Raw genomic sequence first — 56,389 nt, 5'->3', positions numbered from 1 at the left:
ATAAGTTAATAGTTGGGATTCAATCCAGTCAAGCAAAACTTTCCATTATATCATAAAATTATTTTGCAAGAGGTCTAATAAGAAAAGTTCCCGATTAAGTCTCAAACTAGGCCGCCCGTGTGTTAAACGTTAGCTGGGGAGTGAGGAGGGCGATCGCGCACAGCGCCAGGGTTCAACAAAGCCAGAAGTGCAGATATGATGTGATATTATGTCAGGTCAATTACCAACCATCAAATAGGTTTGTAGTGAGGAATGCAAGTCCTGATAAAAAGCAGAGGAGTTGGATTCATCACTACAAAGGCGAGAGCGATTATTTTACGGGAATAGATAGGAGAAACCGAGTCGAGTTCAAAAACAACCAAGCCAGAACAGGGGGCAGCTATTGTTTGAAAAACCCGGTTGCTCTCCAAAACCAAAACGGTTAAATCTTAGCAATATCCCCCGCTAAATCCATCAACGAACCCGCACCTTCCACCTTAGCAACATCTAACAAAGTCTTCAAAACCGAATCGGGATTCAAACTAATCGAATCAATTCCCAACTCAACCAAGAAACGAGCAAACTCAGGATAATCGCTGGGCGCTTGACCGCAAATCCCAATCTTGCGATCGTACTTTTTCGCCGCTTTAATGGCAATTGCTACCATTCGCTTGACAGCTTCATTCCGTTCGTCAAAAATGTGCGCGACTAAAGCAGAATCCCGGTCTAATCCTAATGTTAGCTGAGTTAAATCGTTAGAGCCGATCGAGAATCCGTCAAAAACTTGGGCAAATTCGTCAGCAAATATCACATTGCTCGGCAATTCGCACATCACATACACTTGCAAGCCGTTTTCGCCCTTGACTAAACCGTGTTTTGCCATCTCGGCCAACACTTTGCGCCCTTCTTCCGGGGTGCGACAAAACGGAATCATCGGAATCACATTTGTCAAGCCCATGTCGTCGCGAACTCGCTTTAATGCTTTGCATTCCAAAGCGTAAGCTTCGCGGTAATTCGGGTCGTAATAGCGAGAGGCACCGCGCCACCCGATCATTGGGTTTTCTTCCTTGGGTTCAAACTGCCGCCCCCCCAAAAGATTAGCATATTCGTTGCTCTTGAAATCGCTCATCCGCACGATGACTGGATTTGGATAAAATGCGGCGGCAATTGTGGCAATTCCGTGGGCGAGTTTGTCGGTGAAGAAATCGGGTTTGTGGTGGTAAAGTGCTGTGAGTTCGGCAATTTCTTCCTTGACTGATTCATCCACCAATTCGTCAAAGTGAATCAATGCCAGCGGGTGTGCTTTAATGTGATTGGCAATGATGAATTCTAGCCGTGCTAAGCCTACGCCGTCGCAAGGAATGGCTGATAAACCAAAGGCTTCTTCTGGGTTCCCGACATTCATTAAAATTTGAGTGCGGGTGCGGGGCAAATTCTCGATCGCAGTTTCTTGAATTTCAAAAGGAAGCAAACCCGCATAAACTTTGCCTTCGTCTCCTTCCGAACAAGAAACAGTGATTTCTTGCCCGTTTTTCAAGATTTGGGTGGCGTCGCCGGTGCCGACAATGGCGGGAATTCCCATTTCTCGGGCGATGATGGCGGCGTGACAAGTGCGGCCACCGGAATTGGTGACGATCGCACTTGCTTTTTTCATAATCGGTTCCCAATCGGGGTCTGTTTTGTTGGTAACTAAAACTTCTCCTGATTGAAATTCAGCGATTCTGTGAACATCTAAAATCACGCGGGCTTTGCCTTGTCCGATTGATTCGCCAACGGCGCGTCCTTTTGCTAAAACTGCACTGCTGCCTTGCAATTTGTAGTTTCGCAAAACTTTAGCAGACTTTTGAGATTGTACTGTTTCGGGTCGCGCTTGGACAATAAACAATTCGCCCGTATTGCCGTCTTTGGCCCACTCAATGTCCATCGGGGTGTAAGTTCCGCGCACTTTAGAGTAGTGTTCTTCGATGATGACGGCCCATTTGGCTAGTTGCAGAATTTCATCATCTTGTATGGCAAATTTATTTTTTTCGGCTGCTATGACGGAGACGTTTTTGGTGTATTTAGAACCGCCGATATCGTACACCATTTTGAGTGTTTTGCTGCCGAGGCGTTTGTCTAAAATCGGGAGAAAACCTTGTTTTAATGTTGGTTTAAAGACGAAGTATTCGTCGGGGTTGACGGTTCCTTGGACGACGTTTTCGCCTAATCCGTAGGCGGCGGTGACTAATACGGCGTTTTTGAATCCGGTTTCGGTGTCGATGCTGAACATGACGCCGGAGGATGCTAAGTCCGATCGCACCATTTTTTGGACGCCGACTGATAGGGCGACTTCAAAGTGGTCGAAACCCCGCTGTTGGCGGTAGGAAATCGCTCTGTCGGTGAATATGGAGGCGAAGCATTTGTGACAGCATTCGAGGACGCCAGCGCAAGCTTGGACGTTGAGGTAGGTTTCTTGCTGTCCCGCAAAACTGGCGTCTGGTAAGTCTTCGGCGGTGGCGGAGGAACGCACTGCTACGTCTGTACTGTCGCCGTAGCGATCGCACAATTTTTCGTAAGCATCCGCGATCGCCGCTTGGAGTTCTCGCGGAAATGGTGTGTCGAGAATCAGTGCCCGCGCTTGCTTGCCTTTTTGTCGCAGGTTCTGCAGATCTTCTACGTCTAAATCGGCAAAAATTTCGCGCAATTTAGCTTCTAAACCCGCCGACTCGATGAAGTAGCGGTAAGCGTGTGCTGTAGTTGCAAATCCGTTGGGAACTCTGACTCCTTGGGCGGTTAACTGTTGAATCATTTCGCCCAAAGAAGCATTTTTCCCGCCTACTAATGGGATGTCGGCGATGCCGACTTCATCAAATAATAATACTAAGGCTTTTTCTTTGGGAATTAAAACGGGTCTTGGTGCAATTTCTAATTTTTCGATCATTGCTTTTTTCCTCTAAACTTCATCTCAGTTATGTCAAAGGACAGTAAACAAAAGACGGTTTATTTTGAATTGTAATTTTGTTGCCAAAATTCTCTGATTTTTTCCTAGGCTGTATCAACCGAGTTTTCGATTGCCTCTATTTCAAGATTATCACTTTTTTGCTAAATAGCAAGGCCTGTGGAGATTTTTTATTTGATTGCAAAAAGTAAATAAATCGCAGTAATGAGTTTATTTAAGGTATTATAAAAGAAGTGGTAAAAATATGAATAGTGAAGATAGTTCGCACCGCTTTTTTTGGGTTGAGCGCTCATTGTTGTGGGGATATTGCTGGGATTGTGTTGCTAGGGCAATTGAAGGACAACAAAGGGTGGGGTTCGATCGCGCGATCGGCTGAACCTGCCCAAAAACGGATACTTACTTTCCGACAGTAGTCGTGAGTCGCCCAAAATTTTAGATTCTAGTTCAACCTCCCCGATTCATCTGTGGACTAAATCTAAAATCTAAAATCTAAAATCTAAAATCTAAAATCGACTGATCGGGGCGATCTCCCAAAAAACACAACACCAAGCAGCTTAGTTTCGTCATGAAACCGAGCTTCTAAAAACCCTAAAATTTTTGCCTCTGATTGCGTGGATCTACTTAGAGCAAAAACACAGTCGCATAGAGTGGATTGTAATTGTTGAACCACAGAGTTTTTAACTTGGAGTGGTGGGATTTGGGGCGAGGCAATTATTTATATGCTATAATAGTTAGCTCGACTGCCTTCTGACAAAAAACAAGGTATATGATATCAGTTTTGAGCCCAGCCGCAAAGCAAAACGGCTTTAAAGTTCTTCTGGTCGAAGACAATCAAGCAGAAGCCGAGCTGATCGAAGAATTATTATTAGAAACAAATGTCAGTAGAGCCGAACCCCAAAGGCTATCAGTAAGTTGTACAGACCGTCTCAGCAAAGCGCAGGAACTTTTGGTAGGCGAACATTTTGATGTGATTTTACTAGATCTTTCGCTGCCCGACAGCCAAGACTTAAGTACAATTGTCAAAATACAAGAATACAGCCTAAATACTCCGATTGTCGTACTGACTGCCCGCAACGATGAAGAACTCGCCGTGCAGTCAATCCAAGCAGGAGCTCAGGATTATCTAGTCAAGCGAAAAATCGACAGCGAAGTGTTAATTCGATCGCTCCGCTACGCAGTCGAGCGACAGCACAACCAAGAAGCTTTGCGAAAAAGCGAAGAAAAATATCGCTCGGTAGTCGAGAATTCTCTCGTCGGAATTGCCATTCTTGCTCCTCCGACTTGCCCCTCAGCACCAGAAAAATGCCAGTGGTTGGAAGTGAACGATGCTTTGTGTGATTTGCTGGGATACGCTCGCCAAGATTTTTTGCACGAGAATTGGGAACGGTGGGGTTTTCCTGAAGACTTGCAGGCTAGTTTAGAGCAGTTAAATAAAATTTTAGCAGGGGAGAGTGAAGGCTATGTTTTAGACCAAAGGTGGCGCAAAAAAGATGGAGAAATAGTTTACACTCGAGTTTCCATGCGCTGTATTCGCGGCCGGGACGGCTCGATAGAGCGGATGATAAAAGTAATCTTGGATGTCAGCGACCGCTACCGTTACGAACAAAAATTAAAAACATCAGAAGAGTTTTTTAAGCACACGATTAATGCTACTCCCGACCCAATTTTTGTCAAAGACGATCAGCATCGCTGGATCGTATTAAACGACGCTTTCTGCGATTTAATGGGAAAAACGCGACAAGAACTGATCGGTAAGTCGGGATACGAATTTTTGTCACCAGCAAAAGCCCAAAGGTTTTGGCAAAAAGACGAAGAGGTATTCAGAACTGGCATCGCTGAAGAAACGGAAGAAAAATTTACAGACACCACCGGCAAGAAACGCATAATTTCGATCAAAAAAAGTGTCTTTCAAGCAACTAACAGCAGTAAAATGTTAGTCGGCACAATTCGAGATGTCACTGAGTACAAACGCCAACAATTAGCTTTAAAAGAGAGCGAAGCTAGGTTTCAAAAAATGGCATCTAACGTGCCAGGAATGATTTATCAGTTCCGGCTCGAACCGGGCGGCAGAAAATATTTTACTTACGTTTCTTCTGGTAGCAAAAACCTTTACCAATTAGAAGCGAAAGATATAGAAAAAAAGAAAAATTTTGCTTATGAAACAATTCATCCAGATGACCTCACAGGCTTTGAAAAATCGATCAAAATTTCAGCAACGACTCTGCAACCTTGGCAGCACCAGTGGCGGCAAATTATCCAGGGCAAAGTGAAGTGGCTGCAAGGTGCGTCGAAGCCAGAAAAGCAAGCCAACGGCGATATAGTGTGGGATGGCTTGGTGATGGATATCACCGAATTAAAACAAACCCAGCAAGACCGCGATCGATTTTTTAATATCTCGCTGGATTTACTTTGCATTGCAGGTTTTGACGGCTATTTCAGACGCTTAAACCCGGCTTGGTCTACTGTATTAGGTTACAGCAGCGATGAAATGTTAGCCCAACCTTGGGTCGAATTCGTGCATCCAGAAGACAGAAATACCTGTTTGAACCAATTAGAAGACCTCAAAAACGGCAGTTCAATTGTCAACGTAAAACTCCGCTATATTTGCCGAGATGGTAATTATAAATGGCTGTCGTGGACGGCCTCGCCGTTTGCAGAAGAAGGTTTGATTTATGCAGTTGCCCGCGACGTTACATTGAACAAGCAAGCTGAAGCTGAATTGCGTAAGAGCGAAGCCACCAATCGCGCTCTTTTAAATGCGATACCAGACATGATATTTCGCTGTCGGGCAGACGGCACGTTTGTAGACTTCAAACCAGCAAAAGATTTCCCGCATCTCCTACATCAAAAAAAAGTAATTGGCAAAAAAGCACAAGACATATTGCCGGCTGCTTTTGTTGAAAAAATCTTGTCTGGCAACCAACAAGCGATCGACACTGGCGAGATTCAAGTTGTAGAATATCAAATGCCAGTTAATGGTGAACTGTACGATTTTGAAGCGAGAATTGTCTTCTGCACGGAGGACGAAATTATCGCGATCGTCCGCGACATCACTCAACGCAAACGATCCGAGTCAGTCCTCCACAGGCAAGCAGCGGCAATGGCCCAAGCTTCCGAAGGTATCGCCATATTCAGTGCCGACCATGAGGTGATTTATTGCAACGCAGCACGACTAAAAATCTACGGTTACGACTCTCTAGAAGAAATCTTAGATAAAAGTTGGAAAATATTCTACCAAGGTGCCGAACTGCAAAGGTTCGAGCAAGAAGTCCTGCCGACTTTAGTGAAGAAAGGTTCTTACAGCACCGAAGCAGTAGGATGCCGTCGCGACCGCTCGGAAGTCCCTATAGATGTCTCGCTGACAATGCTGCCCGAGGGGGAAATCATTTGCATTGTTCGCGATATTTCCCAAAGAAAAAAAACAGAAGCAGCACTGCGAGAAAGCCAGCGATTCATTCAACAAATTGCTGGGGCAAGTCCTAATATTTTGTATGTTTGTGACTTAATTGAAAAAAAAACCATCTATGGGAACGCTTCTATCTACCACATTCTTGGCTATACAGTAGAGGAGATTCAGGCAATGGGGCCCTGGATGATGTCAACTTTAATCCACCCCGAAAATTCAATCAAAATGCCTGATTATTTACAGCAAGTCGAAACAGGCAGCGAAGGGGATATATTTGAAATTGAATACAGAATTAGGCACAAGGATGGTTCTTGGCGCTGGATGGTTAGCCGAGATACTGTATTTGCGAAAACAGCAGACGGTAAGTTAAAACAAATTCTCGGCACGGCAACTGATATTACAGAAAGCAAGCAAGCCGAAGATGAAATAAAGCTGTTGCTGGCAGCAACTCAAGCAATTAGTCAGTCAGCCGATTTTCACAGCGCCCTCCCAGATATCCTGCGGTTGCTGTGCAATGCGATCGGCTGGAATTTTGCGGAAGCTTGGATACCGTCTGCTAACGGTACTTGTTTGGAACACAGCGAAACTTGGTACGCTAGCGATCGCGATTTAGATATGTTCGGCAACGAAAGTAAAAAAATTAGATTTGCCGCCGGAGTGGCAGTACCTGGACGAATTTGGTCAACCAGAAATGTAGAATGGATTGAAGATATTTCTGTAGCCAAGAATCATCTTTTTGCCCGATCGCAAATGGCGGCATCAGTGGGATTGAAAGGTTGTTTCGGAGTGCCAATTCACGCTAGCTCAAAGGTGCTGGCAGTTTTAGTATTCTGCAAGCGCGACCGCTCGATTATGGAACCGCGTATAGTAGAGTTGGTCAAGGCTGTAGCGACTCAGTTAGGCGATCATATTCAGCGCAAACAAGCCGAAGAAGAATTGCGTAAAAGTGAAGAACGCTGGCAGTTAGTTCTCAAAGGCAATCAAGACGGAATCTGGGATCTGAATCTTCAAACAAATGAAGCTTTTCGATCGGCCCGCTGGCACGAAATTATCGGTTACGGAGATGGCGAATTCGACAGCACCTACAGCGCATGGATTGATCGCATCCATCCAGACGATCGCTCACGAGTGCAAGCAGCGATCCAAGGTTATCTCGATCGCCAAACCCCCTATTACGCCGCCGAATACCGCTTGCAGTGCAAAGACGGTAGCTATAAGTGGGTGCTCGCCCGCGCTCAAGCAGTGTGGGACGAAGCCGGAAACCCTCTGCGGATGGTGGGTTCGATGACGGATATTAGCGATCGCAAAGCAGCAGAATTAGCTTTACGGCAGGTCACTCAAGCCGTCGAAAGTACCAGCGACGCGATCGTGATCGCCGACTTGAAAGGGCGGTCTATTTACCACAATCAAGCCTTCATGCAGCGCTACGGCTACACGGTGGAAGAACTTAACGATATTGGCGATATGGCCGCGCTTTACGTGCGGCATAAAAATTACAAACAAATCTATAAAAGCCTCCGCCAAGGTCGCTCGTGGTGCGGCGAAGTGACCATGCGAACTAAGAGCTACGAAGCAGTAACTGCTCTCGTGCGAGCCGACAGTATTCAAGATAGTAATGGTAATACCATCGGCTTAATTGGAGTAATTACTGACATCACAAAACGCAAAGAATCAGAAGTAATTTTGCGCCACAAGTTAAAGCGCGAACAGTTGGTAGTAGCCATGCTGGAACGCATTAGATCTTCTCTCAATCTCGAAGAAATTCTTACCAAAAGTGTCGAAGAAGTGCGGCATTTTTTGCAAGTAGACCGCACGGTTATTTACCAATTTAATCCTGATTGGAGTGGGTTGATCGCTGTCGAGTCTGTTGCCAAAAATGCCAGACCAATTGTAGGAATGGAAATTTATGACCCCTGTTTTGGGGCAGCCTACCTTCCTCTTTACCAAGAGGGCAGAATTAGAGCCATAGAAGATGTTCACAATGCCGGCCTCGCCGACTGCCACTTGGCTTTGTTGACGGGGCTCGATGTGAGAGCGAATCTGGTAGTGCCGATTTTGCAAGGCGAAAACTTGTGGGGGCTGTTAATTGCCCACCACTGCACGGGCCCACGTCCCTGGCAGCAATTCGAGGGAGAGTGCCTAAAACAATTGGGGGTGCAGTTGGCGATCGCCATTCAGCAATCAATGCTATTTGAACAAGCACAAACCGAAATTGCCGATCGCAAACTTGCAGAAACCGCCCTGCAATTAGCTAAAGAAGCCGCCGAATCCGCCAACCGCGCTAAAAGCGACTTTCTCGCCAACATGAGCCACGAATTGCGGACGCCTTTGAACGGGATTTTGGGATACATTCAACTGCTCAAACTGGATAAAAATTTTACCGCCGAGCAGCAGGAAAGTCTCAACAACGTTCACCAGTGCGGCAACCACCTGCTGATGCTGATTAATGACGTTTTAGACCTCTCAAAAATCGAAGCAAGTAAAATGGATCTGTCGCTGACAAACGTGCATTTTTTTAGCTTTGTTAAAAGTATTATTGATTTGTTCCAGATGCGATCGGCTCAAAAAGGAATTGCCTTTAATTACGAGCAGGTGTCAGCGCTACCCGACGGCATTTTGGCTGACGAAAAAAGGTTGCGTCAAGTTTTGATTAATTTGCTCAGCAATGCCGTTAAGTTTACGAACAGTGGCAGCGTTACATTCAAAGTCGGTTATGCAGAAAATTTCCCCGATAATTATCCTCAAACCAACTGCGAAACTTCTAATTTGACAGCGGAAATTGCCACTCAAACGATCAATTTTACCGCGAATTTAGACGCGCAGCAAATGTCGATCCCGCCACTGGGAACAAAAGAAGCGCGCGAGGTGATAACAGCAGACAATACCGGCGATGGTGCCCCTACCCCTAAAATTCGCTTTCAAATCGAAGATACGGGCATTGGCATCGGGCAGAATAAATTAGAAGAAATATTTTTGCCTTTTCATCAAGTGGGCGATCATAGTAATTTCGTCGAAGGTACGGGACTGGGACTTTCCATCAGCCAAAAATTAGCCAAAATGATGGGCAGCCAAATTCGCGTCCAAAGTACCTCCGGCAAAGGCAGTATATTTTGGTTGGATCTAGACTTGCCCGCAGTCGCCCAGTCTTCTGAACTCCCCTCCCGGCAAGAAAAAAGGCGGCTTATCGGTTTTACCGGCCCCCAGCGGAAAGTGCTAATCGTGGACGATCACGAAGTAAATCGCGCCATGTTGCACAGACTACTTTTTCATTTAGGCTTTGAAATTGCACAAGCTACAGACGGCGAAGACTGCTTGCACAAAGCACAGGAATTTCTACCGGATATAATTTTAATGGATTTGCTGATGCCCGTAATGAACGGTTGGGAAGCTACCAGACGGCTGCGACAGTTGCCGGAATTAAAGGATACGGTTATCCTTGCTTTGTCCGCTAACGTTTACGAGACTACCAAGCAAGAGAGCATACTTGCAGGTTGCGATAATTTTCTCACCAAGCCGATTCAAACTAATGAGCTTTTAGAATTATTGCGCCTACATTTGAGACTAGAATGGGTTTACGAAGAAGGAGCACAAACCAAAAAGCGGACAGATCAAACTGCAAAAGCATCTTCTGAGATTGCTGCTGCTGACTCAAGGATGGTGTCTCCTGCCTCAGAGTCAGTCTTGGCGTTGTTAAGATTGGCTGCAATGGGCGATATTGAAGCTATTCTGGAAGAGACTGCTAAACTCGAAGCTTCTGACCCGAAATTAGTGCCTTTCGTTCATCACCTGCGCCAACTTGCTAAAGGATTTCAGCTCAAGCAAATTCGAGATTTTTTGAAGCAACATTTGTCCTAAAATTGACTGTAGCTAACACACAACTCAAAATCAGTTAAATCTCACCTCTTGCACTTTTGTCAGCAACAGGCAAGATGCCTGTTCCACAGAGACTGTAATTTTGGTGGGGTGGGCATCCTACCCGCCCATAAAAGAAAAGAGTGATTGCCAATAAAGGCATCTACGAAGCAACCGGGTTTCGAGAGCCGCAGAAAATCACTTGAATCCGATTTAAACTCACAACCCACAACTAAAAAGTAAAAAATTTGAATGTTTGCCTTGAATATGAACGATAAGAATGCTGAAAGAAGTATCATACTAATTGTCGATGACAACCAAACAAATCTTGACGTACTTTTCGAGTTGTTAAGGAATTACGGGTTTAAAGTATTAGTGGCTCTAGACGGCGAAAGTGCGATCGAGCAAATTGACTACATCCATCCAGACTTGATTCTTTTGGATATCATGATGCCAGGAATTGACGGTTTTGAAACTTGCCGACGTTTGAAAGCAGACCCGTCAACGCAAGATATTCCCATCATATTCATGAGCGCCCTTTCCGATACGCCGGATAAAGTAAAAGGCTTTCAGACAGGAGCCGTTGACTACATCACTAAGCCTTTCCAGCACGAAGAAGTTTTGAGCCGGATTCAAACCCACTTGACAATCCGCAGCTTGCAAAAAAAACTCGAAGAAAAAAACCTCGAACTTGCCCACCTCAACCAAAACCTGGAAAGACTTGTTGAACAAAAAACCAAGCAATTAATAAACCAGGAAAAAACTGCCATCATCGGACGTTTGACTCAGGGAATGGTTCACAACCTCAAAAGTCCCCTGCAAGTGATCCAGACTAGCGTCGATTTGATTGAAACAAAAGCCACACAAATTCAAGAAGACTCTCTGTTTAATTATACTAAGTATATTTTTCAAGCTGTCACAAAAATCAATCAGATCATGGATACTCTGATGATGAAAAGCAGAAACGAGCAAAAGCAAGATTTGCACCCTGTGAATATCAACGATTTAGTGCAGCGAGAAATTCAGCTATTGGAAGGCAACCTGTATTTTAAAAATAAGATTAGAAAAAAATACTTTTATGACGAAGAAATTGCCAGCATTCCCTTAATTTATTCCTATCTTTCTCAAGTATTTTATAATTTAATCAATAATGCAATGGATGCTATGTGGGAAAAGAAAAGCAGAGAAATAACTATCGTGACTCGGCAAGATGACTCGAACCTATACCTGGATATTGCAGATACGGGATGCGGTATATCATCTGAAGACTTGCCAAAACTTTTTGACCCTTTTTACACATCCAAGCCACCTAAAGGCGAGGAAAAAACCGAAGGGGAACCGACAGGAACTGGTCTAGGACTTTATACTTGTATTGAACTTTTAAAGCCTTTTAACGGTGAGATTGCTATTAGCAGCACTGTCGGTCAAGGCAGCGTGTTTACAGTTGTGCTCCCCAAACCGCAGAAAAATTGAGCGACTCAACTGAGTTGAATTGTGTCCGGTTAGACAACCATAATTAAGTTTATAATTAAATTTGTACCAAGGAATGCAAGGCTTGGTTCCTCGATCAAGAGAGGAGTTGCATTGCTCAATACAAACAGGCGCTAATTCCGGGCAATTAAGCTAACACAATCTCAGAGCGTATCTTGTAAACCAACGGTAATTCTGGTAGCTTAGTAGTAATACTATTTTGAAAAAATAAGGCCACTTTAAGCAAGCTTTAAACGGCTATTTAAAATCTAAAGTTTCAAAGGCTATCAGCAATGCAAATCTTGATTACTCCGCGCTCTTTTGACTTGCCTCTTGCTATTCCCCTGCCAAAGGTTGTAAATTAAAACAGAGTTGAGTTGCAATATTGGTAAGAGTATAATAGTTTTGGGCCACTAGGTTTCGGGCGAGGCGGAAAACTTGCAGCGAACAACTCAATTCTACAAATAAATTTGCGGGGTCTGCAAGCACACAGCGCACTCTCAAGCGTGCGGTTCAAGTTCCCCAATAATGAGCTAGGTAACTGCATCCGCTGCTGATTTTTTTTATTCCTAAAAAATAGCAAAAGGATAGCAGTAAAAAAATGCCAGTTTACGCAAGAACCAAACTGCGATAGTCATCAGTCATTCCAAATCTAAAATCTAAAATCTAAAATCTAAAATGGTATGGCATCTGTTTTTGAGTCAACTTTAACGCCTGCTTGCTTGAAAGTTCTTTTAGTAGAGGACTGTGCAGAAGATGCAGAACTCATTCAAGAACTGCTGTCAGAGCCCCGACTAGGACAATCAATTGAGTTGACGAATGTAGTTTGCATGCGGGAAGCGAGAGAAATTTTATGCGGCGAAACTTTTGATGTAATTTTATTAGACCTTTCACTTCCTGACAGCCTAAAATTTAATACTTTTTTCCGAATGCAAGATTGCGGAATAAATATTCCGATCGTCATTCTGACAGCCGCCGATGACGAAGAACTGGCTGTCGAGTTAATTGCCGCCGGCGCCCAAGATTATCTGGTGAAAAGACAGGTAGACCGCCGGCTGCTGGTACGGACGCTCAGGTGCGCGATCGCCCGCCAGAAACGGCAAGCAGAATGGCAAAAAAGTCAAGAAAAATACTTGCGGGTTGTTGACAATATCAGAGAAGTAGTTTTTGAAACAAATACTGCTGGGAATTGGACTTTTCTTAATCCGGCTTGGACGGAAATTACCGGATTTACCGTTGATGAAAGCTTAGGAACTTCCTGTTTGAGTTACATTCATTCTGACGATCAATACCAATATTTAAATTCGTTTAGAAGTCTGAGCGAAAATCAAGAAACATCCAGTTGCTATCAAATTCGATATCTTACCAAAAAGGGCGAAACTCGCTGGGTGGAAGTGCAAGAATTTTTGAGGTTGGGGTGGGACGGCGCGGCGCAGGGGACGACAGGAACTATCCACGATATTACGGATAAAGTTTTAGCACTCTCCGAGCTGGAAGCTAGTAAAAAGTTTTTGAATTATACGATCGATGCCCTGGCTGCTCCAATTTTCGTCAAGGATGAACAGCACCGCTGGATACTGTTAAATGATGCTTTTTGCAAGCTGATCGGGAAGCAGCGCGAGGAACTGCTGGGCAAATCGGATTATGACTTTTTCCCAAAACAAGAAGCTGAGATTTTTTGGCAAACTGACCAACAAGTGTTTAGGACGGGGAAAGAAAACGAGAGCGAGGAAATATTTACGGGCGCCCACGGTGCAAAGCACATTCTGTCTACTAAAAAAACCGTCTTTGAAAATACCGACGGCAGTAAAATTTTGGTGGGGATAATTCGAGATATCACTCAGGATAGGCGCCAACAATTAATGCAGCAAGAAAGCGAAGCTAGACTGCGGCAACTTGCTGCCAATTTGCCGGGAATAATTTATCAATTTCGCCTATCAACCGACGGGCAAAAAAGTTTTCCTTACATTTCTTCGGGCAGCCGCGATTTATATGAACTGGAACCTGAAAATGTTCAGCAAACTCCCCAACTACTTTTTAGTTGTATTCATCCAGACGACCGCCAAAGATTTGAAGAATCTATTGCTGTTTCTGCGGCAAATATGCAGCTTTGGTACCAGGAATGGCGGGCGATTGTACCGTCGGGAAAACTTAAGTGGCTGCAAGGGGTTTCGAGACCGGAACGAGTTGATTTTCCCACAGAAATAGGGCACCAAGGCGATATAATTTGGGAAGGCATGGTGCTGGATATTACTGATTTAAAACAGACCGAAGCAGCTTTACGGGAGAGTGAAGCCAGATTTCGCTCGCTCGTTGAGAATATCCCCGGCGCTATCTGCCGCAGCTTGTATGATGCTGATGGGACGATGGTATTTATTAGCGATGAAATTGAGGCAATTAGTGGTTATCCTGCTGAGGATTTTATTGGCAAGAACCGCTGGAGTTTTACTAGCATTATCCATGAGGCAGACCACGAAATGGTCGATCGACAAGTCAGCGCAGCGGTAGAGTCGAAACAGCCGTACAATCTAGAATACCGGATTGTTCGCGCTGACGGCGCGGTGCGGTGGATGTCGGAAAGAGGTAGGCCAACTTACAATCTAGAAGGGCTAGTTTTGTGGCTAGACAGAGCGATTTTTGATATTACCGATCGCAAACAAGCGGAACTGACTCTGTGCCTGGTAACTCAAGCTGTAGACAGCGCTAGTGATGCGATCGCGATCGCAGATTTGGACGGTTATTCCGTTTATCACAATCAAGCATTTATTCAGCGCTACGGCTATACAGTTGAGGAACTAAATAATGCCGGAGGCCCAGCAGTAATGTACCCCAAATCTCAAGATTTGAGAAAGTTATTTAGGGTGCTGCGGAAAGGTTTTCCCTGGGAAACTGAAATTGAAATTAAGAGTAAAAATGGCGATATTATAGAGACTTTCTTGCGAGCTAACTGCATTAAAGATAGCGCTAGTCAACCGATAGGAATGATAGCCATAATTGCCGATCTCACGGAAATAAAACGCACCGCATCGGCATTAAAACTCAGTCAAGAGCGATTGGAGTTGGCGGTTTCAGGTAGCTCTTTGGGGCTGTGGGATTGGAATATCGCTACTGGCGAAACTTATTTCGACTTTTATTGGAAATCAATGCTAGGCTATGCAGAAACCGAAATTGAAAATAACCTCAAAGGTTGGGAAAGTTTGGTGCATCCAGAAGACCGACTGAAGGTAATGGAATGTTTAAATTCCTATTTGGAAGGTGAGACTGATATCTATGAATTTGAATTTCGGATGCTCAACAAAGCGGGCAATTGGCAGTGGATTCTGGCGATGGGCAAGGTAGTCGAGTACGACGAATGGGGTGCGCCGTTGCGGATAACAGGCACTCACAAAGATATCAGCGCCCGCGTTGCAGCAGAAGCAGAAAAAACTCAGTTGATCGCATCTTTGCAACAACTTGCCGAACAGTTGCAAGCAGCGCAAAAAATTGCCCGCATCGGCAATTGGGAATTCGATATTGAGGCAGGAATTATTACTTGGTCGGAAGAACTGTTTCGAGTTTACGGCCGAGAATTGAATCAGCCGCCGACAATGGAAGAACTTTTAGAGCAAATTCATTCCGATGACAAAGAAGTTTTTACACAAGTTGTGCAAAACGCAGTGACTGAAGGGACAGCTTACGACATCGACCACCGCATCTATTTTCCATCAGGAGAAATCAGGCACGTTAACGCTAAAGGACAATCTGTTAAAAATGAGTTGGGTCAGGTGGTGCGGCTGTTTGGCACGGCAATGGACATTAGCCATCGCAAAAAAGCAGAAATTGCTTTACAAGAAAGCGAACAGCGATTTCGAGCTGTATTTGAACAAGCCGCGATTGGCATTGTTAAAGTGTGGCCAGACGGTCAATTTTTGAATGCAAATCAAGGCTTTTGCAATATTGTCGGATACTCTGAATTGGAACTGAAAGCGCGAAATGTTGGGGATATTTCTCACCCAGAAGATGTAGCAGCCGATGTCGAGTCGCGCGACAGACTGTTAGCTGGGGAAATTTTTAATTATTCCCTTGAAAAACGCTTTATTCGCAAAGACGGTTCATTTGTTTGGACTAATATGACTGTATCATTAGTGCGGAATGGGTTTGGGGAACCTAGCTATGTAATTGGTGTGATTGAAGATATTAGCACTCGCAAACTTGCCGAGGCTATCTTGCGCCAGCAATTAAAGCGAGAACGCTTGGTGGTAGCAATGCTGGAACGCATTCGCTCGTCTCTAAATTTAGAAGAAATCTTGACCAAAGCTGTTGCTGAAGTACGGCATTTTTTGCAAACAGACCGGACAGTTATTTATCAGTTTAATTCCGATTGGAGCGGTTTTGTAACAGTCGAGTCTGTGGGCCAAAATTGGCTGGCTATTCAGGGAATAACTATTAACGATTCGTGCTTTGAAGACAACTATGCTTCTGCTTACGAACACGGTCGTGCTGTAGCTGTAGATGATATTTACCAAGCTGATCTTTCCGAGTGCTACATTAATTTATTAAGTCAATTTCAGGTGCGAGCTAATTTGGTAGTGCCAGTTTTGCAAGGCGAGAAGTTGTGGGGGCTATTGATCGCTCACGAGTGCGCGGGTCCCCGCCACTGGCTGGAAATTGAGGTCGAGTGTCTCAAACAAATTAGCGTGCAGTTGGCGATCGCTATCCAGCAATCAATGCTGTTTGAGCAAGCACAAACTGAAATTGCCGATCGCAAACAAGCCGAGTCAGCTTTGCAGGAATCGGAAGCGCGAGAACGTTCAAAAGCGCTAGAGTTAGAAGCAGCTATTAACAAACTCCGAACGACTCAAGCTCAGCTTGTTCAGAATGAAAAAATGGTGAGTTTGGGTCAGTTAGTTGCTGGTGTTGCTCACGAAATTAATAACCCTGTTAGCTTTATTCACTGCAATCTCACTCCGGCTCGTAATTACACTTTAGATTTGCTGGAATTGATTAAATTTTACCAGCATTACTGTCCTAATCCTCCAGCCCAAGTCTTGGATAAAATTAATGAAATAGACTTGGATTATATTGCTGAGGATTTCCCGAGATTGTTTAATTCGATGCAAGTAGGAACCGAGCGAATTGTCGAGATCGTGAAATCGTTGCGTAACTTTTCGCGATTGGACGAGTCCGCTGGGAAGTCTGTCAACATTCACGAGGGAATTGATAGCACTTTGATGATTTTGCAAAATCGGTTGAAATCTCACAGCAGTCATCGGGAAATTCAGATTGTTAAAGATTACCAACTATTGCCGCCAATTGAATGTTTTCCGGGCGAGTTGAATCAGGTATTTATGAATATTTTGATTAATGCGATCGATGCTTTGGAAGAACGGGACAAGCAGCGTCCGATCGAGGAGTGCGATCGACATCCAAGCACGATCGCTATTCGCACTTATCAGGCTGCTGCGGGCTTCGTAGCGGTATCTATTGCCGACAACGGGCGGGGGATACCGGAGTCGGTGCGATCGAGGCTGTTTGACCCGTTTTTCACGACTAAACCTGTGGGCAAGGGCACGGGTTTGGGATTGTCGATTTCTCACTCGATTATAGTCGATCGCCACGGCGGCAGATTGAGCTGTATTTCGACACCGGGAGAGGGAGCGGAGTTTTTGATTGAAATTCCAGTGCGGCCGAATTTAACAGGTAGGAATTCAAATTTGGGGCAATAAATTAGGAATTTGTAATTAGAAATTGGGCAGCGGAAATGGGCAATATCTCACATCTTGCACCATTCTCGCTTAACAGGCTTTCCGGCCTGTTCCACAAAGAGTGAATTTTCTTGTGGAACAGGCCGGAAAGCCTGTTCCTAAACAAGTAATTGAGAATGGTGCAACATCTCAGTAATATCAAATACCGTAGCATCGGAATTATACCCTGCCAGCGAGCATTATCCTTGCTTCGGGTCACTCGATCGCATCCCGCTCGCACTGCACTCGGAAAATTATTATTCCGATGCTAAGGTCAACAATATGAGTTATGAGTTGTGAGTTGTGAGTGAAAAATTAAACACGATCTTACTAATTACCAATTACCTTCAACTTTTACATAAAAATCGGAGAAGATTCCGAGTTACTTCTGGCGTGACAAATGCGATTTTTGCCTTCGGTTTTGGCTTGATAAAGGGCGCTGTCAGCGCTGCGAATTAGGGTGTTGGGAGATTCCTGGGCAGAAGGAATCGCTGTCGCAATGCCACCACTGAGGGTAACGTAGGGGCCGATCAACGATCGCGCGTGGGGCAGTTTCAAGCTGGCGATGCCGTCGCAAATTTTCCGGGCGACAACGTTTGCCCCTTCGGCGCTAGTGTTGGGCAGCACTAGGGCAAATTCTTCGCCACCGTAGCGGGCAGTCAAATCCCCAGCCCGGTTGGTGGCTCTGGCGATCGCCCCGGCAACTTGGCGCAAACAATCGTCCCCGCCGAGGTGCCCATAAAACTCGTTGTAAAGTTTAAAAAAGTCGATGTCAAACATAATTAAAGACAGCGGCAGTTCCTCTCTTGCCAATCTGCGCCACTCTAAGCTCAAAACGCGATCGAACTGGCGGCGATTGGCAATGCCAGTCAGTCCGTCAGTAGTTGCCAGTTGCTGCAATTTTTGATTGGCTATTGCTAGCTTGCGGTAAAGTTGAGATTGTTCGATCGCGATCGCCACTTGATTTGCCAAGTGCTGTAAAAAATCTATTTCCCACTGCTGCCATTCCCTGACACCGCAGCAATTGTATGCTGTCAACATTCCCCACAAATTATTGCCATTTTCTGCGATCGAATCGGGCAAATTTTTACCTTGGGTCTGCGGTTTGTAACTCGCCTGCTGCCAGATATAATTTTCGGCTGCATCGTGATTTTTTTCGGCTTCCCAACCAATGGCTTCTTGTGTTTCTTTTGCCGTTTCCCAGTCGCCAGATTGCCAAATTGGCACGCTTATAACTGCTGCAATTTCACAATCTGTCAACAATTCTTTGCAACTGCCAGCCAATGGGGCAGTGCTGACATCTGCTATTGCTTGTACCGAGTGGGATTCGACTAAAACAAAGCATGACACCGCCAAAGCAGCACTAATATTTTGGTTTTCAATATAACCTTCTGGCAAACCGTCACCGGCGACGATCGCACCTTTTTGCTCTTCCCCGTCCAATTGAGACACCCAATCCTGACAGCGATAAATTAAAACGCGGTCTGTTTGGAGAAACTGGCGCACTTCTGCAACGGTACTTTGGAGAATGCTTGCCGGATCTATTGACGATCGAATATGTTCGATCATTTTGCCTAACAGCCGCTGTCGGAGAGCCTGCTGCCGCAATTGTTCTTCGATTTCCTGGCGTTCGATCGCGTAATGGATTGCCCGCACCAGAAGAGTTCTGTGAAATCTTCCCTTTACCAAACAATCTTGAGCGCCCCAGCGCAATACCGACCGGGCCATATTTTCATCGTTGATATCTGTCAGCACCACAATTGGCAATGTGGGCCATCGCCCTTTCAAAACTGCGATCGCCTCGCTTCCCCTCAAGCTGTCTGACACTGACAAATCTAATAGTAGGGCGTCAAACTTGTCTACTTCCAGACACCCGGCTCCTATCTCCAGAGACTTAACAGTTTGGAGAAGAAATAGAGACTCGCTGAATGACCCTAGAAGGTCTTCGATCATTGTCGGATCTGCGAGGTCATCCTCAACTAACAAAATTTTCAGACATTGGTTACGTGTTAACACAACTATAGCGTTCGGAGCGGGTCTAAGGCAACTTTTTTGTTTTGAGAGCGATACTTGCGCTCGGCCAATATTGCTGCTTATCAAATTCACTATACACTCAAACTATGGATTTAGCCCTACATGAAAATTTACATATCCGGCGGGAGTGAAACGATTTCAAACCAATACTCACATAAAGTCTTCATTACTTCAAGCAATCCTTCAAAAGTGACTGGTTTGGATATGAAAGAATTGGCTCCCAATCGGTAGCAAAGCAAGATATCTCCTCTGCGGTGGGAAGTTGTGAGTATTACAACCGGAATTTGTTGCAAATGGGGGTCAGATCTGATCAAAGTTAGTGTTTCTCGCCCGTCCAGCCTCGGCATATTCAGATCCAAAAGTATCAAGTCTGGCTGATGCCAATTGGTGCTACCAAAATATTGACCACGACGGTACAAGTAGTCTAGCACTTGTTCTCCATTTTCCACAAATTCGCTCGTAATTGCTAGTCGAACTTCTCGCAGTGCTTCCTTCACCAAAAAGCGCGTGTCCTCGTCATCGTTTGCTATTAAAAGAGTGAATTTTTTCTTTTTATAATTCACGGCTTTGCCTCACTACGAACGTATTTTGTGAGGTGGCAGGACTTTGAGCCGTGTTTAAGTACCTGCAAAGCATCTCTTGCCATCATCCGGTAAATTTGGCTGAGAACACTGAAAGTGTGTTGCAGGAATTTACCGTTTTTCTGGATTTGCAAAGGTTTGCGAATCATGCTTGTTTCACTTGGCAGTCTGTCCGAGAACCTACAAACTGCAAACACATCACAAATCTTGATCCGGGAACTACTAGGGAAACTATTGCATCCCAAAGCAAGATGCTCTGGATACAGTTGAAAAAAATTAACAAGTCTTGCGCGCACCGCTGATTTATAAGTTGTATAAGGATCGAGCTAATAGATTTATATTGATAAATTTTTAGCTCAATGTCATCAGTGAATATGCTACACTTTATAAACCTCTTTGTAAAGAAAAGATAAAGATATTTAAAGCTTAAGTAAAGGAGGCGTGACAATTAAGCAATTTGGTGACAAGCCCCCGGATTCATCCGTGGGTCGAGAAAAAAGCTCCGAATCCTCATCACAAGCCCCCGGATTTACAGTGTATTCGAGCTTTATAAAGTACACCCCAGAAACCGGTTTTTTTTAGAGTTTTCTCATCCTTTTCTGTTCAAGAAACCAGGTTTTTGTGTACTACATTTACAGGGAATATGCTGTATCAGTGAGGTCGTTTTCTTCAATTCTAAAATCTAAAATCTAAAATCTAAAATCTAAAATCGATTGACTGCTTCAGGCGGGGTGCTGACTTCACTTTGGTATAGGAATAGAAAAATAAAAAGTCGAGCCTCGATGGGGTTCTGATTCTACCCAAAGGCTGCCGCCGTGCCGATCGACAATTCTTTGACAAATCGCTAAACCGATACCAGTTCCCGAATACTGTTTTTGGGTGTGCAAGCGCTGAAAAATCTGAAAAATTCGCGGATGGTGCTGTGAGGCAATCCCAATACCATTATCCTGCACTGAAAACACCCAGCTATCCCCCTGACGGGAAGCGTCCACCTGCACCACCGGCGCCTCACTGCTACGGTACTTAATGGCGTTACCAATTAAATTTTGAAACAGTTGCAGCAGTTGAAAACAGTCACCTGTTACCCTTGGCAAATCCCCCCTAGTAACAGAAGCTTGATTCTCGCGGATAGCCAACTGCAAATTAGCACAAGCATCCTCAAAAACCCGATTGCAATCTATGAGATCAAAAGGTTTCTGACTGCGACCGACCCGCGAATACTCCAGCAAGTCATCAATCAGCGCCTGCATCCGCCCGCAAGAATTAACAATATTGCGGATAAATTTATTTCCTTGGGCATCAAGTTGGTTGGAAGAGCGTTTTTCTAATAGTTGAGCGTAGCCGGCAATCGTGCTCAAAGGCGCTTGCAAATCGTGAGAAGCCACGTAGGCAAACTGTTCTAGCTCGGCATTAGAACGAGTTAATTCTTGAGCGTAGCGGGTTTGAGTGTCTAAACTCGCTTCCAGCAATTCTTGTACCAGCTTGCGTTCGGAAATATCCTCGATCGCACAAATTAAATACTGCAGCGTCCCCTTGACATCCCGCATTGCCGAAACAGTAACATTTGCCCAGCGCACTGCCTGATCTTTGCATAGCAAACGCTTTTCCACAGAAAAAGTTTGAATCTTCCCGGATAACAGCGAGCGCAGGTATTCTCTGTCCGCTTCTCTATCATCTGGGTGAGTAATTGCCTCCCAATTTTGCTGTAACAATTCGGATTGTGCATAGCGGACAATTTGACAAAAGCCGGGATTTACCCGCATAAATTTACCACAGAGCGCGGTTTTAGCTATGCCGACCGCAGCTTGCTCGAATATGGCGCGAAAGCGTTCTTCGCTGTCTCGCAGGGCAATTTCTGCTCGTTTGCGCTCGGTAATATTGCGAAATGTTACTGCCAGACCGTCGTTTAATTTGACCGCCACAATGTGCAGCCAAACAATTGGCTCTTGCTCCTGTTCGTAATAAAATTCTTGGTCTATAGTTTCTCCTGTTTCTACTACAGAAACATACAAATCAAATAACCCATTATTGCTAACTTGCGAAATCTTGGCTAACAAATTCTTGCCAACAATCTCATTTAATAGCAGACCATAAAATTTTTCGGCAGCCGGGTTGATCAAGAGCCACTGGAAATCCACAATATTTCCCTCACTGTTGCGGACGGCAGAATAAGCTACCACACAGTCTAAGGAACTATTTAATATACTAGCAAGCAGCGACTGCGACTGTTGCAGTTGATTATTTTGTTCTTTTAATTGCTGTTGCAGTTTTTGCAAGCGGACTTGCTTGTCGATGCGCGCTAAAACTTCTTCTACTTGAAATGGTTTAGTAATATAGTCGGCGCCTCCTACTCGAAAAGCTTGTAATTTATCGTTCATTTCATCTAATACGCTTAAAAAAATTACCGGAATTTGTTCGGTTTCTGGTGTCGCTTTCAGTCTCCGACAAACTTCATAACCGTTCATTTCCGGCATTCTAATGTCGAGCAAAATTAAATCGGGGCAATAGGTGATCGCAACATTCAACGCCAGTTGACCGCAAATAGCTCGGTAAACTTGATACCCCTGGGATGTTAGCAGTTTGGATAAGAACCGCAGATTGCTCGGTTGGTCATCAACCACCAATACTTTAATTTCGCTATTATCCATTTATTTTAAACTCGATTGAGTTAAATCCAGGATCTTGTCGAGTCGGTAATCGGCAAGCAAATCTTTTAAAGCCTCAGCTAAAGTTGGATGACTTTCCCAGATGCGATCGACAAGTTGAATCGCCAGCTCTTCATTAACATCATTAGCCGCGTCGTAGAGTTCCTGCACCCAACTTTGAGGCATCTGAGCCAGCAGCCCTCGGAAAAATGAATCGGGTTTTTCGCTCACACAATAACGCCGTAAAGCCCCGACAGGAAGCCGGGGCAACTCTTGATAAAGATAGCGCACTCCCAAGTAGCAAGCCATCTTATCAAAGAGGATTTGTTCTTGAAAAGGTTTCCGCACAAAATCGTCGCAACCTGCGGCGATAATTTCGCCTTTTTTTTCCTCAAAAGTGCTAGCAGTCAGAGCAATAATTACAGTTCGCCACTGAGTTTGTTTCTCTTTCGCTCTAATTTGTCGGACAGCTTCAAAACCGTCCATTACTGGCATTCGCGTATCCAGCCAAATTAAATGAGGCTGCCAACTTTCCCAAAGTTCAACCGCTTGGTAGCCATTTTCCGCTTCTCGGACTTCCAAACCAATTGGTTGCAACATTTTAACCAGCAGCAGCCGATTTTCTTGATTGTCGTCAACTGCTAAAATCCTATAAACTGGTTGATCTGCTTCTAGTCCGATCGCTCGCTGCAATGTTGCCACTGTTATTTCAGACGAAATAGCCGCAAATACTCGGATATTAAATTTAAAACTTGTTCCCTCACCTAAAACACTTTTTACCCCAATATTACCCCCCATAATCTGTACGTATTTTTTAGTAATTGTCAAACCCAATCCCGTACCATCAGCCGCTTTTCTCCCCGCTTGTGTTTGCACGAAAGCATCAAATAAAGTATCAATTTCTGCTGTTGCTATGCCAACTCCCGTATCTTCAACTTCAAAGAAAATTAACAATGGTTCGACTGAGGTAGGGTTAGGATGACTTTCCGATTTAGTCGGCTGTGGCTGGTTGCTTTCCACGCTCACTCGCAGCCAAATACGACCCCCGTCCTGAGTAAATTTCATGGCATTTCCCAGCAGGTTAATTAAGCAGACGCGCAGCTTTTTTTCGTCAGTTTTTATATATTGGGGAACATTTGCCTGGACGGAAAATCTCAGTTGCATTTTTTTTGTTTCAGCTTTGATTTGAAACATTTCTTCGAGAGTGTCGAGGAGTTGATAAAGGTCAAAGCTGCGTTCATCTAAGCCAATTATCCCTGCTTCTATTTTCGACAAGTCTAAAACATCGTTAATTAGTTCCAGCAAATGTTGACCGCTGCGGTTAATAATTCGGAGATTTTCGAGATTTTCGTGGCTGAGCAAAGAGTCGCGGCTCATGACTTGGGTAAAACCCAGGATGGCGTTCAGGGGAGTCCGCAATTCGTGGCTCATGTTGGCAACGAATTGACTTTTTGCGAGGGATGCAGCGGCCGCTGCTTCTTCAGCTTTTTTGCGTTCTATTATTTCTTCTTGCAATTTTTTATTGCGATCGAGCAATTGTTTTTTCAGTCTTTGGATAGTCAGTTGGTGTTCGATTCGCGCTAAAACCTCTGCTACATGAAACGGTTTTGTGACATAATCTACCCCTCCAACTTGAAAGGCGGTTACTTTGTCCAATACTTCATCTAAAGCGCTGATAAAAATAACGGGAATTTCTGATGTCTTCGGATCTGCCTTGAGCTGGGTGCAGACTTCGTAGCCGTCCATTTCCGGCATTTTGATATCAAGCAAAATCAAATCAGGAGACCCAGATCGCGCTGCTCTGATTGCCATTTTGCCGTTAATTACGCCGCGGACTTTGTAGCCCCGATCGAACAGCGTTGCGGATAAAACTTGCAAATTTTCTGGAGTATCGTCAACAATTAATATGTTGCCTTTATTTTCTTCTATTTGATTGTTGGTCATCGATCGCTATTTTTTGTTAATTTAAGAATAGTTGAAATTTTGAAAACGGGTTAAATACTTATTATAACACTACTTCCGGGAGCAAGTTCTTTTATATTTACAGAACTTATCTTAGTTGAGATTTAAGATGTGAGATTAAAGAATGGGGAATGAGTGATGATTACCAGGGTGTGGAGCTTGGCTACAAGTAAATTACCCGATCGCCTGCGGGCGAGTTTACAAATAGGCGATCGACCTACATCATCCATAATCCTGAACCTGCCCCTATCCCTTCTTCTTTCATCCTTCAACAATTTCTAAACTCCTCAATCAAATCGATAATCCGATCGCAGCGGAAGTTATTCGCCAAATCGGCTATCGCGTTGCCGAAACGAGCATTAATAGGAGGAATCGACAACAACAGCCGAAAAATCTCCTCGTTATCAACCGCATCCGCCGCCGAATACAATTCATCAATCCATTCAGCAGGCATAGCTTCCAAAAATGAAGTATTGAGTGTAAAAGCCAAATCAGCCGTTTCAGTTGCCGTGGAAACCTCGGCGAACACCGCAGCATCAGAACTTAGCGAAGCTTCTCGATCATAAACATAGCGGACTCCCAGATACTTAGCCATCTTTTCTAGAATCACTTGCTCCCGAAAAGGCTTCGCTACAAAATCATCGCAACCAGCAGACAAAATCAGCGATCGCTCCTCATCAAAAGCACTTGCAGTCAGAGCAATAATCACCGTTGCTTGACCTTTCAAATGCGCTTTAATCTGTTTCGTAGCTTCGTAACCGTCCATCACCGGCATCCGCATATCCATCCAAATCAAATGAGGTTCCCAACTCGACCACATTTCCACAGCTTGAACGCCATTTTCAGCGTCCTGCACCGCAAAGCCAAGGGATGTCAGCATTCTGACCAACAGCAAGCGGCTTTCCAGGCGATCGTCAACAGCTAAAATCCGGTATTCAGGCTGTCCGGGTTCCAGGCCCACCACTCGGCGAGCTGTTTGAGCCACCTGAATTTCCACTGCATTAGGGAGCGAAACTTTAACATCAAATCTAAAAATGCTGCCGCGACCGAGGGTACTTGTTACCGTCATCTTTCCTCCCATTAACTGAACGAACTGCTTGCTGATTGGCAAGCCCAAACCGGTTCCTTCTTGAGCTTTTTTTCCGCTTTCTGTTTGCGCGAAAGGTGTAAACAAATTGTCCATTTCTTCCGCAGAAATTCCTGAACCAGTGTCTTCCACTTCAAATAGCAAACAGCAATTCTTACTTGGGGGAATCTCTCCATGAGTTTTAGTTTTTAATCCCTCATGTTTTATTCTCAAATTAACACCACCTTCCGTAGTAAACTTAATAGCATTTCCGACTACATTTATTAAGACTTGGCGCAACTTGCTTTCGTCGGTTTCTATATATTTAGGTAGAGTGGGGGGGGAATCAAAAATTAACTGCAACCCTTTTTTTTCGGCTTGCAGCTTCAGCATATTTTCAGTGTTTTTTAGCATTTTGTGCAAGTCAAAGGTGCTGTTATTAAGTGTCACCAGCCCGACTTCAATTTTTGACATTTGCAGAATATTGTTGATCAAAACGAGCAAATGTTCCCCGCTCTGGCTAATAATTCCTAAGTATTGCTGTTGGTCGGCACCGAGGTCTGGGTCGCGGGCCAGCAGTTGGCTGAAACCGAGAATTGCGTTGAGGGGAGTTCGCAATTCGTGGCTCATATTCGAGAGAAATTCACTTTTCGCCCTGTTGGCTCTGTCGGCTTCTTCTTTGGCTTTTTTCAGGGCTATTTCTGCTTGTTTGCGCTCGGTAATATCGCTAGCAGTGCCTGTTGTGCCCATAATGTTTCCTTCAGCGTCCAAACGCGCGATCGCCTTCGTATTTACATCAATCTTGCTGCCGTCTTTTCCTAATACTATATTTTCGTACTGAAACACAGTTTTTCCCGTCAGGAAGCGCCGCTGAAGTTCCCATTTCCAGTCTATTTCTCCTGGGGCCAAGAAATCGCTAAAAGAACAGCCAAGCATTTCTTCAGGCTCGTAACCGTAGATTTGTTTAACTGCTTGGTTCACAAAAGTAAGGTGTCCTTCAGCATCGCAAGACCAGATAATATCTTGGGAAGTTTCAACTAAATGACGGTATTTTTCTTCGCTCTCAGCTAGGGCTATTTCTGCCCGCTTGCGGGGGGTAATGTCCATCAAAGTTGTGAATAGTTTTGTCACTTTACCTTGTTGATTGACAACTGCTTCTCCTCTGGCTTCGATGTAGCGAATGAAGCCGCCTTCACTTGTTTGTGATCGGCAATTATCCGCACCAATTGTCGGTTCCAGCCGCAGGATTCGATATTCCAAACTGTAGGATTGCCCGCTATCAATAGCAGCGTCGATCGTTGTTTGCCACTTTTGTCGATCGTCGGGATGCACGTATTGCGAAAACTCAGTCAGTGTTGGCGCAGGCTGGGTTGGATCGAGCCCAAAAATCCGAGATAATTCTTCCGACCAAGTAGTTGTGTTGGCAGATAAATCGCATTCCCAATTACCGACACGGGCGATTCTTTGCGCTGCTGCTAAAGAAGCCGCTACAGCTCGGAGTTTTTCTTCGGCTAATTTGCGATCGCTAATATCTTGAATCACAGAAATCACGCAGGTTTCGCCATGAATGTCAATGATTTCTGCTGACAGCAGCCCGGTTCTGAGTCCCCCTGTTTTAGTGCGAAAATCAAATTCGTAATTGAGAACAATTTTTTTTTCGTCTAACATTTTAAACAACTCGGCGCGGGCTTGTATATTTTCCCAAAGATTCAAATCAAGCGCCGTGCGAGCGAGAATTTCTGCGGCCGAATAACCCATTGTCTGGCAAAAAGCCTCATTAATTTCTAAATAACTACCGTCATTAAGTCTGGTAATAGTAATCGGGTTGGGAGAAGAACGAAAAGCTTTAGCAAACTTTTCCTCTGACAAACGCAGTTGTGCAGTCCGCTCCTCGACTAAAGTTTCCAATTCTTGATTCAGCTTTTGGAGTTGAGCATTTTGTTCCGCTAATTGCTTCTCCCTAAAATAGCTGTTAATCGCTTCTTTTACCGTCAACTTCAAATCTTCGGACTGCCAAGGCTTCGATATATATCGGTACAATTTAGCATATTTAATAGTATTCGCCACTGCTTCGAGGTCTGCTTGCCCCGTTAGCATAATTTTGATAGTTTTTGGGGAAATTCTGTGAATCTGCTTCAGCAATTCGTCCCCTTTGATATTCGGCATCAAATAGTCGGAAATCACTGCTACTATTTCGCTGCCCTCAGCCAGTAATTCTTCTATTAACTCTAAAGCATCTTCGCCGCCTTCAGCAGTTTCTAATAACTGTTCTTCCCCCAGGGTTTTTTTTAACTCAATTTTCAAACTTTCAAGAATTATCGGTTCATCATCCACACAAATAATCACAGGTTTATTGTTCATATTTTTGTCAAACCAGATTTTATAGTTTCTACTAATTCTTTGCGTTCCCACGGCTTGTACAAACAACGGTGCAAGTTTGCTTGCTCTTTCACCCGTGCTATTGCTACTTCGTCGGCTTGCCCAGTCAGCATGACTTTCACAATTTTAGGATATTTTTGGTGAACCAGAATCAAAAATTCATCTCCTTTAATCCCTGGCATTAACCAGTCAGATACTATGACCAAAATATCACTTTCATCTTCTTTTTGAATTTCCTCCATAATTTCCAGAGCTTCATCTGCATTTTCTGCTACTTCATAGAGGTAAGCATCCCCAAATTCTTTTTTAAGTTGAATTTTCAAACTATTTAAGACCACAACTTCATCGTCAACGCACAAAATTACTGGTTTAGGCATAAAACTTGACTTCTATTATTAAATTTTAAAATCTGTGGCATTTACCTATTTTTTAAATTGCTATCAAGGGATTTCGATGGGTAAAGATATAGTAAATTTTGTGTTACCAGGCACACTTTCTACTTGCAGTTCACCTTGGTGTTTTTCCAGAATTTTTTGAACTATATCTAATCCCAAACCGCTGCCTTCACCTGGAGGTTTAGTTGTGAAAAACGGCTCAAAAATTCTCGGCATAATCTCTGGAGGAATGCCGGGGCCACTGTCGGTAATACTGACTGATATTGCGTTCGCTTGGTGTTTGACATCAATTTTTAACACTCCTTTGTTGCCCATCGCTTGTAAAGCATTGTGAACCAAATTTGTCCAAACTTGATTGAGTTCATCAGGATAGCATAGCACAGAGGGCAAATTAGTACCATAGTTTCTGACCACTTCCACACCGTGTTTGATTTGGTAGTGGTAAAGCGTTAAAACAGTATCAATACCGGCGGTAATATTAGCGATTACTTTGGAACCCGACTGGTCGTAACGAGAGTAGCTTTTCAAAGCAAAAACAATTTTGGCGGCCCTATCTGTGGCAGTAGCAATAGTTTTAGTGCTTTTTTGTACCGTAGCAAATTGGTAGGCTGTTTGTACAATGTTTCGACTTTGGCTGTCTTTCAATAAAGGTAAAAAAGGTTCTACATTATTGCCGATGCCGATATCTAATAAGGTACAGGCCAGACTGTCGGCGTCGTCAATATTTTCCGATTCTAGTTGCCCCTGCAAAAGTTTTTTTAACTGACGTTTTTCTTTACTAGATAATGTGTCTGTTTCTTGGCGGGAATTTTCCAGCAAAGCAAAGAAATCCTGTCGCTGTTCCGGGGATAGCTGTTGGAAAAATATCGGCAACTGCTGCAATTGTTCGATCCAGAAATCAGCGATGTTCTGCACAGAAGATCGAATTGCCCCTAAAGGAGAATTGATTTCGTGAGCAACTCCGGCAATTAACTGTCCGAGGGCTGCCATTTTTTCTGATTGAATGAGTTCTTTTTGAGTCCGCTTCAGTTCTTCTAAGGTATGAGATAATTCTGCATTTTTTTGGCACAGCGCTGACTCGGCTATTTTGCGGTCGTTGATGTTGCGGGCAACCCAAATAACTGCATCTTTTGAGAACAGAGAAATGCAGGCGGAAAACCAAATTTCGCGACCACAAACTGTTAAGCTGTAGTCAAAATTGAGAGTTTGTTGTGTTTCTAACACTTGCTGAACTAACACCCACCAATCATCCGGGTTGTCGTCGTCAAAAAAATGTTCGATGGTCAAGCTGACTATATCGCAATCAGGCTCAGAAGCCGCTGCCACATTCGTTGGCAAAATTTCTATGTTCCGCTGACTGTCTAGCACGAGAACGATGTCGGTCATCGCTTCAAAAACGGCGCGGACTTTCCTTTCAGAAAAGTGTAATTTTTCTTCGAGCAATTTTCTACCGCTAATTTGTTGCTGCAATTCTTCGTTAGTGGCTGCTAGTTGAACCGTGCGGTCTAGAACTCGCTGTTCGAGTTCGGTGTTGAGGCGGCGAACTTCAGTTTCAGCGGTGGTGCGGTCTTGTATTTCCTTTTTTAACTGACTGTTAGCATTAATTAATTCTAAAGTTCGCTGTTTGATTTGTTCTTCCAAATTATCATTTAAAATTCGCAATTTTTCCTCGACTTCTGTTCTCCGCAACGCTTCTTTTTGCAATTCTTCGTTCATTTGGTTCAACTCCTGAATTTTATCGGCAACTGTTTCCTGCAAAAGCTCGACATTGGCGTGCATTTCTACCGGATCTAAGGCCTCCCGCAAGCTAATTTCAGTCACAATTCCGGCTAAATATCCTTCCTCGTCCACCACCACCAAGCGCCGGATGCGGTGCTGCTGCATTAACTGGTGAGCCTGCCACAAGGTGGCTTTTACCTGTAACGGTATCAGCGGAAAACTCATCGCGGCGGTGACGGGAGTACGTGCGAAATCTAGTCCAGAAGCTTGGAATTTAACAATGTCGCGTTCTGTAATTATGCCCACAGGTTTCTGATTTTTGTTGTCGCTGTCAGTGCAAATGACTATGCAGCTTTTCCGCTGGGTTCTCATCTGTTTTGCGACTTCTAAAACTGAGGCGCTGCTTGAGGTAACTATTAATTGTGTAGTCATAATTTCTTCGGCGCGCCACATTTTCAGCAAGTCTGCCGGCTTGAGGATTTGACGGATGCTTTCGCAGGTGATAGCGCCTAGCAAGTTGCCACCTTCGTCTAGGAGGGGTAAATGACGGATTCTTTTCGATCGCAATATGCTCAATACCTTGAAGATATTCCCCGCTTTATCGAGGGAAATGGCGATCGGGTTTTCAGTCATCACCTCAGAAATTGCCACCCCTGCTAGCGGTATTTCGCTAGCAGTTATTTTCACAACATCGCGTTCTGTAAAAATTCCCAGCAATTGCTGCTCAAACGCGATTAAAATGCAACTGGCACTCGCCTGAGTCATGGCAGCAATTGCGACTTTCAAGGGTGTGTCTGGAGGCAGCACCGGCAGTTTGGGGTCGATCGCCTGTTCTAGCAAGCTTTGGGTATCAGAAACTGTTGTTGACATGGGCAAATCAAAGGGGAGAGATGCAGGCGGAACCGCCACTTAATAACATTTTAGATTTCAGATTTTACACTCGCGGCCTGCTAACCGCAATCGAGATTTGACATCGGTCTAGAGTTGTATTTTTAGTCGCGTATTGGTATGAATTTTAGTGTGATCACGCTAAACGGCCATCGGAATTAACACCATACACGTCCTTTGACCGATAACTGATGTTACTTCTATTTTACCCGAATGTTTTTCCACACTTTTTTTAACAATCTCCCGTCCCCAGCCGCTGCCTTCGTCGGCGGGTTTTGTGGTAAAGAACGGATCAAATATTCGTGACCAAATTCCCCAGAAACTCAGTGCCCACTGACGAGCAGGCTCTGATTTTCAGCTCTCACCTCTACTTTTAAAACTCGGCAATTCTCTATCGCTTGTAAACCATTGTGCATCAGATGTATGAAAACTTGTTTGAGTTCGTCTGGATCACACAACTATTTAGGCAGGGGATCTGGACAATTTCTGACAACTTCTCCTCTGCCTTTTAGTTGTTTTAATCAAAATTAAACAGAGTTTTAATGGGATTATTAATAGTGGGAGTTCCTTTTTTAAAAAACAGTTAAATCCAGAATATTTTTTGAATTAAAAATTACTTTTGTGGCTCTGTCTAGCAAATTATTTTCTTGGGAATATGTGAATAAATGGCCGAGATTATCTGCATGAGTCAGCCAGTTAAGCACCATTTGATGAAATATTTGCTCGCAGTGCAAGTTGATGGATTCCTTCTGTTTAGCAAGCAGGTTGCTCGATTCAGAAAATTCGCGTTTTATTTCTGTAATTTCTAGCCCTACAAAATAGGAATATTGCGATTTTTGGCACAATAACCCACAACTTCAAACTCAGCGTTTTTGAGAGCACTTTAATAGCTTTCTCGGAATATTAATCGGGTTTCCCTGACATGAAACTTGCTGTGAGCGATACAAGCTGCTACTAAATATAATATCCTGCCTCAGAGGCTGTGGGCATTGAACATCGATAACTGTAGCTATGTGTTGCAGTAACTAGCAGCCCAGAAAATCACGGTGCCCCCAATTGTAAATAATAACCCTGCCTTTGCGCGCAAGCATTCAAGGCAGGGTTATTATTGAGTATTCCGAATTCTCAAGGGTGAAGCGAGGGCGCTGCTGCCGACTTCGGCTGCCGAGCAGTGCACTACTCGCCCAATCGAGTTATTTTAGCGCTGCGTTCGGCCAACATCAGCAGTACATAAATAGTCATTACATAGCCGGCGGCCAGAATGGGAATAATTAGAGGAATATCGCGATAAATCATAATTAGAACCAAAAGTCAACGACGAGGAGGAGCAGGACAAGTTCAAGACCTACTACATTAAGTCAGCACGCAAGACCATGCCTTGGTTCTGAAGGCTGTTTTTCCATATCAAGCCTGCGGGAACATTTAGGCGTTCCCGGTCATCAATAATGATTTACTGCTTTACAGATGCTTAAACAGCCTAAAACCATCCACTTTAGCTGCTTTGAGCTACCGTGCACATAAGATGCGCTACTCTTAACTTCTGAAAACTTTTAGCCGCGAGGAACTAAAAATCTGTCCCAGAAATTTTGGCTGCGATCGACTCACAAGGCTGGCTCTACGAAACTTTTACAGGCACTTAAAAGCTACCTGGCAGTCTGGCTGTACTTAATGTATAGAATTGTTTAAATCCTTAATACCCATAATAACACAGGGTTTCTGGGATTTAGAGATTTTTTGGCAGTCTCCTTAACAATTCGATACAATAGGGGCAACCCCTCTGAGAGCCGGCAACTCGCCTCTGGCAGTCGGGTGACTCCCATCGGGTGACAGATGACAAATAACTGCCGATCGCCTAGATTTTTCTTTTCTATTGCAGAGAATTACCTTAAAATAAAGATATGATTTGTAAAATTTTGTTACTTTACGGCTTGAGTCGGCGTATCCATGATCTCTAGCACTCTCCTATTTTCCTCGGTTGAAGAAGACCTGCGACTGTTGACAGAAAACTTAAAACAGTTAGTGGGTGCCCGTCATCCCATCTTGTACGCGGCTGCAGAATACTTATTCGGCACAAAGGGAAAACGAGTGAGACCCGCAATCGTTCTGTTGATGGCCAAGGCGACTATGCCCGATCGGGAAATCACGGAAAAACACCGCCGCCTCGCTGAAATCACGGAAATGATCCACACAGCTAGTCTCGTGCACGACGACGTGGTGGACGAGTCGGATCTGCGGCGCGGAGTGCCGACTGTTCACAGTCGGTTTAACAACCGAGTGGCAGTATTGGCGGGAGATTTTCTGTTTGCTCAATCTTCCTGGCATTTGGCAAATCTCGACAACCTGCCAGTAGTCAAACTGCTTTCAGAAGTGATTATGGATTTAGCTGAGGGGGAAATTCAACAGGGACTAAATGGATTTGACACCAGCTTGTCGATCGAAGCGTACCTAGAAAAAAGTTATTACAAAACAGCGTCTTTAATTGCCAACAGTTCCAAAGCAGCGGGCTGTTTGAGCGAGGTTTCAGCGGAAATAGCAGACGATTTGTACAACTACGGTCGCAACATTGGTTTGGCATTCCAAATAGTAGATGATATATTAGATTTCACCGCTTCAACGGAAACTTTGGGGAAACCGGCAGGCTCGGATCTCAGAAGCGGTAATCTGACCGCACCAGCACTATTTGCCCTAGAAGAAAAGCCTTACTTGGAAGTTCTCATAGAACGCGAATTTGCCCAAGAAGGAGATATAGAGCAGGCCCTGGCACTTGTAGAAGATTCTAAAGGCATAGAGAGATCGCGAGAACTAGCAACAAATCACGCACAGAAAGCCGTCGAATACTTAGCTGCGCTGCCCCATTCAGAGTCCCGTCAAGCTCTGATTGATTTGGCTGAATACGTTTTGAGTAGACTTTATTAGAGGTTAAAAAGTTACATTTTATTGGTAATGGGGAATTGGTAATGCGTAATTCCCAATTCCTAATGCCCTGTTACCAATAAATAGAAAATTGAGTCGTTTAGGCAATATCCGGCGGTGGAGCCGATCGATACTGTTGCAAGTAAACGTTAATTAAGCTCTGTACTTGCTCGCGAGGAATTTCCGTCCCGACTTCCTGATTGCCGGGACTTTCAAAAAAAACAATGCTGTCAAGACCTTCCAGAGCTATCATCTGAAATAAAATGTGAGTGACAGGCAAAAGCACCGGTCTGAGACGATCGCCCCCAGCAGCCGCAGCCTGCGACGCATCTTTAATACTATTCCAAGCATAAATCACCTTCTTCTCCCGTCCCGGTTGCTTGAGATTGCTCAAAACCACGATCGCCCAACTTTGGTCTACCGCTTGCAGGATCGAGTATTCGAGGTGCTGTAGCTGTTGGGCAATTAACACCAGTGCCGGGGCGATCGCCTTTAAGATTTGTGGCGTCGAACCGTCGGGCGGAGCTTTTTGGATCAATGCTTGAATCTGTTGATCTAAATCCATCAGTCAGTTCTGTGATATCTAAAATTAAAAATTTCAGGTTAGCAGGTCCGCATCCAAGTATATATTACCGATCGCCCGCTATGACATTTCAAGCCTTTGGGGGCATTCTTCACCACTCATGAGCGGGCTGGCTGCTGATGGCGCACCTTACCCCAGATGGCGACTCCAAGAATTTGTTGGCCGCTACTCTTATATATCTATTGTTCATATTTATAGTTGGTCGATCGTCCTTGACGCTACCCATACCTGCCGTTGCACCTCGGCCTCATCAGCTACACCCCTAATTTTTTCGTTGTTAACGGCCCCACATTTACCTCAAGTGTAACGAAATATTACAAGATGACGCTAAAGCAGCATAGAGGCTTGACAGCAAAGAATTAAGTGGCTAATCTGATATACATACCCGGGTAAGTCAATTCACTGTCATATGCAAGAAAAGCAAAAAGTTACATTGTATCTTCCACCAGAACTGCATCGCCAGCTCAAAATCCGAGCCGCAGTCGAAACTGAACCGATGTCATCAATTGCAGAAAGGGCAATTGTCTTCTACCTAGGAAATCCCGAACTGGTTGACGAAGTAGAAGCCTCCTACGGACAAACCCATCGGGTATACAACTGTCCAGAATGCACGGGTTCAGTAGTAATGCGAGATGGAGAACTGGCATCGGTAACAAGTCAGCCGAGCGTATTGGCTGAACAGGATCTTCCCGTAAAGCAGGTGTCGGGCGTCGCCGTCAGCACGGCCAAACCGGGAGAGGAAGAATTGGTTCCCTGCTAAGAATGCCTTGCTTCCCAAAAAGCTAAAACTGAAATTTTCAGTAACAGGGCGAAGGGCAGCATTGAGATTCAGCAAAGATAGCACCGTCTCTAGTGGGTCGAGGAATATGCAAGAAGAGATCAGTATTCTAATCCAAGCTCAATATCCTCTGATCTACCTCGTGACATCCGAGGAAGAGCGGTGTGAGCAAGCAATTTCGACAATAGCTCAAGCAAAACCACAGCGACGAGTATTTATCTGGACTGTAACTCACGGCATTGTGGAGTATGGTCAACCCCGCACCACCACCCAACACAACACCGTCTCGCCAGAGGCAGCAATTGAATGGGTGATCAGGCAGCGAGAACCCAACAGTAACGCTAGCATCTACATTTTCAAAGATTTGCATCCTTTTATAGATTCTCCTCCGGTAACGAGGTGGTTGCGCGATGCGATCGCCCACTTCAAAGGAACGCAAAAGACAATTATACTGATGTCTCCTTTGCAGCAAATTCCGATCGAGCTAGAAAAGGAAGTAGTGGTATTAGACTTCGCGTTGCCAGACATGAAGGAACTAAACCAAGTATTGTCTGGTCAGTTGGAGCAAACAAAATCGCGACGCATTACTACAGAAGCGCGAGAAAAACTTTTAAAAGCAGCCTTGGGATTGACCAAGGACGAAGCTGAAAAAGTTTATCGTAAAGCCCAAGTTTCGACTGGGCGCCTCACAGAAGAAGAAGTAGACATAGTTCTTTCGGAGAAAAAGCAATTAATTCGGCGCAACGGCATTCTAGAGTTCATTGAAGAAGACGAAACCCTGGATGCAGTCGGCGGTTTAGAAGAGCTGAAGCGGTGGCTGAGACAGCGTTCCAACGCCTTTACAGAAAGGGCGAGAGAATACGGTCTGCCCCAACCAAAAGGGATGTTAATTCTCGGCGTACCCGGATGCGGAAAATCGCTGATTGCCAAGACCACCTCCCGCCTCTGGGGACTGCCCCTGCTGAGGCTAGATATGGGTAGAGTCTACGACGGCTCGATGGTGGGTCGCTCGGAAGCCAACCTCCGCAATGCCCTCAAAACCGCAGAATCCATCTCTCCAGCCCTCCTGTTCATCGACGAACTAGACAAAGCCTTTGCAGGAGGCACTGGTTCGGCAGACTCAGACGGAGGCACCTCCAGCCGGATTTTCGGTTCGTTCCTCACTTGGATGCAAGAAAAGACTTCCCCAGTCTTCGTAATGGCAACAGCCAACCGAATCGAGCGGTTGCCGGGAGAATTCTTGAGGAAAGGCCGATTCGACGAACTCTTCTTTGTTGATCTGCCTACAAAAGAAGAACGCCAAGATATTTTTAAGATTCACCTGTCCAAGCGGCGTCGGGAAATTACTCGCTTCGATTTAGAGCAACTTTCCAACGTTTCCGACGGCTTTTCAGGTGCAGAGATTGAGCAAGCGCTAGTAGCAGCAATGTACGAAGCCTTCGCTCAAGATAGAGAGTTTACGCAGCTAGACATCATCGCGGCCATTAAATCTACAATGCCACTGTCTAAAACAATGACCGAACAGGTCACCGCCCTTCGAGATTGGGCTAGACAGCGTGCACGGCCCGCTGCGTCTTCCGTCGCTGAATACCAGCGAATGGAATTCTAAAAGCTTTCTCCTGGTCCAAACAGGAGCAAAGGCTAGCAACAGCTAGCAGTTCGATTCAAGAGCCGCCAAGCGGCACCGTTAAATCCAGACCGTTGTTGTTTCTCTCTCAGTTGTATTAGGAGGAAATCCAATGTCTCACTTTAGCACACTGCGTACCAAAATCACCGATGCCGAAATCCTGAAAGCTTCCCTGCGCGACTTGGGCATTTCAGTCAAGTCAGAAGCTGATGTTCGTGGCTATAATGGTCAGCGCGTTCGCTCCGACATCGTGGCGATTCTCGAAGGCGAATATGACCTGGGTTGGTCTCGCAATAGCGATGGTTCTTTTGACCTGATTGCCGACCTCTGGGGCGTCGCCAAAAAACACAATCAAACTGAGTTAATCAACTCCATCAACCAGAAGTACGCAGTTAACAAGACCTTGGCCGCAGTCAAGCAGCGCGGTTTGCAAAATGCCAACGTTAAGCTGGTAGTGCAAAACTAATTGATCTGCAGGTTTCCAAGCTCGCGGGTTAACCAAACAAACGGGTTAACCCGTTTTTAGCTCGCTAGGATGTAGAGGGGGGTCTTTGGGCCACCACATACTTTTTTAGCACCCCCAAGCAGCAGCTTTCAACCTGAAAGCTGCTGCTTTATGCTTTAATGGTCGGCTACCTAATGCTTGGGGCAATCGTCGATCGTTTGTTGATAAATTTCAAGTATTCGATCGACTTTGCGTTCCCAATCAAAATGCTGCCGGACTCGCTCCCGTCCCGCACAACCCATACTCTGCCGCAATTCTGGTGAATGAGCCAGCTTGAGCATCGCATCTGTCAGTCCCTTGACAAATCCTTCTTTAGAAGTCGGTTCTACTAAAATACCGCAAGTGGAATTCAGATAATCTGCAGGGCCGCCCCAGTTCGTTGCTATGACTGGCAAGCCCACGGCCATTGCCTCCATCACCACTGCCCCGCCGCATTCCCGCAAACTGGGAAAAACCATTGCATCAGCTTGTTGCATTTTGAGAGCGCACTCCTCCTGAGACAGCCAGCCACTAAATACCACCCTGCTCTCGATGCCTAAACGAGCTGTTTGAGCTTCGAGTTCCCCTCGGATGTGCCCATCACCGATGATTTCCAAGACTGCATCGGTTTGAGCTGCGACGGGGACGAAGGCTTCCAGCAGCAAGTCTACAGCTTTCCAGTCGATCAGTCGGCCTAAAAAAATAAAATGAACCTGCCCGGTCGCTGCTCTTGATAAGCTAGAGTCCGATCGCCACACCGAGAAATCCACGCCGTTTTCCACAAGTTCAATAATTTTACCCTGCACCCCAGATGCAAGTGCCTGCTTCGTGCGATCGTTTGCCACTAACAGCGTCTCGGCTTTGATTTTACCGGGAAAAAGACGATTGAAGAAATCGACGCACTGGTGACCGATCGCGATTAAAATATCAATGATAGGATTTTGGCGCGATCGAAAAGCCAGAGGAAATTTAACCGACGTGTTCATCGGCCCGATAACTACCGGCACTCCCAATCCGAACATCAACGAAGGAACTGTTGCCGAGACTGGTGTCGGTTCGTGTACAACATCAATCTCGTGTTCGCTCAGGAGCCGCCGGACAATACGACGCTGTAGCACTTGGGTGTACAGGTGAGTGAGCAGTCCAAAAGTAAAGTCATTCACTCTTTCAGGGATAAATCGCCCGCAATTGTTAAGCAGCCGGTGCAGCCAAGTGTCGGGTACAAAGTGCATTCGATCACGCTCTTCTGGAAACAGTGCTGTGAGTTCTGCCTGGGTGCGGGCGTGCGCCACTAACCATGTCTCTATTTGGCGCGATCGAAGTATCCGAAAGTAGTTGACCGGCAGCAATGACTCGCCGCCGAATTTAGTTGAGGCATTCTGAGCAACAATTAAAATTCGCATAACTTGCTTGGGACTCAACTGAATTTATGTACTCTGAGATTAAATTTCTTCTTGGGAATAACTAAGACGGGTTAGTTATTCCAAGTTTTTCCAAGCACTGAGCTAAAGTTTCTGCACTGCGGCCGTGGCTAAATTTGGCGATAATTTTTTTCCGAGCTTCCTGACTGAGGCTCAAAGCAAGTTCTGGATTTTGGAGTATATTGGCGATCGCATCTGCCATTTCTTCGGGTTTTTCTGATTGGACTAATACAGCATCCGCGCCGTCATCTACTAGCTCAGAAGTTCCGCCTACATTAGTAACTACCGCCGGCACCTCCATCGCCATGGCTTCCATCACAGCAACCGGAACTCCTTCATTCAAACTTGCCAAAGCAAAAACGTGAGCTGCTTCTAGACCTTGGCGAATTGCCTGTTCCGAAACCGCCCCAAGTAGCTCCACGCATTCGGACATCGATTTATCTTCAATCATTTTTTGTAGCTCTTGGTGATATCCGCTGCCCCCTTGTTCATCCTCGCCTGCAATTTGTAGCCTCACGTCAAATCCCCGATTTCGCAGCAATTCTACCGTCTCAATCAAGTATTTGTGACCTTTCACCGGGTTGAGGCGGCCGCAAGCAAAAATCTTGCACGGACTTCCTTCTTGCCAAGGTGTGTAAGGGCTGCTGCGTTTAATTTCGGCAAAATTAACTCCCATTGGAGCAACAGCTAATTGTTTGGGAAGAAAGTTCGCTAATTTATGTTTGACATCATTGAGAAGCAGTTGAGATATGACGATCGCAAAAGCAGCATTTTTCCACTTTTGTTCCTGATTTGACCCGTACACTTCTAGAGTAGGCCCGTGAAGAGTCATACTGTAAGTACAGCCTGTAATAATTGAGTTAAATAAGGCTATATTGGCGGCATTGGCACAGGAATGAACGTGGATGTGGGACCAACCTTTTGTTTTTGTTAACCCTGCTAGTTTGCCAGCCACAAAAATCCATGCCAAGAGTCGCACCTTTTCAGATAAGGATGTGTCACTCGCTTTGGCAATAACTGCGAGGCACTGCCACCATGCAGCGGGGCCAGCTTTGAGAACCTCTAGGAATGAGTTAATAAAATCTTTCGCAGCAAAGGGAAATAGATAAACAGTATTTTTTTGAGCTTCTTCTGCCCATACGTGAGAAGCGATCGCTCTCGGGGGCGGTTGAGTTGATACTAAATCTGTTTCAATTCCAAGTTCTGCCAGAAATTGTCGTTCCCGCCACAAAAAGATGTGTGTTTGTCCGGGAAATTGTGGAATAAAGTATCCAATTTTTGCCTTCATTTATTACCTGCTTTTTAATTTTTAACTCAACAACATTTCTCACTACGCAGATGCACGAACCCCTTTCTCACCGAGCATTTTTTCGTAAATCTCGACGATTTTTATGGCTTTGTTTTCCCACGCAAATTCTCTGGCTTTTTCGATCGCCTTAGCTGACATACTTTCCCGCAGCCGATCATCTTCGACTAACAGCTTAATTTTACTTGTCAACTCCTGGGTGAGATACTCTCTAGAAATTGGCTCGATCTTAAAACCAGTTTCTTCATTCACGTATTCACCAATACCGCCGTTATTAGCCACAATGCAGGGGAGTCCGCAAGCCATAGCTTCCATTACCACTGCGCCGCCAAACTCTCGGATCGAAGGGAAACAAAAAATATCTGCTTTTCTGTAATAATCCAGAGTTTCTTGTTGATTTACCCATCCGGCAAAGCTGACTATTTCGCCTAAATTAAGCTCCTTCACTCGGTTTTCCAAGTTGTTTCTTTCTGAACCGTCTCCTACTATGCTTAAGCGGATTTTACTCTGAATGTCCGGGTCTAATTGACCAATAGATTCAATGACAATATCGGCGCATTTGTAAGGAACTAACCGACCCACAAAAAGCAGATTGATCTTGCTAACATCTTTATCAAGAATATTTGTCTGATTTAAAAATTCCTCGGAAATCCCATTTTCGTAGAACAAATCAATCCTTTGATCGGGAATGGCAAACAAATCTTTTAGCATATTTAAAGTGTATTTTGAACCCGCTAAAACTTTGTCGGCTTTTTGGTAAGTTTCTACATAACCTGGAATTAATGCTCTACCAACTGCTCTCAAAAAGTTAAATTGAGCAAATTCTTGTCTTGCCGTTTCTTGAAAACCTGGGGGAAAGGGAATGCCTCCATTCACCGGCCCGAGAATAAAAGGAGTCTGCTGGCATACACTGACTACCTTAAACGGATAGCGCGGCATCATGGGGGTAATTGCATGAACTATGTCATAATCTCCGTTGAGGATTTTTCCTTTGAATTTTTGATATACTTGTTGATTGAATTGCTCATATATTGGGTAGTTCAAGGCATGATAAATTGGCCAATTAACTCGCCCGGTTGCGGTAAGTTTTTCGACTATTTTATAATATTGCTTGGCCAACTTTCCTTCTTCAATGTAGATGGTTTTTTCATATTCTGGGTGCTTTTCAAGGGCTGATTTATTTCTAATATGGGTAACGAGTGTCGCATCAACTAAATGGTTTATTTTTTGAAAAAAATTGTATCCAACCAATGGTACTGATGCCCAGTCAGGATTGCACTGTTCTACAATTAGTAAAACTTTTAATTTTTTATTACTCATTTGTTTACTACTCAGGGGTGGACTTTCTGGGACGTTAGCTGTCATTCTAGCTGGCTGAATTAATAGACTTGGTGGTTTTGTATTCGATTAGCTTGCTCTGCTGCCCCAGCAATCGGCGCTGGTGAAACTGGATTTGACCTTGTAGCTGGGGAAATTTGGCTAATACACATGACAAAGCGTAGATGGCTGCGTCTTTAGTTGTGAGATCGCGATGCTTTATATAATAGTTATAGGTGCGAGAGGTTGCTAAGGGGTAGCCACTCAATAGTAACAAGCTCCAGCCTTTTGTCGGCCATGTCATTGCCAAGGCTAGCGCTGGCAAGACTAAGCCCCAAAACCAGGTGCTACGGGTTTCTTTGACCCAATGGCGCTCTGGTTCGCTGCCGTGCATCCAGGAACCTTCGGCATAGGCGTGACCCGCTCTTTGAGCCCGCTTCCACCACTGAGCGAAACTCGTCATTTGCGCGTCGTGCAGGGTCATTTCTGCGTCTAAGCGAAGGATTTTCCAATCTTTTTGGCGCAGCCGCAAGCACAGTTCGGGTTCTTCGCCGGCTATTAGTGCGGGATTGAAACCTTCCACTTGCTGAAATGCGGTGGCGCGCATCATGGAGTCGCCACCGCAGGCTTTGGTTTCGCCGATGGGGGTATCCCACTCAATGTCGCACAATTGGTTGTAGATGCTTGCTTCGGGATATCGTTCGCGCCTGCGCCCGCATACTGCTGCTACGTCTGGTTTGGCTGCAAGTTCGCTGTAGGCTCGATCGATCCATCCATCAACTACTTCGCAATCACCGTCCACAAATTGGACAAATTCGATGTCGGGTGCTAGTTCCAGCAAGCGGGCAAAGCCTTCATTTCTGGCGCGTGCTGCGGTAAACGGTATAGATAAGTCTAGTTCTACTGTATCGGCCCCGATCGATCGGGCTAACTCTAGGCTACCGTCTGTTGAGCCGGAATCGACGTAGACGACGCGGGCAACTTTGTCTGTGGCCGAGACTAGGCACTGGCGGAGGCGCTGCCCTTCATTTCGTCCGATCGCTACTAATCCTATTTGTTTCAAATTTTCTTTCTTGAATTCGACTACTGACGAGTTCATTTTATATTATAATAAAATTCCCGCTAATTTCCTAATTTTTCTGCTACTTCTAGAAATTATTGTTCAGACTTCCTGGGGGTTTTTTCGATGATTTTTGCGGGAATTCCCACGGCGGTTGCACCGGGTGGCACGTCACAAATCACCACAGCATTAGCACCAATCAAAGCATGATCGCCGATCGTTACGGAGCGAATAATTTTAGCTCCTGCACCAATATCGACGTGACCGCCGATTTTCACATCAGCAACAATTGTCACCTGTTGAAGAATCAGACAGTTAGGGCCAATGGAAGCACTGGGATGAATGACAATGCCATTAGGATGAGGCAGCAGCAGTCCTCCTTGTATTTGGCAGTTTAAAGGGATGTCTGTTGCAGTTACAACGCTCCAAAATCGATGCTGGATCACGTTCCAACGGCATACAATATATCCTGCAATTCCACCCTGCTTCTGCCACTGTTGATAGTTGCGGATAGATTTTAGCAGTTGGCGACTCGGCTCCCACCACTTGCTAGATTTTTCGCGGCTCCAGTCTGCTTCTGTAGCAGAAATGATTGACTTAGTGATTGACTCAACCATTGTTTGTGCAGTGTTTTGATGATGTAGACAATTGTGCCTAGTTGTGCAATTTATCTTAAGAGGAATCTCTAACTTGACTAGGGAAATTGCTGGAATTAGGCCGCAGTTGGAGTTGATGTGTTGCCGTAGAAGTGGGACACTCGTAACTTTACGAGATCGGGTTCAATTTCGGGGTCGAAGCTGCCCTCGCGGCTGTTAATCAAATCTGCCCAGGACAGGCTTTGAGTTTCGGCTTGCAATTTTTTCACTAAGTCTTCCACGCGGCCTATCGGTCTGGCGGGGACACCGGCCACTATATCGCCCTCGGCGACATCTTTGGTGACGACGGCACCGGCGGCGACGATCGCATTTGGGCCGATGGTGACGTTGCGAAGGACGATCGCATTGAAGCCGATAAATACGTTGTCGCGGATATCTATCTTGCCTACGGCCTCTAGTTTAACGTTGTAAGCCCGGTCAAGCATGGCGATTGAGCCATCGTGGCCGAGCAAGGTACAAGATGAGAAGTCAACATTGTTGCCGATGCGGACGTAGGCTGGATATCCAAAGACGGTATTGGGCCAGATGCTGCAATTTTCGCCGATCGCGTACAAGTTGCCGTGGCGGCGGAGAAATTCGGTGTATTCTTCGGAACAAGGATTACAGAATTGGACGTACAAACCTGGGAACTTGCCGTAACGCATGGCAAGATGACGGATAATTTTTTGCACTGTTGATCTAAGCATTTTCCGGGTTTTTGGTAGATTGAAGAATCTTGGCGGGGATACCTACTGCTGTTTTGCCTGCAGGAATGTCTGATAAAACTACAGCATTGGCACCGATATTTACGTCGTCTCCCAAGTTTACTTTTCCGAGGATTTTTGCACCAGCGCCGACGTTAACCCGATCGCCCAATTGAGGGGATTCTAGCGGTTTGTCCAAATAGCGGTTTCCCAACGTTACACCCTGGCGGATAATGCAGTCGTCGCCGATTTTACAATATCCGTGAATAATAATAGCGTTTTGATGTTCAATCACCACGCGACGACCGAGCTTCACAGTGTAAGGCAAGTCTATCCCGTAACTATTGCGGACTTTTCGGTAGAGTGATCGATAAAGAATGCTCAAAGGAGCTCGAAGTAATTTCGGTTCTATTTGCATTCTCCAGACGCCAAAACGCTGCACTGCTACGGCACGAAATCCCGGTTTTGTCCAATCTCGACCATGAGCAATCCAGTCTTCTTTAATTTGCTGCCACAGTCCCAGGCCGGGAGTTTCTACTTGATTTTCACTGGTGATTAAGTTTTGCTCAGTTACCATAAGCTCTAATTCACACTATTTTTTGTTTACTCTATTGCTAGATGCCGACGATATTAATGGGTCTATCAGGTTTTTGAGGAAAAAGCAATCCGGTTTTATCGATCGAGAATACTAATTTATCGGCTGCATCATAAAATATTTTGCTTGCCTAGGTTAACCTGGTTTAGTTGGCTTTGACCGATTTACCAACTCCCTTTAAAAGTTTTTGGATTTTTCAATCTTACCCCCCTTTAAAAATACACTATTTAATACAAAATCCCTCAGCAATTGTGGTGGATCGCCATCGGGTTTGCCTTGAAGTGCGCGGCGCACCCTCCAGGCTGCAAAACCCGAAGCCCAGGATACATCAGTTAATGCTGTGTAAACCAAGCCGTAGTTTTTGATAAAGTACCTACGCCGGGAATCAAACCAATAGGTGGGCAGCCGCTTGGCGGGCTTTTTGGTGTCAGTGACGCCTGAGCTTTGGCCGACTAAGTGGACAACGCGACTTTCGGGTACGTACCAGCAACTCCAGCCAGCTTTGTTCGCTTGCAGACAAAAGTCCATTTCTTCGCAGTACATGAAATAAGCTTCATCCATCAAGCCAATCTTTTCAAATACTTCGCGACGGACGATCATGCTGGCTCCAGCTACCCAATCAGTTTGACAGGTTTCTTGGGAAATCGGAGGCGCTGCAGCCCAGTTGGCTAATAACTTGGATATAAAGCCTGTCCGCCAACCAAAATCGAGTTCCGTCAAGATGTTGTGAAACCGAAAAGCTGACTCCTGAGGGGTGCCGTCGGGGTCTTCCAAGCGGCTGCCGGCGATGCCGGCTTCGGGGTGGGAGTCCATGAAATCGACGAGGGCTTTTAAGGCACCGGAGCGAACTATGGTGTCTGGGTTGAGCAGCAGGAAGTAAGGGGGGGGATTGGGGGATTGGAGGGCGGGACGGATCAGGGCGTTGTTGCCGAAGGCAAATCCGCCGTTGCAGTCTAGGGGAACGAAGGATGCCCATTCGCTCCAGCCTTCTGAGGCGATCGCACTACTAATTTCTTCGACTGAGCGATCGCCTGAAGCATTGTCGGCAACTGCAACCCGCATACCGGGCAGCGATTGCACTTCGCTAACTAGAGAGCGCAAGCAGTCAATTGTCAAACTAGAGGTTCGGTAGTTAACAATGACAACCAGCAGTGGATAGGGGTGATTGGACTCGCTGGCCTTCGACATAAGTACCGTTGTTTGTTTAACAACTTTTTAGCTCAAGTTGTACCGATCTGGCAAGCTGGAGCGATCGCTAATAGTATTTTTATTTGTTTGGGTGAGGGAGACTGTTTTTTCGGCCATATTTCGGAAGTATTGCCGCTCTGGATCAAAGTCGATACTGCCTGTAGGCTTGACTGGCGGCCCGGTGCAGCAGCGAATGTCGGTAAACTAACCCCTTAGCGTCATCGGAATAGCCCCCGCCAATCACGCAGGCAACGGGATAGCCGCCAGCCAAACACGCCATCAAAACTTGCATTTCCCGGCGAAATAAGCCCGTATCAGTTAAAGCTAATTTTCCCAGTTTGTCACCGTGATGAGGGTCTACTCCAGCATCGTACAAAACTAAATCTGGCTTGACATTTGAAAGCAAATCTGGTAAAAACTTATCCAATGTTTGTAAATATTCGTCGTCCTCCATACCGACAGGCAAAGGTACATCTAAATCGCCCTTTTGTTTAGTGCCTGGAAAATTGACTTCGCAGTGCATCGAGAAAGTAAAAACGCTGCTATCATCTTGAAAAATTACGGCGGTTCCGTCTCCTTGGTGGACATCTAAATCGACAATTAAAACTTTGCGAACTAAACCACTTTTTTGCAAGACGCGAGAGGCGATCGCCAAATCATTAAAAATACAAAAACCCGACCCAAAAGCAGGGAAGGCGTGATGAGTTCCGCCCGCAGTATTGCAAGCCAAACCGTAGTCTAAAGCGAGCTTGGCAGTTAGTACAGTTCCTGCAACCGCAGTGCAAGTGCGATTAGCAAGGGCCCGACTCCAAGGCAGACCAATTCGCCGAGTCGCTTTGTTATCGAGCGTCCCGTTGCAGTAAGCTTGCACGTAGCAGGGGTCGTGAACTAATTCAATCCATTCTTGAGGCGGAAGTTCGGGAGCATGAAATTGGGATTTATCTGCTACCCCGTCCGCGAGCAGCATCTGGTAAAGCATCCGAAACTTGGCCATCGGGAAGCGGTGATCCGGTGGCAGAGGTGCAACGTAATCTTCGTGGTAAATAATTGGTAAGTCCATTAAAATTATTGTATAACGAATGAATCTCCAATTGAAAGTCTGCAATCTCAAATTTAAATTCGCTGGAGAATCTGTATATGCAACAACTAAAAACAGTCTGGCAGTCCGGCAGCACTCACCCCGAAAATGCTGAAAATCTCGATAATATCAGGCAGTGGTGGGGAAACCTCAACGGCAAAGAAATTAGCTGGGTAGAGCGACTAATTCCGCAAATCGGCGGTCTGAGCGAAATTCACTGGCATCCCCAGCGTTTTGACGAAACATTTGTGATAGTCAATCCCGAAATTCGCGAGGAAACTCTCTATTGGTACATACCCGATTCTCCTGTCCAACGTAACAACACTGTTGACAAATTAGAACTTGATAACTTGCAACAGCAATTGTACATCTATCCTCAGTTGGAATCGGAACTGGTAATTCGCGTAGGAATTCCCGAAGTTAAATATCAAACACTTGAATTAAACAATCCCGAAATCGCCTTGGGCGAAGATAATATGCTGCTGCTGTGGGAATCTGACCAAGAACTAGAAATTAAAATTTACCTGAGCAATGAAAATATTGCTAAACTTAAGGAATTGCTGGCATAGAAAAGACCAAGACAAGAGTTTATAGGGTAGGCTATGGGCGCGGGATGATCGATCTATACTCTTAAGCTGTTGCGGCATTTAAATTGTATGTCAAAAACAATCAAAGAATGAGTGGGTGGGCGTCCCGCCCGCCTCGAATATTCAATTTCCATGCGCGATAGCTTAGTCACCTATAAATATCTTAAGACTGATGGGCGGGTGCGTCGAAACCAAGGTTTTTCACAGCCATACTTCGTTACAGCGACAAGAGTAAAACACCCCGTTTCTTCGCCTCGCGGTACGTCCAGGTGTGTATCTCTGCTAAAACCCTTTGAATGTGGTAGCAGAATGTCCACAAACTTGCGTTATCTTCCTGAGACTTTTAATCCTAAAGTCCAGCAAAAAACTGGCCTGGACGCATCAACCGAATTTTATGAAAATAATTGCTCGCAGCCCTTGAACCAAGTTAAAAAACCCGGTTGCTTTTGTCGGGAGTGCCTAAGTGATGATTGTTTTTCGGCAGACTTAATGTGGACAGCAAATAAGGGGATTTGTTTGGTAAATTAAATATAATTAAAAGAGAGTTAATTTTAGTTGCTAACTTAAGACGGGCAACTAATAAGTTGAAAGTAGAGAAGGTGCGTTATTTAATGGGCTAATATCTAAAATTACTCTGGTTGTTGCTGAGGTTGAAAAAATTTAATAAACAATTATGGTCGGAAAATAATCGCTAAACTTATTAAATAATCAATCTGCTAGCAGTAAAAAAAATCACACTGGTCAGAAAAAATGATATTAGATAAAGAAAATATTCACATTTTAATTATTGACGATCAGCCACAAAACCTGCGGTTTATATCAAACATCTTGACGAAAGAAGGGTATAAAGTTCAGCGGGCGATTTCGGGAGAAATGGTGGTCAATGCTAATTTTACCGTTCTCCCTGACTTAATTTTGCTGGATATTGCCATGCCCAAAATGAACGGCTATGAAGTGTGCACCCAACTGAAATCTAATAAAAAAACTAGGGAGATTCCGGTTATTTTTTTGAGCGTTTTTAATGAAACTTTTTACAAAGTCAAAGCTTTTGAAGTCGGCGGTGTTGACTACATTACTAAGCCTTTTCAAGTGGAAGAAATTTTAGTGCGGCTCGAAAGTCAATTGACTATACAACAGCTATCAAAACAATTAAAACAGCAGAATGCCCAACTGCAACAAGAGGTAGAATTTCGCAAGCGGACAGAACAATCACTCCGGGAAAGCAAAGCACGGTTGCAGAAATTGGCAGTCAATATACCGGGAGTTCTTTATCAATTTATAAAGAAGCCCGATGGAAGTTTCAAGTTTGAATATATTAGTTATGCTTGTCGGGAGATTTACGAATTAGAGAGTGAGGAAATATTAAAAAATCCCGACTTTTGCTTCGATCAAAATCATCCAGATGACCAAGAATATCTAGTCAAAAAAATTGCTGCTAGCGCCCAAACTTTAGAACCTTTTGCCTTTGAATGGCGGATTATTACACCGTCGGGTAAACTCAAATGGCTGCAATCTAATTCTCGGCCAGAAATGCGCGAGAATGGCGATATTGTTTGGTATGGCGTACTTTTTGATATCAGCGAGCGCAAGCACGCAGAAATAGAAATGGCTGGAGCTAAAGCTGCTTTAGAACGGCAAGTTCAGCGAGAATTGCTGATTGCAAAAATAACTAAAGAAATTCGCTCAAGCTTGCAGCCAGAACAAATATTTCAAATAGCTGCAACTCAAATCGGTCTGGCATTCTGCGCCAATCGCTGTTTGATTCATACTTACGTTACTACCCCCCAGGTCGATATTCCTCTGGCGGCCGAGTATCTAGAACCCGAGTGCGAATCTATTTGGGACATACCCATTCCAATTTGGGGCAATCCTCACGTCGTACAAATGATGATACAAGATCAGGCGATCGCCTCCAACAATGTTTATTCAGACCCTCTGTTGCAAGCTGTTCAACCGATTTGCCAGAAGGTTGGGTTAAAATCGATGCTGGCAATTCGCACTTCCTACCAAGGCAGGGCAAACGGTGCTATCTGTTTGCACCAGTGCGATCGTTACCGGGAATGGACTTCCGATGAAATTGACTTGTTAGAAGCTGTGGCGGCTCAAGTAGGGCTCGCTATCGCTCAAGCTAAACTGATCGAACGAGAAAAAAACCGAATTCAGCAGCTCGATCGGCAAAATAAAGTGCTGCAAGCAGAAATTCGCACCCGCATCTGCGCCGAGCAAGCTCTGCAAGAATCGGAAACAGAATTGCGGGCGATTTTTGCCGCCATGACTGACACAGTTTTAGTGAGAAATGCAGAAGGGCGCTGTATCAAAATCGCTCCGACAGCATCAACGAATTTGGTGAAACCTCCAAGCGAAATGATTAACAAAACCGCTCACGAAGTCTTGCCGGAACCTGTGGCCGATTTGGTATTAAATGCCATCCAACAAGTTATAAAAACGAAGCAAAGCATCAATGTTGAATATAGCTTTCAAGTCGGAGAGCGCGAAGTTTGCCTCGACGCTAAAGTTTCTCCGCTTACTCCAGATTCAGTGATTATCGTGGCGCGAGATATTAGTGTTCGCAAACAAACAGAATCCGCACTCAGAGAAAGCCAGCACTTCATTCAAGCGATCGCCGATTCCAATCCCAACCTATTGTACGTTTACGATGTAATTGAGCAACGGAATGTTTATACCAACCGACAAATTTTGACTATGCTCGGATACACCGCCCAAGAAATACAAGATATGGGTACAGCAATGATGCCCAAATTGCTCAACCCCGACGATTTGCCAGAGTTTTTGGAAAGCGTCAAAAAAGTGGAGCAAGCCAAAGACGGCGATGTCATTGAATGTCAATACCGAATGAAACACAAAAACGGTGAATGGCGGTGGATGCACAGTTGGGATACAGTATTTCTCAGAACAAATGATGGTAACCCCAAACAAATTCTCGGCACTGCTAATGACATCACAGACCGCAAATTATCCGAAGAAAAACTGCTAGCATCGCAACAAAGAATCTCATTTTTATTGCAGCAAACGCCGATCGCAGTTATCGAGTTAAACCTCAATTTAGAAATTATCACTTGGAATCCCGCAGCCGTTGCTATTTTTGGCTACAGTGAGCAAGAAGCGATTGGTCGAGTCGCCTCCGATTTGATCGTACCTGAAAGCTACCACCAGCAAGTATCTGAGATTTTCAATCATGACTTGAATGCCAAATCCAGCGGCACTACCGAAAATCTGACTAAAGACGGCAGAATTATCATCTGCGAGTGGTACAATACTCAGCTAATTGACGATAACGGTACAGCGATCGGCATTGCTTTAATGGCTGTAGATATTACCGAACGCAAGCAAGCAGAAACCGAACTGCAAGAAAGTGCTTTACGACAAAGAGCGATCGCCCGCGTCATTGAAAGAATGCGGCAGACTTTAGATATCCGAGAAATTTTTTACGCCACAACCCGAGAATTGCGCCAAACCATGAAGTGCGATCGAGTCGCTATTTACCGTTTCAATCCAGACTGGAGTGGCGAATTTGTAGCCGAATCCCTTGACCGCAAGTGGGTTTCTTTCATCCAAGCACAGGAGAGCGATTCTCACCTTACGGAAGGTGCTTTAGACAGCGAACGTTGCGTTGTCAAAAGATTAGATAGCACCTCACAAGAAGTACGCGATACCTATTTGCAAGAAACCCAAGGTGGAGCCTTCAGCCGAGGTAAAACTTACCTTTGTGTCCCAGATATTTACAAGCAACGTTTCGATAATTGTTACATCAAATTGCTAGAAAATTTTCAAGCTAAATCCTACATTATTGTACCAATTTTTTCCGGAAAAAAGCTCTGGGGATTACTAGCATCGTATCAAAATTCTGCTCCCCGCCAGTGGAGTGAAGCTGAAATCAACGTTGCAGTTGATGTAGGTACTCAGCTAGGAGTAGCATTACAGCAAGCGGAATTACTCGCCCGCACTCAAAGGCAGTCCATGGAACTGATTAAATCCAAAGAAAACGCCGAAGTTGCCAACCGCGCCAAAAGCCAATTTCTCGCTTCCATGAGCCACGAACTCCGCACGCCTCTCAACGCCATTCTGGGTTTTTCCCAAGTCATGGCCCGCAACAGTTATATCACGGAAGAACAAAAAGAATACATAGAAATTATTAACCGCAGCGGCGAACATTTGCTGGAACTCATCAATGATGTTTTGTCAATGTCCAAAATAGAAGCAGGTCAAATTAACATCAATCCAAGCCGCTTCAATCTCTACAACCTTCTCAACAGTCTCAAAGAAATGCTGCAACTAAAAGCAAACTCAAAAGGTTTGCAACTAATCTTTGAAAAGGCCGAGGAGTTGCCGCACTACATTCAAACAGACGCAGCTAAATTGCGGCAAGTTTTAATTAACCTGGTCGGTAATGCGATTAAATTTACTCAGCACGGAACCGTTACTTTGCGCGTCAGCAGCCAAGCTGAAAAAGACGCCCCAGAAGAAAACAAATCCCAATTGTATTTTGAAATTGCCGACACGGGTCCCGGCATTTCTCCCTCGGAACTCTCGACATTATTCAAGCCCTTCGTACAAACCGAAACGGGTCGAAAATCCATGCAGGGAACGGGTCTTGGATTGCCGATTAGCCAACAGTTTGTCAGGATTATGGGAGGTGATATTTTTGTTGAAAGTCAACTCGACCAAGGCACAATTTTCAGGTTTAATATTTGGGTTAACTTAGTAACAGAAAGTGATGAACAAGAAAAACCGCCGATCAAACAAGTTATCGCTTTAGAAGCCGGACAAGACACTTATCGGATATTAATAGTTGAAGATGTAGTGGAAAATCGCCAACTGCTGCTTAAGCTGCTGGTTCCCCTGGGATTTGAAGTCCGGGAAGCAACTAACGGTCAAGAAGCAATTGCTTTGCATTCAACTTGGAAGCCGCACTTGATATTAATGGATATGCTAATGCCCGTGATGGATGGGTATGAAGCGACAAGACAGATTAAGAAAACTCTAGAAGGTAAAGAAACAATAATTATTGCCCTGACTGCCAGTGCTTTTGACGAGCAGCGGCAGATAATTTTGTCTGCGGGTTGTAACGATTTGATCTGTAAACCGTTTCGGGAAGAGGTACTCTTTGACAAGATAGCGCATCACCTCAACCTGCGTTATATTTATGAAAAAGAGAACTTATCTACTTCTTTTTCAACACCGACGCTGCTTAAAAGTTTGACCACGGAGGATTTGAGTGTAATGCCCACAGACTGGGTGGTCGAGTTGCACCGAGCAGCACTTTGCGTTGACGACAACCGCATCCTCGAACTCATCGAGCAAATTCCCGAAACTAAGGCAAATCTCGCTAACGCTTTAACAGATTTAGTCGATAATTTTCGGATAGATATCATTATCGATTTAACTCAATTATATTATGATGAACGACCATCCATTACCAGCGACTCCTAAAGACATTCTGATCGTTGACGATATGCCGGACAACTTGCGACTTTTATCGACTATGCTGACATCGTACGGGTATCATGTCAGGAAGGCTATTAACGGACACTTGGCTCTGCAAGGGGCGCAAATATCTCCTCCCGATCTAATTTTACTAGATATTAATATGCCGCAAATGAACGGGTATGAAGTTTGTGAGAAGTTAAAGCTAAGCCAACAAACTAAAGATATTCCGGTAATTTTTATTAGTGCGCTAGATGACGTTATGGAAAAAGTTAAAGCTTTTCAAGTAGGAGGAGTAGATTATATTACTAAACCGTTTCAAGTAGAAGAAGTTTTAGCCCGCGTTCAAAACCAACTTTCCCTTCGTTTGCTGCAATCCAAACTGCAACAGCAAGCTAGGGAACTGCACGATCGCAATTCTAGATTGCAGGAAGAAATCGCAGAACGGCAGCGGGCTGAAGAATCAATTCGGTTTTTGCTGGCAACTACGCGGGCGATCGGCGAAGCTGTAGACTTTCACTCAGCTTTAGAAGTAATTCTGCACCAAGTTGGCGAAACAATCGGATGGGATGTAGGAGAAGCTTGGATTCCCGATGCAGAAAGAACTGTTCTAGAATCAGCCAGGGGCTGGTATGCGAGCAACCCCAGCATGGAATCGTTCCGCACCCAAAGCCAACAACTGACATTTGCCCGGAATATAGGGCTACCGGGACGAGTTTGGGCATCCAAGCAACCGGAATGGGTAGAAGATATTTCCAAGGGCTACCCGCATTTTCTCCGAAGTCAAATAGCACTAGAACTAGGATTCAAAGCTGGTTTTGGCGTGCCGATTTTGGTAGGGGATGAAGTATTGGCAGTGCTAGTTTTCTTTAAAATTTCGTCTGGTGGGAAAGACGCACGATTTATAGACGTTTTTAATGCGGTAGGCACTCAATTAGGTTCTTTGATTCAGCGCAAACAAGCAGAAGAATTGCTGCGTATTGCTCAAGAAAAATATCACAGCATTGTAGAAAATGCGATGGAAGGCATTTTTCAAAGCACGCCTTCAGGAGGCTATCTCAGCGCTAATCCAGCTTTGGCAAAATTGTACGGTTACGACTCGCCAGAAGAACTGATGTCCGAGATTAAAAATATTGCTCAGCAACTGTACGTTGACCCGGAACGTCGCCTCGAATTCGTGGCTGCTATGGATGCTGACAATGCCGTTTCGGGGTTTGAATCTATGGTATGCCGCAAAGACGGGCGCCGGATTTGGGTGTCAGAAAATGTCCGGGCTGTTCGAGATGCAAAAGGTGACCTGATCTACTATGAGGGTACTGTTTCTGACATTACAGAGCGCAAATTAGCGCAAGAAGCGCTCAAAGTTCAACAAGAACAAAGCGAGAAGTTGCTGTTAAATATTTTACCCAAACCAATCGCAGAACGCTTGAAGGCGGAGCAAAGTACGATCGCCGACAGTTTTGCCCAAGTAAGTGTTTTATTTGCTGATATTGTTGGCTTTACTGAGTTGTCTGCTAGAATGTCTCCCACCGAGTTGGTAAAGCGCTTGAACGTGATTTTTTCGCACTTCGACCAGTTAGCTGAAAAGTACGGTGTGGAGAAAATTAAGACTATTGGCGATGCTTACATGGTAGTCGGGGGATTGCCTACGCCGAGACATGACCACGCCGAGGCGATCGCCCAAATGGCCCTGGGAATGCAGGCAAAAATAGCAAAGTTGTGCGCCGACACAGGGGAAAAACTGGCAATTCGCGTTGGCATCAATTCCGGGCCGGTGGTTGCGGGAGTAATTGGTGTGAGCAAGTTCACGTATGATTTGTGGGGAGATACGGTGAATGTAGCGGCGAGGATGGAAGCTACGGGTTTTGCAGGCAGAATTCAAGTTACTGATGTTACTTATGAGCTTTTGAAAGATAAGTATTTGTTTGAGAGGCGAGGCGTAATTCCGGTAAAAGGTAAGGGGAATATGATGACTTATTGGTTGCTAGGAAAAAAGTAAAAATGGGAATTGGGCATGGGGAATTGGGCATTGGGTATTACAACCAATAACCAATAACCAATAACCAATAACCAATAACCAATAATTCATGACTACTGACTACTGACTACTGACTTCTGCTATGATGAAAGTAGTTAACGAAACTTTACATAATAGCCGTGACTGCACAACAATTAGTATCTGCAACGAGTTTTGAAAAGCTAATTTGGACTTGGAAAGGTCACAAAATCCAATATACCGTCCAAGGAACCGGCCGCCCTCTGATCTTGATTCACGGATTTGGGGCTTCGATCGGACATTGGCGGCAAAATATCCCCGCACTAGCGGCCGGCGGCTATCGCGTATTTGCTTTGGACTTGCTGGGATTCGGTGCTTCCGCCAAACCAGCCCTAGATTACACTCTGGAATTGTGGGAAGAATTGCTGACTGATTTCTGGGCGGATCTGGTACAGGAACCGGCGGTATTTGTCGGGAATTCGATCGGCGCTTTGCTGAGTTTGATGGTAGTCGCCAACCATCCAGAAATATCAGCAGGTGCAGTCTTAATCAACTGTGCCGGCGGGCTCAACCACCGGCCGGACGAACTGAATTTCCCGCTGCGAGTAGTGATGGGGACTTTTACTAAATTAGTTCGATCGCCCCTGATCGGCCCCTTTATGTTCAACAACATCCGCCAAAAACACCGCATCCGCAACACCCTGCGCCAAGTCTACGGGAACCGCGAAGCCATCACTGACGAACTCGTAGAACTCCTGCACGCCCCCTCCTGCGAGCCAGGAGCTCAACAAGTGTTTGCCTCGATTCTCACAGCCCCTCCAGGCCCTCAACCGTCAGAATTGCTGCCCAAAGTCGATCGTCCGTTATTGGTACTTTGGGGCGCAGACGACCCCTGGACACCCATCGCCGGCAGCCAGATTTATCAACAATTGGCCGCCAACGATAAACCAGTGAAATTTGTTTCAATTCCCAACACAGGCCACTGTCCTCACGACGAGCGGCCGAGTGAAGTCAACGCTCTGATTTTGGACTGGCTGCTGGAATTGAACTAAAATTTTTCTGCTCAATCCAATCGCGGGCGATCGGCCAAAACCCTTGCATTGCAGAAGTTTTGCCTCGCTCCACCGCACCGACACCCCGGCAGCAGCCGACTCAAAAAACAATTTTTGGAAAAAGTATTGACACAATTTACTGAGTCAGCTATATTGATGGACGTGTGAGGAGCGAACCAGAAAAAGCACCGAGACGAAACACGGCCAGTCGTCGGTGCTTTTTCTGTGGGAACCCATTTTTAAGAGTTTTAAATTATCTATAAATTCACATCCAGAATATCTGTAAGCCCGCCCCGCCTTCTTCATTTCTTCCTACCCTTCGGGAACGGCTTCGCCGAACGCGTTCTTAGCGTCTTCGCGGTTCGTTAAATAAATATTCGGATGTTGCAAAAAAAGTAATTGACTGCACTTGATCTCAAAAAATCAGAAAGTGTGGATTTTTTTCTATCATCAAAATTTGATTGCATAGAACTCAAAACTAGAGAGTTATATAATAATAAATTGTCGCTAGTACAGCTCGGCGAAAATAGAATACCCACTAAACCGCTAATACTTTACCCTTATAAGTCCACTTGAAGGGCTT

The 56,389-nt window shown here is 45.0% G+C and carries 32 protein-coding genes; 12 read left to right on the top strand and 20 right to left on the bottom strand.

Annotation, left to right across the window (positions count from 1 at the left end):
- Positions 1 to 421 precede the first annotated feature (421 nt).
- Entirely contained in the window at positions 422 to 2,899 is a 2,478-nt protein-coding gene (gene ppsA, locus QUA74_RS21290; protein WP_333333226.1) for a phosphoenolpyruvate synthase, read from the bottom strand.
- 262 nt (positions 2,900 to 3,161) lie between these two features.
- Between ppsA and QUA74_RS21285 the strand changes: the two genes are divergently transcribed.
- The 4 genes from QUA74_RS21285 (at position 3,162) to QUA74_RS21270 (ending at position 17,350) form a co-directional block, all read left to right on the top strand.
- Complete coding sequence (locus QUA74_RS21285; RefSeq protein WP_333333224.1) at positions 3,162 to 3,293, top strand: hypothetical protein; 132 nt, start codon at positions 3,162 to 3,164, stop codon at positions 3,291 to 3,293.
- Between the two features lie 390 nt (positions 3,294 to 3,683).
- Complete coding sequence (locus tag QUA74_RS21280) at positions 3,684 to 10,178, top strand: PAS domain S-box protein (protein WP_333333223.1); 6,495 nt, start codon at positions 3,684 to 3,686, stop codon at positions 10,176 to 10,178.
- Positions 10,179 to 10,427: 249 nt separating this feature from the next.
- Positions 10,428 to 11,648 (top strand): hybrid sensor histidine kinase/response regulator, encoded by a 1,221-nt coding sequence (locus QUA74_RS21275; protein WP_333333221.1) that lies wholly within the window; start codon positions 10,428 to 10,430, stop codon positions 11,646 to 11,648.
- Between the two features lie 680 nt (positions 11,649 to 12,328).
- On the top strand, positions 12,329 to 17,350 hold the full coding sequence (locus QUA74_RS21270) for a PAS domain S-box protein (protein ID WP_333333219.1): 5,022 nt from the start codon (positions 12,329 to 12,331) through the stop codon (positions 17,348 to 17,350).
- Positions 17,351 to 17,722: 372 nt separating this feature from the next.
- Here the strand turns inward: QUA74_RS21270 and QUA74_RS21265 are convergent, their stop codons facing one another.
- From QUA74_RS21265 to QUA74_RS29925, 9 genes are all read right to left on the bottom strand, one after another.
- Entirely contained in the window at positions 17,723 to 19,384 is a 1,662-nt protein-coding gene (locus QUA74_RS21265) for a diguanylate cyclase domain-containing protein (protein ID WP_333333217.1), read from the bottom strand.
- A gap of 128 nt (positions 19,385 to 19,512) precedes the next feature.
- A complete protein-coding gene (locus tag QUA74_RS21260) occupies positions 19,513 to 19,965 on the bottom strand; it encodes a response regulator (RefSeq protein WP_333333215.1) in 453 nt (150 codons plus the stop codon).
- On the bottom strand, positions 19,962 to 20,132 hold the full coding sequence (locus QUA74_RS21255; RefSeq protein ID WP_333333214.1) for a hypothetical protein: 171 nt from the start codon (positions 20,130 to 20,132) through the stop codon (positions 19,962 to 19,964). The genes QUA74_RS21260 and QUA74_RS21255 overlap by 4 nt, the downstream gene beginning before the upstream one ends.
- Before the next feature lie 591 nt (positions 20,133 to 20,723).
- Entirely contained in the window at positions 20,724 to 22,631 is a 1,908-nt protein-coding gene (locus tag QUA74_RS21250) for a PAS domain S-box protein (protein WP_333333212.1), read from the bottom strand.
- Positions 22,632 to 24,572: a response regulator gene (locus QUA74_RS21245; protein WP_333333210.1), complete on the bottom strand. Its 1,941-nt coding sequence runs from the start codon at positions 24,570 to 24,572 to the stop codon at positions 22,632 to 22,634.
- 286 nt (positions 24,573 to 24,858) lie between these two features.
- The gene (locus QUA74_RS21240; protein ID WP_333333208.1) at positions 24,859 to 28,017 is read right to left on the bottom strand and encodes a PAS domain S-box protein; all 3,159 of its coding nucleotides are present in this window, start codon (positions 28,015 to 28,017) and stop codon (positions 24,859 to 24,861) included.
- A complete protein-coding gene (locus QUA74_RS21235; protein WP_333333206.1) occupies positions 28,014 to 28,412 on the bottom strand; it encodes a response regulator in 399 nt (132 codons plus the stop codon). Before QUA74_RS21235 ends, QUA74_RS21240 begins: the two co-directional genes overlap by 4 nt.
- A gap of 63 nt (positions 28,413 to 28,475) precedes the next feature.
- Entirely contained in the window at positions 28,476 to 31,019 is a 2,544-nt protein-coding gene (locus tag QUA74_RS21230) for a CBS domain-containing protein (protein ID WP_333333203.1), read from the bottom strand.
- Between the two features lie 159 nt (positions 31,020 to 31,178).
- Complete coding sequence (locus QUA74_RS29925) at positions 31,179 to 31,337, bottom strand: ATP-binding protein (protein WP_445302164.1); 159 nt, start codon at positions 31,335 to 31,337, stop codon at positions 31,179 to 31,181.
- Positions 31,338 to 32,981: 1,644 nt separating this feature from the next.
- On the opposite strand from QUA74_RS29925, the gene sds reads away from it, so the two are divergent.
- Positions 32,982 to 33,953, top strand: coding sequence for a solanesyl diphosphate synthase (gene sds, locus QUA74_RS21225; RefSeq protein WP_190658411.1), 972 nt, complete (start codon positions 32,982 to 32,984; stop codon positions 33,951 to 33,953).
- 97 nt (positions 33,954 to 34,050) lie between these two features.
- On the opposite strand, the gene QUA74_RS21220 is transcribed toward sds, so the two are convergent.
- Entirely contained in the window at positions 34,051 to 34,515 is a 465-nt protein-coding gene (locus QUA74_RS21220) for a hypothetical protein (RefSeq protein WP_333333201.1), read from the bottom strand.
- A 427-nt stretch (positions 34,516 to 34,942) separates the two neighbouring features.
- Between QUA74_RS21220 and QUA74_RS21215 the strand changes: the two genes are divergently transcribed.
- The 3 genes from QUA74_RS21215 (at position 34,943) to QUA74_RS21205 (ending at position 37,404) form a co-directional block, all read left to right on the top strand.
- A complete protein-coding gene (locus QUA74_RS21215) occupies positions 34,943 to 35,293 on the top strand; it encodes a hypothetical protein (RefSeq protein ID WP_333333199.1) in 351 nt (116 codons plus the stop codon).
- 106 nt (positions 35,294 to 35,399) lie between these two features.
- Entirely contained in the window at positions 35,400 to 36,920 is a 1,521-nt protein-coding gene (gene ycf46, locus QUA74_RS21210) for a stress-responsive protein Ycf46 (RefSeq protein ID WP_333177654.1), read from the top strand.
- A 130-nt stretch (positions 36,921 to 37,050) separates the two neighbouring features.
- On the top strand, positions 37,051 to 37,404 hold the full coding sequence (locus QUA74_RS21205) for a DUF1257 domain-containing protein (protein ID WP_006635781.1): 354 nt from the start codon (positions 37,051 to 37,053) through the stop codon (positions 37,402 to 37,404).
- A gap of 170 nt (positions 37,405 to 37,574) precedes the next feature.
- On the opposite strand, the gene QUA74_RS21200 is transcribed toward QUA74_RS21205, so the two are convergent.
- From QUA74_RS21200 to QUA74_RS21160, 9 genes are all read right to left on the bottom strand, one after another.
- Positions 37,575 to 38,825 (bottom strand): glycosyltransferase family 4 protein, encoded by a 1,251-nt coding sequence (locus QUA74_RS21200; protein WP_333333197.1) that lies wholly within the window; start codon positions 38,823 to 38,825, stop codon positions 37,575 to 37,577.
- A 61-nt stretch (positions 38,826 to 38,886) separates the two neighbouring features.
- On the bottom strand, positions 38,887 to 40,131 hold the full coding sequence (gene epsE / locus QUA74_RS21195; protein WP_333333195.1) for an exopolysaccharide biosynthesis GT4 family glycosyltransferase EpsE: 1,245 nt from the start codon (positions 40,129 to 40,131) through the stop codon (positions 38,887 to 38,889).
- Positions 40,132 to 40,173: 42 nt separating this feature from the next.
- Positions 40,174 to 41,469: a glycosyltransferase family 4 protein gene (locus QUA74_RS21190; RefSeq protein WP_333333193.1), complete on the bottom strand. Its 1,296-nt coding sequence runs from the start codon at positions 41,467 to 41,469 to the stop codon at positions 40,174 to 40,176.
- 46 nt (positions 41,470 to 41,515) lie between these two features.
- Positions 41,516 to 42,529: a glycosyltransferase gene (locus QUA74_RS21185; protein WP_333333228.1), complete on the bottom strand. Its 1,014-nt coding sequence runs from the start codon at positions 42,527 to 42,529 to the stop codon at positions 41,516 to 41,518.
- Positions 42,530 to 42,621: 92 nt separating this feature from the next.
- Positions 42,622 to 43,143: a serine acetyltransferase gene (locus QUA74_RS21180; RefSeq protein WP_333333191.1), complete on the bottom strand. Its 522-nt coding sequence runs from the start codon at positions 43,141 to 43,143 to the stop codon at positions 42,622 to 42,624.
- A gap of 95 nt (positions 43,144 to 43,238) precedes the next feature.
- On the bottom strand, positions 43,239 to 43,868 hold the full coding sequence (locus QUA74_RS21175) for an acyltransferase (RefSeq protein WP_333333189.1): 630 nt from the start codon (positions 43,866 to 43,868) through the stop codon (positions 43,239 to 43,241).
- Positions 43,861 to 44,442: a serine acetyltransferase gene (locus QUA74_RS21170; protein WP_333333187.1), complete on the bottom strand. Its 582-nt coding sequence runs from the start codon at positions 44,440 to 44,442 to the stop codon at positions 43,861 to 43,863. The genes QUA74_RS21175 and QUA74_RS21170 overlap by 8 nt, the downstream gene beginning before the upstream one ends.
- 195 nt (positions 44,443 to 44,637) lie before the next feature.
- Positions 44,638 to 45,648, bottom strand: a complete 1,011-nt coding sequence (locus QUA74_RS21165) for a glycosyltransferase family 2 protein (protein ID WP_333333185.1) — start codon at positions 45,646 to 45,648, stop codon at positions 44,638 to 44,640.
- 142 nt (positions 45,649 to 45,790) lie between these two features.
- Complete coding sequence (locus QUA74_RS21160; protein ID WP_333333183.1) at positions 45,791 to 46,708, bottom strand: histone deacetylase; 918 nt, start codon at positions 46,706 to 46,708, stop codon at positions 45,791 to 45,793.
- Between the two features lie 77 nt (positions 46,709 to 46,785).
- Here QUA74_RS21160 and QUA74_RS21155 point away from each other — a divergent pair, with 77 nt between their 5' ends.
- The 4 genes from QUA74_RS21155 (at position 46,786) to QUA74_RS21140 (ending at position 55,806) form a co-directional block, all read left to right on the top strand.
- Positions 46,786 to 47,295, top strand: a complete 510-nt coding sequence (locus QUA74_RS21155) for a hypothetical protein (protein ID WP_333333181.1) — start codon at positions 46,786 to 46,788, stop codon at positions 47,293 to 47,295.
- Positions 47,296 to 48,063: 768 nt separating this feature from the next.
- Positions 48,064 to 52,764, top strand: coding sequence for a response regulator (locus QUA74_RS21150; RefSeq protein ID WP_333333179.1), 4,701 nt, complete (start codon positions 48,064 to 48,066; stop codon positions 52,762 to 52,764).
- A complete protein-coding gene (locus tag QUA74_RS21145) occupies positions 52,730 to 54,757 on the top strand; it encodes an adenylate/guanylate cyclase domain-containing protein (protein WP_333333177.1) in 2,028 nt (675 codons plus the stop codon). Before QUA74_RS21150 ends, QUA74_RS21145 begins: the two co-directional genes overlap by 35 nt.
- A gap of 158 nt (positions 54,758 to 54,915) precedes the next feature.
- A complete protein-coding gene (locus QUA74_RS21140; protein WP_333333175.1) occupies positions 54,916 to 55,806 on the top strand; it encodes an alpha/beta fold hydrolase in 891 nt (296 codons plus the stop codon).
- The last annotated feature ends 583 nt before the right edge of the window (positions 55,807 to 56,389 follow it).

It is taken from the genome of Microcoleus sp. LAD1_D3, assembly GCF_036702135.1.
Taxonomy (GTDB): domain Bacteria; phylum Cyanobacteriota; class Cyanobacteriia; order Cyanobacteriales; family Microcoleaceae; genus Microcoleus.
This window is presented reverse-complemented; position numbering and strand designations above follow the sequence as displayed.

Bases quoted from the DNA above. Each gene is read 5' to 3' on its own strand.
- ppsA (WP_333333226.1), bottom strand. From the start codon at position 2,899: ATGATCGAAAAATTAGAAATTGCACCAAGACCCGTTTTAATTCCCAAA.
- QUA74_RS21285 (WP_333333224.1), top strand. From the start codon at position 3,162: ATGAATAGTGAAGATAGTTCGCACCGCTTTTTTTGGGTTGAGCGCTCA.
- QUA74_RS21280 (WP_333333223.1), top strand. From the start codon at position 3,684: ATGATATCAGTTTTGAGCCCAGCCGCAAAGCAAAACGGCTTTAAAGTT.
- QUA74_RS21275 (WP_333333221.1), top strand. From the start codon at position 10,428: ATGTTTGCCTTGAATATGAACGATAAGAATGCTGAAAGAAGTATCATA.
- QUA74_RS21270 (WP_333333219.1), top strand. From the start codon at position 12,329: ATGGCATCTGTTTTTGAGTCAACTTTAACGCCTGCTTGCTTGAAAGTT.
- QUA74_RS21255 (WP_333333214.1), bottom strand. From the start codon at position 20,132: ATGATTCGCAAACCTTTGCAAATCCAGAAAAACGGTAAATTCCTGCAA.
- QUA74_RS21250 (WP_333333212.1), bottom strand. From the start codon at position 22,631: ATGGATAATAGCGAAATTAAAGTATTGGTGGTTGATGACCAACCGAGC.
- QUA74_RS21245 (WP_333333210.1), bottom strand. From the start codon at position 24,572: ATGACCAACAATCAAATAGAAGAAAATAAAGGCAACATATTAATTGTT.
- QUA74_RS21240 (WP_333333208.1), bottom strand. From the start codon at position 28,017: ATGAACAATAAACCTGTGATTATTTGTGTGGATGATGAACCGATAATT.
- QUA74_RS21235 (WP_333333206.1), bottom strand. From the start codon at position 28,412: ATGCCTAAACCAGTAATTTTGTGCGTTGACGATGAAGTTGTGGTCTTA.
- QUA74_RS21230 (WP_333333203.1), bottom strand. From the start codon at position 31,019: ATGTCAACAACAGTTTCTGATACCCAAAGCTTGCTAGAACAGGCGATC.
- sds (WP_190658411.1), top strand. From the start codon at position 32,982: ATGATCTCTAGCACTCTCCTATTTTCCTCGGTTGAAGAAGACCTGCGA.
- QUA74_RS21220 (WP_333333201.1), bottom strand. From the start codon at position 34,515: ATGGATTTAGATCAACAGATTCAAGCATTGATCCAAAAAGCTCCGCCC.
- QUA74_RS21215 (WP_333333199.1), top strand. From the start codon at position 34,943: ATGCAAGAAAAGCAAAAAGTTACATTGTATCTTCCACCAGAACTGCAT.
- ycf46 (WP_333177654.1), top strand. From the start codon at position 35,400: ATGCAAGAAGAGATCAGTATTCTAATCCAAGCTCAATATCCTCTGATC.
- QUA74_RS21205 (WP_006635781.1), top strand. From the start codon at position 37,051: ATGTCTCACTTTAGCACACTGCGTACCAAAATCACCGATGCCGAAATC.
- QUA74_RS21200 (WP_333333197.1), bottom strand. From the start codon at position 38,825: ATGCGAATTTTAATTGTTGCTCAGAATGCCTCAACTAAATTCGGCGGC.
- epsE (WP_333333195.1), bottom strand. From the start codon at position 40,131: ATGAAGGCAAAAATTGGATACTTTATTCCACAATTTCCCGGACAAACA.
- QUA74_RS21190 (WP_333333193.1), bottom strand. From the start codon at position 41,469: ATGAGTAATAAAAAATTAAAAGTTTTACTAATTGTAGAACAGTGCAAT.
- QUA74_RS21180 (WP_333333191.1), bottom strand. From the start codon at position 43,143: ATGGTTGAGTCAATCACTAAGTCAATCATTTCTGCTACAGAAGCAGAC.
- QUA74_RS21175 (WP_333333189.1), bottom strand. From the start codon at position 43,868: ATGCTTAGATCAACAGTGCAAAAAATTATCCGTCATCTTGCCATGCGT.
- QUA74_RS21170 (WP_333333187.1), bottom strand. From the start codon at position 44,442: ATGGTAACTGAGCAAAACTTAATCACCAGTGAAAATCAAGTAGAAACT.
- QUA74_RS21165 (WP_333333185.1), bottom strand. From the start codon at position 45,648: ATGTCGAAGGCCAGCGAGTCCAATCACCCCTATCCACTGCTGGTTGTC.
- QUA74_RS21160 (WP_333333183.1), bottom strand. From the start codon at position 46,708: ATGGACTTACCAATTATTTACCACGAAGATTACGTTGCACCTCTGCCA.
- QUA74_RS21155 (WP_333333181.1), top strand. From the start codon at position 46,786: ATGCAACAACTAAAAACAGTCTGGCAGTCCGGCAGCACTCACCCCGAA.
- QUA74_RS21150 (WP_333333179.1), top strand. From the start codon at position 48,064: ATGATATTAGATAAAGAAAATATTCACATTTTAATTATTGACGATCAG.
- QUA74_RS21145 (WP_333333177.1), top strand. From the start codon at position 52,730: ATGATGAACGACCATCCATTACCAGCGACTCCTAAAGACATTCTGATC.